Origin of the sequence: Cronobacter condimenti 1330 (assembly GCF_001277255.1) — a bacterium.
GTDB classification, from domain to species: Bacteria; Pseudomonadota; Gammaproteobacteria; order Enterobacterales; family Enterobacteriaceae; genus Cronobacter; species Cronobacter condimenti.
This window is the reverse complement of the sequence record NZ_CP012264.1, coordinates 402,386-460,056: the sequence shown is the minus strand read 5'-3', so window position 1 is coordinate 460,056 and position 57,671 is coordinate 402,386. Positions and strand designations below refer to the sequence as shown.

The following is a 57,671-nucleotide window of genomic DNA, read 5'->3' as shown; positions in this document are numbered from 1 at the left end:
CGCGCAAAGGCGAAGACGATATCGCCATCGGCAATATTATCGGCTCGAATGTTTACAATCTGGCGATCGTGCCCGGTCTGCCTGCATTGTTGGCCCCCGGTCGTTTTGATTCGCTGGCCTTCACGCGCGATTATGGCGTGATGCTGCTGGTAAGCGTGGTTTTTGTGGTGTTGTGCTGGCGTCCTGAGCGGTATCTCGGTAAAAAAACCGGCGCCGGATTATTATGTGGGTTTATCGTTTGGATGGTGATGCTGTTCTGGGCATCGCCGCGTCTCGTTGGATGAATCGGAATCGCATTATGTCACAGCTAGATTTACCGCCAGGTTTTGACTTTGAACAAGCAGGGAAGGATGTCCTGACCACTGAACGCGAAGGTCTGGCGCAGCTTGACCAGTACATTAACGCTGATTTTACCCGCGCCTGCGAAAGCATGTTCTATTGTCGCGGCAAAGTGGTTGTGATGGGCATGGGCAAATCAGGGCATATCGGTAAAAAGATGGCCGCAACGTTCGCCAGCACCGGTACGCCATCATTTTTTGTGCATCCTGCGGAGGCGAGCCACGGCGACTTAGGCATGGTCAGCGAGCAGGATATCGTTATTGCGATTTCTAACTCCGGCGAATCCAACGAAATTTTGGCGCTGATTCCGGTGCTCAAGCGCCTTCAGGTGCAGCTTATCTGCATCACAGGCCGCCCGGAGAGCGCCATGGCGAAGGCTGCGGATATTCATCTGTGCGTGAAAGTCCCTCAAGAAGCGTGCCCGCTCGGCCTCGCACCGACGACCAGCACCACCGCGACGCTGGTGATGGGCGATGCCCTTGCCGTCGCGTTGCTAAGAGCCAGAGGCTTTACCGCCGAAGATTTCGCGCTCTCGCACCCAGGCGGGGCGCTCGGGCGTAAGCTGCTGCTGCGGGTTAACGACATTATGCATACCGGGGATGAAATCCCACACGTCAGCCGGGAGGCCTCTCTGCGCGACGCCCTTCTTGAGATCACCCGTAAAAATCTCGGCATGACGGTAATTTGCGACGATCTGCTGAAAATCGAAGGCGTCTTTACCGATGGTGACCTGCGCCGCGTTTTCGATATGGGAGGTGACCTGAGCCAGATGAAGATTATTGATGTCATGACGCCAGGCGGTATTCGTGTACGGCCAGGTACGCTTGCCGTCGATGCGCTTAACCTGATGCAGTCGCGCCACATTACTTCCGTCATGGTGGCTGATGGCGACCAGTTGCGCGGTGTGATACATATGCATGATTTGCTGCGCGCAGGCGTGGTGTAACAAAGGAAAGGTTTAATGAGTAACCCTGATGGCGCCATCTCTACCTGTTACGGGCCGGTGAGCGCGCAGATCATTGAGCATGCGGCGCAAATCCGCCTGCTGATTCTTGATGTCGACGGCGTGATGTCCGACGGCCTGATTTATATGGGCAACAGCGGCGAAGAGCTAAAAGCCTTTAACGTGCGCGACGGCTACGGCATTCGCTGCGCGCTGACTTCCGGTATTGAGGTCGCCATCATTACCGGACGCAAAGCGAAACTGCTTGAAGACCGCTGCGAGACGCTCGGCATTACGCATCTCTACCAGGGGCAATCTGATAAGCTCATCGCCTACCGGCAGCTGCTAGAAAAACTGGCGCTTTCTCCAGAAAATGTTGCGTATGTCGGCGATGATTTAATTGACTGGCCTGTCATGGCGCAGGTCGGCCTTAGCGTCGCGGTGGCAGATGCGCATCCGCTTCTGACGCCGAAGGCCGATTACGTCACCCAAATTCCTGGCGGGCGCGGCGCAGTGCGCGAAGTCTGCGATCTCCTGCTGTTGGCGCAGGGAAAATTAGATGAGGCCATAGGGCAATCCATATGAGTAAGACCAGACGCTGGATAATCATCCTGCTGGCGTTAGCCGCGCTGGTGCTGATTGGCATTAACCTTGCCGATCAGGATGAAGGCGGCCCGCTGACAGTAAACAGCAACGAGCCGACTTACCAGAGCGAGCAGTCAAACACGGTGGTCTATAGCCCGGAAGGCGCGCTGAATTATCGCCTGGTAGCGCAGCACGTTGAATATTTTTCTGATGAGGGCGTCTCCTGGTTTACACAGCCGGTGATGACAACCTTCGATACCAATAAAGTGCCGACCTGGTCGGTGAAAGCGGATCGTGCCAAACTGACCAATGACAGGATGCTCTACCTCACCGGTCATGTGGAAGTAAACGCGCTAACACCAGATTCACAGTTGCGCAAAATTACGACCGACAAGGCGGAGATAAACCTGGTCACCCAGGATGTTACCTCTGATACGCTTGTTACTCTTTACGGCACCAGCTTTAATTCCAGCGGCCTGAAAATGCGCGGGAACCTTCGCAGCAAAAATGCCGAGCTGATTGAAAAGGTTAGAACCTCCTATGAAATCCAGAATAAACAAACTCAGCCTTAATCTCGTACTGGCCAGTACGCTGCTGGCAGCAGGCTTCCCGGCACTCGCGCTGACGGGCGATACCGAACAGCCTATCCATATCGAATCTGACCAGCAGTCTCTGGACATGCAGGGTAACGTGGTAACCTTCACGGGTAACGTCGTGGTGACTCAGGGCACGATTAAAATCAATGCCGATAAAGTTGTCGTGACGCGCCCCGCTGGCGAAAAAGGCAAAGAAGTCATTGACGGTTATGGCAAACCGGCCACGTTTTATCAGATGCAGGATAACGGCAAACCGGTGAAAGGCCATGCCTCTACGATGCACTATGAACTGCAAAATGATTTTGTGGTGCTGACCGGTGATGCCTACCTTGAGCAGCTCGACAGCAATATCAAGGGCGACAAAATCACCTATCTCGTCAAAGAGCAGAAGATGCAGGCATTCAGCGAGAAAGGTAAACGTGTGACCACCGTACTGGTGCCGTCGCAGCTGCAAAATAAAGACGGCGCCGCTCAGGCACCGAACCAGAACAAGAGCAACTAACCCCTTATGGCAACACTCATTGCGAAAAACCTGGCGAAAGCCTACAAAGGCCGCCGCGTAGTGGAAGATGTCAGCCTGACGGTAAATTCGGGCGAGATAGTCGGCCTGCTTGGCCCGAACGGCGCGGGCAAAACCACCACCTTTTACATGGTGGTAGGCATCGTGCAGCGTGACGCTGGTAACATCATCATTGATGAAGACGATATCAGCCTGCTGCCGTTACACGCGCGTGCGCGCCGTGGTATCGGCTACCTGCCGCAGGAAGCGTCGATTTTCCGCCGCCTGAGCGTTTACGACAACCTGATGGCCGTGCTGCAAATCCGGGACGATCTCAGCACTGAACAGCGTGAAGACCGCGCCAAAGAGCTGATGGAAGAGTTTCATATCGACCACCTGCGCGACAGCCTTGGCCAATCGCTCTCCGGCGGTGAACGTCGTCGTGTGGAAATCGCCCGCGCGCTGGCGGCTAACCCGAAATTTATTCTGCTTGATGAACCGTTCGCGGGTGTCGACCCGATTTCGGTTATCGACATCAAACGCATCATTGAACATCTGCGTGACAGCGGCCTCGGCGTGCTGATCACCGACCATAACGTGCGTGAAACGCTCGCCGTGTGCGAACGCGCTTATATCGTCAGTCAGGGCCATCTGATCGCCCACGGCACGCCTGACGACATCCTTCAGGATGAACAGGTTAAGCGCGTATATCTTGGGGAAGAGTTCAGACTCTGATAGGGTAGAGCAACAGGCGGAAACGGCGCGCCACCTTGCGCGCCGCGCCGCAACAGGTCTTATTTGACGTTTACACCTGAGGATTTTTGCTCTGAATATGAAGCAAGGTTTGCAACTAAGGCTTAGCCAACAGCTCGCCATGACGCCGCAGTTGCAGCAGGCCATCCGCTTGTTGCAATTGTCTACGCTGGAGCTCCAGCAGGAGCTGCAACAGGCGCTGGAAAGTAATCCCCTGCTTGAGCAAACCGACATTCACGACGAAATTGCCACTCAGGAAACACGCGACAGCGAAGGGCTGGATACCGCCGAAGCGCTGGAGCAAAAAGAGATGCCGGACGAGCTGCCGCTTGATGCGAGCTGGGACGAGATCTATACCGCGGGAACGCCGTCAGGCACCGGCGCCGACTACATCGACGACGAGCTTCCCGTCTATCAGGGCGAAACCACGCAAAGTCTTCAGGATTACCTGATGTGGCAGGTGCAGCTGACCCCTTTTACGGACACCGATCGCGCAATCGCTACGGCGATTGTCGACGCGGTAGATGATACGGGTTACCTCACCGTCTCAGTGCAGGATATTCTCGACGGCATGGGCGACAGCGATGGCGACATCGGCCCAGAAGAAATAGAAGCCGTCCTCAAGCGCGTACAGCGTTTCGACCCTGTTGGCGTCGCGGCTCGCGATCTGCGCGACTGCCTGTTAATCCAGCTGTCACAATTCAGCGCCGAAACACCCTTCCTTGCGCAGGCGCGCCAGATTGTCAGCGATCATCTCGATCTGTTAGCTAATCACGATTTCCGCAGTCTGATGCGTGTTACGCGGCTGAAAGAAGAGGTGCTGAAAGAGGCGGTGAATCTGATCCAGTCGCTCGATCCGCGCCCCGGGCAGTCGATCCAGACTGGCGAGCCGGAATACGTCATTCCCGACGTGCTGGTGCGCAAGCATAACGAACGCTGGAGCGTCGAGCTTAATTCCGACAGCATTCCGCGCCTCAAAATCAATCAGCAGTACGCCGCGATGTCTAACAGCACGCGCAATGAATCAGATAACCAGTTCATCCGCAGCAACCTGCAAGAAGCAAAATGGCTTATCAAAAGCCTGGAGAGCCGTAACGACACGCTGCTGCGCGTCAGCCGTTGTATCGTCGAACAGCAACAGGCGTTCTTCGAGCAGGGCGAAGAGTATATGAAGCCGATGGTGCTCGCCGATATCGCCCAGGCGGTAGAAATGCACGAATCCACCATCTCCCGCGTCACCACGCAAAAATATCTGCACAGCCCGCGCGGCATTTTCGAATTAAAGTATTTCTTCTCAAGCCACGTAAACACCGAGGGCGGCGGCGAAGCCTCGTCTACGGCTATTCGCGCGCTGGTGAAGAAGTTGATTGCAGCGGAAAACCCCGCGAAACCCCTAAGCGACAGCAAGCTGACGTCTATGCTGTCAGAACAAGGGATCATGGTGGCCCGCCGTACCGTTGCGAAGTATCGAGAGTCTTTATCCATACCGCCGTCAAATCAGCGCAAACAGCTGGTCTGACCCAACCGATAAGGAAGACACTATGCAGCTCAACATCACAGGACATAACGTCGAAATCACTGAATCGCTGCGCGAGTTCGTCACGACCAAGTTCGCCAAGCTGGAACAGTATTTCGAAAGGATTAATCAGGTCTATATTGTGCTGAAGGTGGAAAAGGTGACGCAAGTCGCCGACGCCACCCTGCATGTGAACGGCGGGGAGCTGCATGCCAGTTCGGAAGGCCAGGATATGTACGCCGCCATCGACGGTTTGATTGATAAACTGACGCGGCAGCTCACTAAACACAAAGATAAACTGAAACAACATTAATTGTCCGGGCGTTTCGCTGGGACACCGACGGCTCGCGGCCCGTACGACGAGCCGTCGCACCAGAAAACGCTTAGGTGAAATTATGATGAATAATGATTCCGCTCTGCCATTGAGCAATGTTTTAAACCAGGAATGCACCCGCAGCGGCGTACACTGCCAGAGCAAAAAGCGCGCCCTGGAAATTATCAGCGAGCTGGCGGCAAAACAGCTCAGCCTGTCGCCGCAGGTCGTATTTGAAGCGATCCTTACCCGTGAGCGGATGGGGAGTACCGGGATTGGTAACGGCATCGCCATTCCGCACGGCAAACTGGAAGAGGACACGCTGCGCGCCGTAGGTGTTTTCGTACAGCTCGAAACGCCGATTCCTTTTGACGCTATTGATAACCAGCCCGTAGATTTACTCTTCGCGCTGCTGGTGCCGGCAGATCAAACTAAAACGCATCTGCATACGCTGTCGCTGGTGGCGAAAAGGCTGGCGGACAAAACGATTTGCCGTCGTCTGCGCGCCGCGCAAACCGATGAAGAGCTCTATCAGATAATCACTGAAACCAGTGAAGAGAGTGAATGACCGTGCTGAAAGGCACAATCCAGGAAGCACCGGTTAGCCGGTCTGAAGTGTGGAGAAACAGCAGATGGTTCTGATGATCGTCAGTGGGCGTTCAGGGTCAGGGAAATCAGTCGCCCTGCGCGCGCTGGAAGATATGGGGTTCTACTGCGTCGATAACCTGCCCGTTGTGTTGCTGCCTGACCTGGCGCGCACGCTGTCAGACCGGCAGATATCCGCGGCAGTCAGTATTGATGTGCGCAATATGCCAGAATCCCCGGAGGTATTTGAACAGGCGATGAATAGCCTGCCTGATGCGTTTTCTCCGCAACTGTTGTTCCTCGACGCCGATCGCAATACGCTGATTCGCCGCTACAGCGACACGCGTCGTCTGCATCCGCTCTCCAGTAAAAACCTGTCGCTGGAAAGCGCCATCGATGAAGAAAACGATCTCCTGGAGCCGCTGCGATCGCGCGCGGATCTCATCGTCGACACCTCGGAAATGTCAGTGCATGAACTGGCGGAAATGCTGCGCACGCGGCTGCTCGGCAAACGAGAGCGTGAACTGACGATGGTGTTTGAATCCTTCGGCTTTAAACACGGCATCCCTATCGATGCTGATTATGTTTTTGATGTGCGCTTTCTGCCAAACCCGCACTGGGACCCGAAACTGCGTCCAATGACGGGTCTTGATAGGCCCGTAGCCGCATTCCTCGACCGTCACACCGAAGTACACAACTTCATTTACCAGACGCGCAGCTACCTGGAACTGTGGCTGCCGATGCTCGAAACCAACAACCGTAGTTATCTGACCGTCGCTATCGGTTGCACCGGCGGTAAACACCGTTCTGTCTATATTGCCGAACAGCTGGCGGATTATTTCCGCTCGCGCGGCAAGAACGTTCAGTCCCGCCACCGCACGCTGGAAAAACGCAAATCATGACCGTAAAGCAGACCGTTGAAATCACCAATAAGCTCGGGATGCATGCCCGTCCGGCCATGAAACTGTTCGAACTCGTACAGAGCTTTGATGCCGAAGTGCTGTTGCGTAATGAGGCAGGCACCGAAGCGGAAGCCAGCAGCGTTATCGCCCTACTGATGCTGGATTCCGCACAGGGCGGTCATATTGAAATAGAAGCCAACGGACCGCAGGAAAAAGAAGCGCTGGCGGCTGTCATTGCGCTCTTTAACGCAGGCTTTGACGAAGAATAACGCCCTTCTCTCCTTCAGCGCAGCGCATGCTGCGCCATAAAGGACTCCCCGCCAAGCTGGCGCATCTGGCGCAAAATCCACTGCTGACGCGTACGCACGTAGCCTGACGGCGCGCTCACTTTAAAACGTATCGGGTTAGGCAAAACGGCCGCGAGCAATGCTGCTTCCGATGCGCTAAGGCGGCGGGCAGGCTTGTTGAAATACCGCTGCGAGGCCTCTTCCACGCCAAACACGCCCTCGCCGAATTCCGCGATATTCAGATAGACCGTCAGGATGCGGCGCTTGCTCCAGACGGTTTCGATGCCGAGCGTTAAACCGGCCTCCAGCCCTTTGCGCAGCCAGCTGCGACCATCCCACAGAAACAGGTTTTTGGCCGTTTGCTGAGACAGCGTGGACGCCCCGCGAATGCGGCTGCTGCGCTCATTATGGGAGACAGCTTTCTGTATAGCGGCCATATCAAAACCCCAGTGCTCCGGGAATTTCTGATCTTCAGCAGCGATAACCGCAAGCCCCATCCACGGCGAGATCTCATCCATGCTCACCCAGTCGGAATGTGCCACATAGCTGAAGTCACCGCTAAACCAGGCGGAAAACTGGCGCTCAACCATCACCGCTGAAAACGGCACCGGCATAAAACTGAACAGCAAAATGCCGGCAAGCCAGACGCCCGCCACGATAAGAAACGTCCGCAGCAGCAGACGCCGCAGGCGAGCAAACAGCGAACCACGCGCTTTACTCATGCGCACATCGCCACCAGCCGCGCTACCAGCTTTTCAATACCGGCCGCGGCTTCGTCGATGCTTTCTGCCAGCATATAAGCGGGGGTCGTCAGCACCTTGTTATCTTCATCCACCACAATATCGTCCACCGGACACGGCACATGTTCGCCACCCATCTCTTCCAGCAGTTCAGCAGTATCCACATCGGTGCCGATGGTCAGGCGCAAAGGCGCCGCGATAATTTTTGGCAGCATCGCTGGCGCAATGCAGATAAACCCGAGCGGTTTACCGGCCTCGTGCATCGCGGTTGCAAGGGAATGAAGCGCAGGATCGACCGTACATTCGCTGCCGCGCGTGGCGAAATCGCAGAGGTTTTTCGCCGCGCCAAATCCGCCCGGCACAATCAGGGCATCAAGCGCTTCAGCCTGCGCCTCATGCAGCGGGGTAATCTGACCGCGTGCGATGCGCGCCGCCTCGGCCAGAACGTTCCGTGTCTCGCCTGTCGGTTCGCCCGTTAAGTGATTAATCACGTCTGCTTGTGGTTTATCGGGGGCAAAGCAGACCGCCTGGGCGCCATTACGGGCCAGCGCCAGCAGGGTAATAACCGCCTCATGAATCTCCGAGCCGTCATAAACGCCGCACCCACTTAAAACCACGCCGATTTTTTTCATGATTTATCCTTAAGTTAAACCGTTGAAACCTTAAGTAAAACGTGATTTAAACGCTATGCTTCACACATTTCACTGATTCACATAACAAATCATTTAAGATTTGCTATCTTATGTACGAGCGCATTGACCACTCAGGCCGCGCCACGCAGTTAAAAAGATCAACATCATTAATCAATGGCGAGGCCTCGATTTCCCTGGTGTTGGCGCAGTATTCGCGCACCCCGGTTTAGCCGGGGTCATTTTTTTCCGGCCCCGGCAACCCACGATTTGAGCGCCTCGACGTCGTGTTGCCACTCCTGTTTTAGCTCTTCGATCCATTCACCAACGTTATCCCACCACGCCGGAAGATCGGGCGACTGGATTTTCTGCGCCAGCTGCTGCAAATGACGCAATCCGACCGCCCCCGCCGCACCTTTAATTTTGTGTCCTTCTTCCACAATCCCCTTTTGATCGCGCGCGGTGAGGTTTGATTCCAGCACGCTCAGATAGCCAGGCATCATTTTTTCAAACATCGCCAGGCCGTCCGTGATGAGTTTCGGGCCAACGAGCTGCAAATATTGCTCCAGCATCGGGAGGTCAAGCAGCGCCTGCTGCTTGTCGTCGTCGTGTGTCGTCACGTCATGTTCCTCATCTTCAGGTGGTGTATCCCAGAACTTTTTAATGGTCGCCGTCAGGGCCGGGACCGCCAGCGGCTTGCTCAGCACGTCGTCCATGCCCGCTTCCAGATACTCTTTTTTGTCTTTCAATACGTTGGCGGTCAGCGCCACCAGCGGCGGTAGCGCATCGCGGGAATAGCGGCGGTTAAGCTCACGTGAAATATCAAGGCCGGTCATGTCCGGCAACTGGATATCCAGCAGCACCAGATCGAACTCACCGGGGCTGAACATCTCCAGCGCCGCTTTGCCGGTCATCGCCACCTCGACGCTGCACCCCAGTTTTTCCAGCACCGAACTCGCCACGATAACGTTCAGTTCGATATCTTCCACCAGCAGGACATGCAGCGCGGGCAGCGGCATCTCATCGTCGGTCAGCGTATCTTCCACTTCTTCGGCCACGCGCGGTGCCTGTACCGTCAGCACAAAGGTCGAGCCCTGGCCCGGCTTGCTGGAAACCGTAATATCGCCGCCCATGCTTTTCGCAAGACGACGTGACACCGCAAGCCCAATCCCGGTCCCCGTCGCCGGTTTACCGCCCTGGCTATCTTTCACCTGGTAATACATGGCGAAGATCTTATCCTGCTCTTCCTGCGGAATGCCGATGCCGGAATCTTCTACCTCAAAGCGTAGCTGTTCGTTTTCGTTATAGCTGACGCGCACCGTTACCTGGCCCTGCTGGGTAAATTTCACCGCGTTACTGATGAGGTTCCAGAGGATCTGGCGAAGACGCGTGCCGTCGGTCAGCACTTTATGCGGCACCGGACGCACCGGCTCCATCACGAAACGCAGCCCTTTCTGCTGCGCCTGAAGGCCAGAGAGGTTTTCCAGGTCGGCCAGGAAACTGGTGAAATCGACAGGCTGGTTATCAAGCTGCACTTTGCGCCGCTCGATTTTATCCATGTCGATAATATCGTTGAAGATATTGCCAAGCGTCACCGCAGAGACGTGGATAGTTTTCAGGTATTTCTCCTGCTCGGCACTGAGCTCGGTGTCCAGCAGAATGCGGCTTAAACCGACAATGCCATTAAGCGGCGTGCGCAGTTCATGGCTGATGGTGGAAATAAACGTGGTCTTATCGCGGCTGGCGCGCTCGAGCGCGTCCTGATAGCGCTTACGCTCGGTAATGTCGCGCCCGAAGCCCATTAGCCCGTGGCGTTTGCCCACGCGGTCGTAATAAGGCACTTTGCGGATCTCAAAGCAGGCTTTGCGCCCGTCCGGGTAGTCGAGCCACTGCTCATAAGTAAGCGACACATTATGGCGAAAGACTTTTTCATCCGTCTCCAGCACTTTTTCTGCCGCTTCGGGTGCATAAACTTCATGCGGTTTCAGGCCAATCAGCTGCTTTTCGCTTTTACCGGTGAGCAGCTCCATAGCCCGGTTACAGCCTGAAAATTCTTTGTCTTCGTTACGGTAGAACACCAGATCCGGCGAGGCGTCGAGAAACGAGCGCAGAAAAGAGGATTGCTGCTCCAGCTGAATTTGCGTCACTTCGCGCTCTTTCATCTCCACTTTCAGCTGCTCCAGCATATTCTGGCGCTCGGCTTCCGCTTTTTCGCGGTCAGCGATTTCCTGATTCAGCTGGGCGATATTGTCTTTAAGTTGCACATTGAGCTTCAGGTCGCGTTCGCGCATTTCTTCAAGTTTATCGACCAGTTTAGACAGGCGCTGGCGCGACTCCTCCAGTTGCTCTACCACCACTGACAGGAAATAGACCGCCCACGGTGTAATCAACAGACCAAAGAAAATCGAACGGATAACATCGATGCTCTCTACCTGGCCGTGCAGCACCATGGTAACGGCCATTTGCACCGCCATCGCCAGCACCACGAGCGCCAGGGCCAGCAGGAGCGAAAAGCGCACCAGGCCAAGCTTTACCAGTAAATCAACGTAATACTGCGCCAGCATGCGGATCTGTTTCATAAGGGATTCCTGTACTGATATTCCGTTCAATAATACCTAAAACCATCTCTCAGGCGGGAATTCAGGCAAAAAAGTGCGGGATGACATGGCGAGTGGTGTAAAAAGCAGCGTTCAGAGGGTGCCCGGCGCGGCGCGCCAGGGCCTTCCAAGGGCGGAACCCTGCACGCCGTGCTGATTAAGGTAACGATCGATTTCGACCATGCCGATCCAGCGGTTTTCGCACCACAGCGGCGCGAGCAGCGTGGGGCGGCGGGCACTTGCCGAGATACGATGGTAGATGATTTCCGGGGGCGTGTGGCGAATCATCTCGCCCGCGGTCATCGCATAATCATCAAGCGCAATGCCGGAAAGCCGCCCCGCCCGCCAGGCTTTCGCCATAATACTGCCTTCAACGATATGCAGCGGATGGAGCTTAATGCCATCAACGCCGGTCTCCACTACGCGTGCAAGCGACGTCAGCGCGTCGGTGCGGGTTTCGCCCGGCAGGCCCACAATCAGATGCGTGCACACCTTAAGTCCCCGGGCTCGTGCCCGGCGCGCCGTATCCTGATAACAGGCAAAATCGTGCCCACGGTTGATACGGTGTAGCGTTTTATCCCGTGCGCTTTGCAACCCTAACTCCAGCCAGACCTCATACCCTTGTTCATGGTACCCCGTGAGCAGATCCAGCACGCTTTCCGGTACGCAGTCCGGGCGAGTACCGACGCACAGGCCAACGATATCGGCCTGGCTTATCGCCTGCTGATACATCTCGCGTAATACGTTCACTTCAGCGAATGTACTGGTATAAGCCTGGAAGTAAGCAAGATAGCGGCGTGCGCGATCTACCCGCCCGGCCTGTTGCGCCAGTTGTTCGGCAATCGCGAGATGCTGTTGGTTTTCGTCAGCGAAAGACGCGACATTACAGAACGTGCAGCCGCCACGCCCCAGCGTACCGTCACGGTTTGGGCAGCTGAAACCGCCATGTAAGGAGAGTTTATGAACTTTTTGACCGTAGCGACGCGCCAGATCGCCGCCAAACATATTGACTAATTTTTGTAACTGCATAATCTGAAAAGCCGCCCACCAAAAGGGCGTCAGCCTGCCATTTTTATACGTGTTCGGCGATGACATGGATCAAGCGCCCGCCCTGCCTTTTCCTAATGAATAATGATTCACTTCAATCGATCTTTTAATCACTCTTCTGCTGATTACTTTTCCTTATGATCGACACGATTATTTAAGGATTATGACGAACCGTAAAAAACAGAGTGTTTATGCGGCTTGCAACCATTGAGCAACAGATCGTGCTGCTTTAAAACGCAATAACAGTGCGCTATCTACTTATAGCCGCTTTCTTATAGTGAGTCAGATCACACATCACAGGGGCTTATCACCCGAAAAAGTCAATGTAAAAAAGCTTAAATCTTTTTATTAATCAAATTGATAACTGCGCTTTAGCACACTTTTGAACAAATAAGAATGACATTTGACCTGTGTCCGGATTCCCGATAAGTTGGAAATTCGCTGGAAGCTTTCTCGATGGGTGTTCTGCCCATCATATTTATGCAGTAAATGAGATTCCCTCTTAAGTAAGTCCTCAACGACGAAGTATCGATGAAAAAGGATATCAGGAGGGCGACACGCAAGGTTTGCGTATGACGCGCAATACCCTGTCGCCGCACCCTTTCTGCGCCCGCGCGCCATCGATACAGAGGGATCCCGCAGAGCCTGGGGAGGTTCACTGATATGTTGTACGATAAATCCCTTGAGAGGGATAACTGTGGTTTCGGCCTGATCGCCCACATAGAAGGCGAACCTAGCCACAAGGTAGTGCGTACCGCGATCCACGCGCTGGCGCGTATGCAACACCGCGGCGCTATCCTCGCCGACGGCAAAACCGGCGACGGTTGCGGCCTGCTGCTGCAAAAACCGGATCGCTTTTTCCGCATGGTCGCCGAAGAGCATAACTGGCGCTTAGCGAAAAACTACGCCGTTGGCATGCTGTTCCTGAATCAGGACCCGGAGAAAGCCAGCGCCGCACGCCGTATCGTGGAAGAAGAGTTGCAGCGTGAAACCCTGTCTATCGTAGGCTGGCGCGTTGTGCCGACTAACGAAGGCGTACTGGGTGAAATCGCACTCTCTTCCATGCCGCGTATTGAGCAGATTTTTGTGAACGCTCCGGCAGGCTGGCGTCCGCGCGATATGGAGCGCCGTCTTTTCATCGCGCGCCGTCGCATTGAAAAACGTCTGGTGGACGATAAAGAGTTCTACGTCTGTAGCCTCTCGAACCTGGTCAACATTTATAAAGGTCTGTGTATGCCGGCGGATTTGCCGCGCTTCTACCTGGACCTGGCGGACTTGCGTCTGGAATCAGCCATTTGCCTGTTCCACCAGCGCTTCTCCACCAACACCGTGCCGCGCTGGCCGCTGGCGCAGCCGTTCCGCTATCTGGCGCATAACGGGGAAATCAATACCATCACCGGTAACCGCCAGTGGGCGCGCGCGCGTACTTATAAATTCCAGACGCCGCTTATTCCGGATCTCCACGACGCTGCGCCATTTGTTAACGAAACCGGCTCCGACTCCAGCTCAATGGATAATATGCTTGAGTTGCTGCTGGCAGGCGGGATGGATATCGTGCGTGCGATGCGCCTGCTCGTTCCGCCAGCCTGGCAGAACAACCCGGATATGGACCCGGAGCTGCGCGCGTTCTTTGACTTTAACTCCATGCATATGGAGCCGTGGGACGGCCCGGCTGGCATCGTGATGTCAGACGGTCGTTTCGCCGCCTGTAACCTCGACCGTAACGGCCTGCGTCCGGCGCGCTACGTCATCACTAAAGACAAACTCATCACCTGCGCCTCTGAAGTCGGCATCTGGGATTACCAGCCGGATGAAGTGGTGGAAAAAGGCCGTGTCGGCCCAGGCGAACTGATGGTTATCGATACACGCGGCGGGCGCATTCTGCACTCGGCGGAAACCGATAACGATCTTAAGAGCCGTCACCCGTACAAAGAGTGGATGGAGAAAAACGTTCGCCGTCTGGTGCCGTTTGAAGATCTGCCTGACGATCAGGTTGGCCAGCGTGAAATGGATGACGCGTTGCTCGAAAGCTACCAGAAGCAGTTCTTCTACAGTAACGAAGAGCTGGACGCCGTTATCCGCGTGCTGGGCGAAAACGGCCAGGAAGCCGTCGGCTCAATGGGCGACGATACCCCGTTCGCCGTGCTCTCCAGCCAGCCGCGCATTATTTACGATTACTTCCGCCAGCAGTTTGCTCAGGTGACCAACCCGCCTATCGATCCGCTGCGTGAAGCGCATGTGATGTCGCTTGCCACGAGCATTGGCCGCGAGATGAACGTCTTTTGCGAGGCGGAAGGCCAGGCGCATCGCCTGAGCTTTAAATCGCCGATCCTGCTCTTCTCTGACTTCAAACAGCTCACCACGCTTGAAGAGCAACACTATCGCGCCGATACGCTGGATATTACCTTTACACCCGCACAGGCAACACTGGAAGAGACCGTGAAGGCGCTGTGCGACAAAGCGGAGCAGATGGTACGTAATGGCACCGTGCTGCTGGTGCTCTCGGATCGTAACATCGCGAAAGACCGTCTGCCTGTGCCGGCTCCGATGGCCGTCGGCGCCATCCAGACTCGTCTGGTAGAACAGAACCTGCGCTGCGATGCCAACATTATCGTGGAAACCGCAAGCGCCCGTGACCCGCACCATTTCGCGGTGCTGCTGGGCTTCGGCGCGACCGCTATCTACCCTTATCTCGCCTACGAAACGCTGGCGAAACTGGTGGATACCGGCGCTATCGAAAAAGATTACCGCAGCGTGATGCTGAACTACCGCAATGGCATCAACAAAGGCCTGTACAAAATAATGTCCAAAATGGGCATTTCGACCATCGCCTCTTACCGTTGTTCGAAGCTGTTCGAAGCTGTCGGTCTGCACCGCGACGTTTCAGAGCTCTGCTTCCAGGGGGTCGTCAGCCGCATCGGCGGTGCAGGCTTCGCGGATTTCGAGCAGGATCTGCTGAATCTGTCGAAACGCGCCTGGCTTGCCCGCAAGCCACTCACACAGGGCGGTCTGCTGAAGTATGTGCACGGCGGCGAATATCACGCTTACAACCCGGATGTGGTGCGCACGCTGCAGCAGGCGGTACAGAGCGGCGACTACAGCGACTATCAGCAATACGCAAAACTGGTTAACGAGCGCCCAGCGGCAACGCTGCGCGATCTGCTGACGCTGAACCCGCAGGGCGAAGCGGTACGCGTGGAAGATGTCGAACCGGCGAGTGAACTCTTTAAGCGTTTTGATACGGCAGCGATGTCTATCGGCGCGCTGAGCCCGGAGGCGCACGAGTCGCTGGCGGAGGCAATGAACAGCCTCGGCGGCTTCTCAAACTCCGGCGAAGGCGGCGAAGACCCGGCGCGTTACGGCACCAATAAAGTGTCGCGCATCAAGCAGGTGGCATCTGGGCGCTTCGGCGTGACGCCGGCGTACCTGGTTAACGCCGATGTGATTCAGATTAAAGTGGCGCAGGGCGCGAAACCTGGTGAAGGCGGTCAGTTGCCTGGCGATAAAGTAACGCCGTATATCGCGCGTCTGCGTTATTCGGTGCCGGGCGTGACGCTCATCTCTCCGCCGCCGCACCACGATATCTACTCCATTGAAGATCTGGCGCAGCTGATTTTTGACTTAAAACAGGTCAATCCGAAGGCGATGATCTCCGTGAAGCTGGTTTCCGAACCGGGCGTGGGCACCATTGCTACAGGTGTTGCGAAGGCGTACGCAGACCTCATCACTATCGCAGGCTATGACGGCGGCACAGGCGCAAGCCCGCTCTCCTCCGTGAAATATGCGGGCTGTCCGTGGGAGCTGGGTCTTGTTGAAACTCAGCAGGCACTGGTGGCGAACGGTCTGCGTCATAAGATTCGCCTGCAGGTCGACGGCGGCCTGAAAACCGGCCTTGATATTATCAAAGCCGCGATCCTTGGCGCGGAAAGCTTCGGCTTCGGCACCGGCCCGATGGTCGCGCTGGGTTGTAAATACCTGCGTATTTGCCACCTGAACAACTGCGCGACCGGCGTGGCGACCCAGGATGACAAACTGCGTAAAAACCATTACCACGGTCTGCCGTTCAAAGTGACTAACTACTTTGAATTTATTGCCCGTGAAACACGCGAACTCATGGCGCAGCTTGGCGTGACGCGTCTTGTTGATCTGATTGGCCGCACCGATCTGCTCAAAGAGCTGGAAGGCTTTACGGCGAAGCAGCAGAAACTGGATCTGGCGAAACTGCTGGAAACCGCCGAGCCGCATCCGGGTAAAGCCGTTTACTGCACCGAGAGCAACCCGCCGTTTGATAAAGGTGATCTGAACGCGCAACTGCTGACGCAGGCGAAACCGTACGTGGAGAGCAAACAGAGCAAAACATTCTGGTTTGATATCCGCAATACCGACCGCTCCGTTGGTGCGCTGCTCTCTGGCTATATCGCGCAGTCACACGGCGATCAGGGCCTGGCGTCTGACCCTATCAAAGCGTACTTCACCGGCACAGCCGGGCAGAGCTTCGGCGTCTGGAACGCGGGTGGCGTTGAGTTGCACCTGACGGGCGATGCGAACGACTATGTCGGTAAAGGCATGGCGGGCGGCCTGCTGGCGGTTCGCCCACCGGTCGGGTCATCATTTAAGAGCTACGAAGCGAGCATTATCGGCAACACCTGCCTGTATGGCGCAACGGGTGGCCGTCTCTACGCCGCAGGCCGGGCGGGCGAGCGTTTCGCGGTACGTAACTCCGGCGCGATTACCGTCGTGGAAGGCATCGGCGATAACGGTTGTGAGTACATGACCGGCGGCATCGTCTGTATTCTCGGCAAAACGGGCGTGAACTTCGGCGCGGGCATGACTGGCGGCTTCGCCTATGTCCTCGACGAAGACGGCGAATTCCGCAAGCGCGTGAACCCGGAGCTGGTGGAAGTGCTGAATGTCGATGAATTAGCGATTCACGAAGAGCATCTGCGCGGGCTTATTACCGAGCATGTGCAGCAGACCGGTTCGCATCGCGGCGAAGAGATCCTCGCGAACTGGCCCGCGTTCTCGGCGAAATTCGCGCTCGTAAAACCGAAGTCCAGTGATGTCAAAGCATTGTTGGGTCACCGTAGTCGTTCCGCAGCCGAGCTGCGGGTGCAGGCGCAGTAAGAGGTCACGATTGATGAGTCAGAACGTTTACCAATTTATCGACTTACAGCGCGTTGATCCGCCAAAAAAGCCGCTTAAGATCCGTAAAATTGAGTTTGTGGAAATTTATGAGCCCTTCTCAGAAGGCCAGGCCAAAGCACAGGCAGACCGCTGCCTGTCCTGCGGCAACCCTTACTGTGAATGGAAATGTCCAGTCCATAACTACATCCCTAACTGGCTGAAACTGGCCAACGAAGGGCGCATTTTCGAAGCTGCAGAGCTTTCTCACCAGACCAATACGCTGCCAGAAGTGTGCGGCCGCGTCTGCCCGCAGGACCGCCTGTGCGAAGGCTCCTGTACGCTGAATGATGAATTCGGCGCGGTGACCATCGGCAACATCGAGCGCTATATCAACGATAAGGCGTTTGAGATGGGCTGGCGCCCGGATCTCTCCGGCGTGAAACCGACCGGCAAACGCGTCGCGATTATCGGCGCGGGTCCGGCGGGTCTCGCCTGTGCCGACGTGCTGACGCGCAACGGCGTAAAAGCAGTCGTATTTGATCGCAACCCGGAAATCGGCGGCCTGCTGACCTTCGGTATTCCCGCCTTTAAGCTGGAAAAAGAAGTGATGACGCGCCGTCGCGAAATCTTCACCGGTATGGGTATTGAGTTCCAGCTCAACACCGAAGTAGGCCGCGATGTTCAGATGGATGCGTTGCTGAAGGAGTATGACGCGGTATTCCTGGGCGTTGGCACCTATCAATCCATGCGCGGCGGGCTTGAAAATGAAGACGCGCCGGGCGTTTATGAAGCGCTGCCGTTCCTCATCGCCAATACCCGTCAGATCATGGGCTTTGAAGAAGATGCGCAGCAGCCGTACATCAGCATGGAAGGCAAACGCGTGGTTGTGCTGGGTGGCGGTGATACTGCGATGGACTGCGTACGTACCTCGGTGCGCCAGGGCGCGACCCACGTGATTTGCGCCTATCGTCGTGACGAAGAAAACATGCCGGGTTCACGCCGCGAAGTGAAAAACGCGCGTGAAGAAGGGGTGGAATTCCAGTTCAACGTGCAGCCGCTTGGTGTTGAAATTAACGCGAACGGGAAAGTGTGCGGCGTGAAAATGGCGCGCACCCAGATGGGCGAACCGGACGACAGAGGCCGTCGTCGTGCTGAGATCGTACCGGGTTCAGAACATGTGCTGCCTGCTGATGCCGTGGTCATGGCGTTTGGCTTTCGCCCGCACAGCATGGAATGGCTGGCAACGCACAGCGTTGAGCTCGATTCCCAGGGCCGCGTGATCGCACCGGAAGGCAACGAAAACGCCTTCCAGACCAGTAACCCAAAAATCTTTGCCGGCGGTGATATTGTCCGTGGCTCCGATCTGGTGGTAACGGCAATCGCCGAAGGCCGTAAAGCCGCAGATGGTATTATGAATTATCTCGACGTCTGATTCGACGGTCGCAAATCGTATTAAGGGAAGCCTCGCGCTTCCCTTTTTTATTTCACTTATCAATAAAACAAGTTTTTTTGTTTCCAGAAAAAGACTTTTTAACGGCATCACTACTGTCGTGTATCGCTGCCTTTTTAATCCGACATCAGACAAATACCTTTCGTTACTCACCCCATTTCCCCGCGCTACACCCTGATCATTTGCACCCTCAATGAATAATCGGGAAATCCGGAATCAGACAGCAGAACTCATTGATATTTCATATTTATAAATTCCGTATCTTTCAGGAAGCATGTTATTTACGAGAGCAATGAAATAAGCTGCGGCAACGCCGACACTTTATTCAATACATTATTATATTGGACATAATTATGAATAACTTAAAACTATTCAGGAAAAATAGTATCACTAAGATAATGGCTGGTGTATTTCCGGCCATTGTTTTGCTCACACCGTCGCTTGCACACGCCATTACCAATATCGATGAAGATACGGAAGACACCTATATTTTTAGCGGTGATAAAGAATACGTGATAGATACGGGTGTCACGATGTCTTCTGCAACGACCGATCCCAGCGCACTGATCAAAGGGAAAAGCGTAACCTCTGTCATTAATAACGGCACGATGAAAAATGACAATGGCGATACGGTCGTTGTCGACATTACAGGCCAGACATCAGACATGATGACGCTGGAAAATAAAGGCGCTATTAACAGTTCCGGTACCGCGATCGACGTAAAAAATGGCGCTAACGTCACCATTATTAATAGCGGGAAAATTTCCGGTGGAAATACTTCTATCTTATTCGAAAGTAGCGGGAATAATGCACTGATCTTGAAAGCGGGATCGGATCTTCAGGGAGACGTTATCACTAAAGGTTCTGGCAACAATACGATAATCCTTAATGACAGTGGCAAAGAAGACAGCAATTTTATTGGCGCTGAGGCGGGCGAAGGCTTTACGTCGCTGACGATGGACGGGAGCAACTGGACGCTGACCGGCGATATCAATTTGACCGGGACGGGCGACAGTCTGACGGTGAAAACGGGTAATCTCACGCTCGGCGGAGAGGTCACCAATACAGGCTCATCGCTTATCACCAACGGCGCTACGCTGCAAATCGGTACCGGCAGCGGCGACAACGCCTCCTTACAGGGCAATGTCACTAATAACGGTACGCTTATCTTCAACCAGGCCGCAGATTATGCCTTCGCGGGCGATATTTCTGGCTTGGGCAATCTGGTAAAAGAAAACGCCAGTACATTGACGCTGAGCGGCAACAACAGTTACAGCGGCGACACGACGCTTAAAGACGGCACAACGTTGCTCGCCGAAAACGGCACGATTGGCCCTGACGGCGGCACCGGCATTATCCATATTGAAGAAGGCGCGACGTTTGCTTCCGCGGGCACCGTAAACAGCAACGTGAGCATCGCCGCTGGCGGCGTGCTGGCGTCCTGGAACGCCGTGAGCGGTAATGAAAACGCCGCCACTCCGGCTTCTGGCAACACGATAACGGGTAACGTGACCAACCAGGGCACGTTAGAGATTGCGGGCGGCAATAGCGTCGGCAACGCATTTACGGTCGATGGCAACTATACCGGCGACCAGGGCAGCCGCATCGTGATGAACACCGAGGCCGGTCAGGATGACTCTCCGACTGACCATCTCGCCATCACGGGTGACAGCGCCGGCACCTCCTCACTTGACGTAGCAAATATCGGCGGCCAGGGCGCGCAGACGATCAACGGGATTGAACTTATCAGTGTTGGCGGGGCATCTGATGCTTCCTTTACGCTTGATAAACCCGTCGTGGCCGGGATGTGGGAGTATGACCTCTATCAGCATGATAATGGCAACTGGTAACTGGAATCGAAAGCCAGTGATACTCCGGCCCCAACGCCTGATCCAGACGATAATGGCGGTGATGATGGTGGTGATACCCCACCGGCGCCGGAAGTTTATCGCCCGGAAGCGGGCGTTTACATGGCCAACTATCTCGCTGCTCAGAAGATGTTTATCCATAAGCGTGACGACCGCGATCAGTTGATGTTACGCGACGCGGACGATCTCAATACCTGGATGTACGTTAAGGGTGAATACAACGACGGCAACTTCGCGGACGGTAACCTGAAATATAAAATTCGTTCCGCCGTTGTTCAGTTGGGCAGCAATGTTCTGAGTAAAAACCTTTCTACCGGCACGTTACACAGCGGCTTTATGTTAGGTGCGGGCTACAGCGATACCACAGCAGATGCACGCCATAATATCCGTTCGGCTGACGGGCGCGTTAACGGTTACAACCTCGGCGTTTATGCCACATGGCAGGAAGATCAGAAGCTGCGTCTTGGCAGCTATATCGACAGCTGGGCGTCTTATAGCTGGTATAACAGCCAGGTCAACGGCGACGATATGCCGGGTGAGCATTATGACAGCCAGGGCTACGCCGCCTCGCTGGAGCTGGGACATGCGTGGCTGGTGCCGTCTGAGAAAGCGCGCACGATGAAGTTCGAACCGCAAGGCCAGGTTATTTACAGCAACCTGCATCAGGATTACCACGTCGAATATAACGGCACCCGCGTCAGTACGCCGGATGACGATGCGGTACTCGGTCGTGTTGGGCTTAAAGCGAGCTACGTGGATCAAAAAGTAGTAGAAGCGTGGCAGCCTTATGGGGCAGTTAACTGGCTTATCGGTAACGGGATGAGCGATCTTAACTTCAACAATGAGACACTCGATTCCAATGTACCCTCTAACCGATTCCAGCTGGAAACGGGTGTGAGCGGTAAAGTTGACAATAAGACTACCGTCTCCTTGCGCATCAGTAGCGAATGGGGCGACAACTCCTACAACGCCTACTCTGGCCATATGCTGGTGAACTATCGCTGGTAACCGGCCGTTCAAAGCCGCCTCACGGGGCGGTTTAATGATAAAAAAAGCCGGTATGCATAAACATACCGGCTTTATTGTCAGAGTGAACGTGGTTACTTCACGACACGTAACGCAGGACGCCCGCCACGCGGCGGCGGCTCGTCGTCCGGATCGGTATCATCCGTATGATCCGGCTTATCGCCATCAATCACGGACATCACGGTTTCCGGCTCTTCAGCATTATTCTCGTCGTTCAGGCTCGCCATCTCTTCATCATAAGCGGCCTCTGGCTCGAACATCGTACCGGCGCCGTTTTCACGGGCATAGATAGCTAACACTGCACCGAGCGGTACGGTGACCTGACGCGGCACGCCGCCGAAACGGGCGTTGAAGCGGACTTCGTCGTTCGCCAGTTCCAGATTACCGACCGCACGCGGCGCGATGTTCAGGACTATCTGTCCGTCACGCGCGTACTCCAGCGGCACCAGCACGCCCGGCAGCGTCACATCCACGACCAGGTGCGGCGTCAGCTGGTTATCCAGCAGCCATTCATAAAAGGCACGCAGCAGATAAGGACGACGTGGAGAGAGCTGAGACATATCCATAAGGTTTAGCCCCGGGTTTGCAGGCGGATTTCGCGCTCGGCTTCAGTCAGCGAAGCAAGGAACGAATCACGTTCAAACACGCGAGTCATATAGCCTTTGAGCTCTTTCGCCCCCGCGCCGCTGAACTCAACGCCCAGTTGCGGCAGACGCCACAGCAGCGGCGCCAGGTAGCAATCCACCAGGCTGAACTCGTCGCTCAGGAAATACGGTTTCTGCCCAAACACTGGCGCGATAGCCAGCAGTTCTTCGCGAAGCTGTTTACGTGCCGCATCCGCTTCCTGTGCAGAGGAGGCGTTAACGATGGCATTCATCAGCGAATACCAGTCTTTCTCGATACGGTGCATATAAAGACGGCTCTCCCCGCGAGCGACCGGATAAACCGGCATCAACGGCGGATGAGGGAAACGCTCATCAAGATATTCCATAATGATGCGCGACTCCCACAGAGTCAGTTCACGGTCTACCAGCGTCGGCACGCTTTGATTTGGGTTGAGGTCAATCAGATCCTGCGGCAGGTTATCCGTTTCCACATGCTCAATTTCAAAGCTGACACCCTTTTCAGCCAGCACAATGCGGACCTGATGGCTGTAGATATCAGTAGGACCAGAAAACAGCGTCATTACCGAACGTTTGTTGGCAGCGACAGCCATGAAAACCTCCAGGTATATTCAGAAAGTTACTGCTACCAGCCGCAAAACCGGCTGGCCTTATCGGTTTACCCTTCCGTGCCGAACTTACTTCCGTCTGCAAAACGAACAAAACGTGAACAGTTACCAGCATTTGGGCACAAAATTGGATGATAGTTTACCAGATTTTGCGCAGCTTGTGGTGAGAGGTTTTGTCCGATTGGCGTAAATGGACGGGATTTCAGTAGATTAGCGACCAGATAAAAATTCCGGGCATAAAAAAACCCGGCGGTGTGCCGGGTTTTTCGCCAATAAACTTCTGCGAGAGCAGAAAAATATTAACGTTTGGAGAACTGCGGACGACGACGTGCTTTACGCAGACCGACTTTCTTACGTTCAACCTGACGAGCGTCACGAGTAACGAAGCCAGCTTTACGCAGTTCAGAGCGCAGAGACTCATCGTACTCCATCAGAGCGCGGGTGATACCGTGACGGATCGCACCAGCCTGACCGGAGATACCACCACCTTTAACGGTGATGTACAGATCCAGTTTCTCAACCATGTCGACCAGTTCCAGCGGCTGACGAACTACCATGCGGGCAGTTTCGCGACCGAAGTACTGTTCCAGAGAACGCTGGTTGATAACGATTTTACCGTTGCCCGGTTTGATAAACACACGAGCGGCGGAGCTTTTGCGGCGACCAGTGCCGTAGTATTGATTTTCAGCCATTGCCATAATCCCGATTAGATGTCCAGAACTTGCGGTTGCTGCGCCGCGTGGTTGTGCTCGTTGCCCGCGTAAACTTTCAGTTTACGGTACATAGCACGGCCCAGAGGGCCTTTCGGCAGCATGCCTTTAACCGCGATTTCAATTACACGCTCAGGACGGCGGGCAATCATCTCTTCAAAGGTCGCTTCTTTGATACCACCGATGTGGCCAGTGTGGTGGTAGTACATTTTGTCAGAACGCTTGTTGCCGGTAACAGCAACTTTTTCTGCGTTCAGAACGATGATGTAGTCACCGGTATCAACGTGCGGAGTGTATTCCGCTTTGTGCTTACCGCGCAGGCGACGAGCCAGTTCGGTAGCCAGACGGCCCAGAGTTTTACCGGTCGCGTCAACAACATACCAGTCGCGTTTTACGGTTTCTGGTTTAGCTGTAAAAGTTTTCATTAAAAGCTTACCCAAATATAGAGTTACACGTTGGCGAACACCCAAACGCTTAAATTGAGTTGAGGTTCACACGACAAAGTCCGCAAACCTACCCCCTCGGATATGTTTTCGGCACACAAAAGTTTCGGGAAAAAAACTTTGTTGTAACGTGGGGTCGCAAGATTATAGAGAAGTCGAGTATAAAGATCGACCCCTTTTATGAGGAAAGTAACGAGTTTCGCTCCCCTGCGTACAGGGGAGCGCTAAGGCTCAGGGCAGATGCGGGCGTTTAAGGTACTCTTCGCTCTGCATCTCCTGCAAACGGGACAGACAACGTTTAAATTCAAACGCCAGTTGTTCCCCTTGATAAATACGCTCCGGCGGTGTTTGCGCCGAGACCACCAGTTTCACCTGGCGTTCGTAAAACTCATCCACCAGCGCGATAAAGCGCCGCGCGGCGTTTTCGGTCGAGGTCGTCATCACCGGCACGTCAAACAGCAGCACCGTATGAAACTGGCGCGACAGCGCAATGTAATCATGCTGGCTGCGCGCATCTACGCATAACGTCGCAAACGAGGCCGCGAGCGTCTGATTTTCCACACCCAACGTCGGCAGCGGTCGATGATTAATCTCAAGCGACGGGGCCGCGCTACGTGGCGCGCCCGCCAGCGCCAGCCAGAGTTTATCCATCTGACGCGCCGTCGCGTCGTCACACGGAGAGAGCCACAGGTGCGCCTGGGTCAGCGTTCGCAGACGATAGTCGATACCCGCATCCACATTCATGACGTCACAGTTTGCTTTAATCGCCTCAATAGCCGGCAAAAAGCGTGTGCGTTGCAGCCCGTTGCGATACAGCTCATCAGGCGGAATGTTGGACGTCGCCACAAGCGTAATACCGCGCGCAAACAGCGCCTGCATCAGACCGCCGAGCAGCATCGCATCAGTAATATCGGACACAAAAAACTCATCGAAACAGATGATATCCGTCTGTGCTTTAAAGCCATCGGCCACCACCTCCAGCGGATCGGTCTGCCCTTGCAGGGCGGCGAGCTCTTCATGAACCCGCAGCATAAAGCGATGGAAGTGCAGGCGGAGTTTGCGCTCACCCGGCAGGCTGTGAAAGAAAAGATCCATCAGCCAGGTTTTGCCGCGCCCAACGCCGCCCCACATATATAAGCCGCGCACCGGCGTTTCAGAGGCACTGTCTTCCCGTTTGCCGAAGAGCTTACTGACTTTCGTCAGCAGACCGCCGCGCGAAGGCGCAGGCTCAGCCGTTTTCTGTGAAAGCGCCTGCCAGATAAGATTCAGACGATTTACCGCCTCTTGCTGGACGTCGTCCGGCTGATGAGTGCCCTCTTTCAGGGCCTGCTGGTAGCGCGATGTCGGAGAGATGCTCTGCATATATTACTCTTACTTCCTGAAAACGTTCGCCAAAGCGTTAGATTGGCCAAAAAAAGGCCGCTCTACACTACGCCATGCCGCTCCAGGATTCCACTTCTCCTGAAATAGCGGTTATAGTGGGTTTACCGGTCGACGGCACGCAGACGAGAAACCAAGCCTCGCCGTTACCACCCTACGGAATCACAAGACAACGGGAGATGTTCATGACCTGGGAATATGCGCTTATTGGGTTAGTCGTCGGCATCATTATCGGCGCCGTCGCTATGCGTTTCGGTAACCGCAAATTACGTCAACAGCAGGCTCTGCAATACGAGCTTGAGAAGAACAAAGCGGAGCTTGACGACTACCGCGAAGAACTGGTCAGCCACTTCGCCCGCAGCGCCGAACTGCTGGATAACATGGCGCACGACTATCGTCAGCTTTATCAGCACATGGCGAAAAGCTCCAGCAGCCTGCTGCCGGAAATGTCCGCAGAGACCAACCCGTTCCGTAATCGCCTTGCGGAATCGGAAGCCAGTAACGATCAGGCGCCGGTGCAAATGCCGCGCGACTACTCTGACAGCGCATCTGGCCTGCTGCGTACAGGTGCGAAGCGCAACTGATACGCTATCAAATCCTTACCGTCGGGCGCATTTTGCGCCCGCTTTTCTTTGGGCGCTGACTATGCTTATTCTGAGCGCTGCCGTCCCGATGACAGCATTGTTACGACGTTGAGAATTCAATAATATCCGTGTTTTCAGGTTACCTTTTATAACCAGGTTGCGAGAGCCGCGTTCATGAAAAAACAAACCCTGCTGTTAAGTGCGTTAGCGTTAAGTCTCGGTTTATCTTTTGTGGTGCCCGCGCCGGTACTGGCCGCCCTGCCCTCTCAGGTGCCGGGCCAGCCTGCGGTGCCAAGCCTCGCGCCAATGCTGGAAAAAGTCCTGCCTGCGGTGGTAAGTGTGAAAGTCGAAGGCACCGCCGTGCAGGAGCAACGCGTACCGGAAGAGTTAAAAAAATATTTCGGCGAATCCATGCCGGATCAGCAAGCACAGCCGTTTGAAGGGCTCGGTTCCGGCGTCATCATTGATGCCGCGAAAGGCTACGTGCTTACCAATAATCACGTGATCAACCACGCCGAAAAAATTAGCGTGCAGCTTAACGACGGTCGCGAGTTTGATGCCAAACTGATCGGCGGCGACGATCAGAGCGATATCGCACTTATCCAGTTGCAAAACGCCAGTAACCTGACGCAAATCCAGGTGGCGGATTCCGATAAACTGCGCGTGGGCGATTTCGTGGTCGCTGTCGGCAACCCGTTCGGCCTCGGCCAGACCGCCACTTCCGGCATCGTCTCGGCGCTCGGGCGCAGCGGGCTGAATCTGGAAGGCTTTGAAAACTTCATTCAGACCGACGCGTCCATCAACCGCGGTAACTCCGGCGGCGCACTGCTTAACCTGAACGGCGAACTTATCGGCATCAACACCGCTATCCTCGCGCCGGGCGGCGGCAGCGTGGGCATCGGGTTTGCTATTCCTGCCAATATGGCCCAGACGCTCGCCAAACAATTGATGCAATCCGGTGAAGTGAAACGCGGCTTGCTGGGCATCAAGGGGACTGAGATGAGCGCCGATATCGCCAAAGCGTTTAACCTCAATACCCAGCGCGGGGCGTTTGTCAGTGAAGTGATGCCTAACTCCGGCTCTGCCAAAGCGGGTATTAAAGCAGGTGATGTCATCATCAGCCTGAATGGCCGTCCCCTGAACAGCTTTGCGGAACTGCGTTCACGCATCGCCACCACTGAACCGGGCACCAAAGTGAAGCTCGGCCTGTTGCGTGACGGCAAAGCACAGGAAGTGGAAGTGACGCTCGATAAGAGTACCTCGTCCTCCGCGAGCGCCGACATCATCGCCCCTGCCCTCCAGGGCGCGTCCCTGAGCGACGGTCAGCTAAAAGACGGCACCAAAGGCATTACTATCGATAATGTCGAAAAAGGGAGCGCAGCGGCGCAGGCTGGCCTGCATAAAGATGATGTTATCGTCGGCGTGAACCGCGAGCGTGTCAGCTCCATCGCTGAAATGCGTAAACTGCTGGAAACTAAGCCCGCCATCATCGCGCTGCATATCGTGCGTGGAAACGACAGCCTCTATTTACTGCTGCGTTAATAAACTGAGACAACGGACATCACGCCGCATGTGATGTCCGTTTAACTCATGCTATGCTGCGCCCGTCCCCTGGCTACTTATCCCATACACATGTTTCTGAAGCTTCTACGCTCGGTTATTGCAGGGTTAATCGTCGCAGCGCTGCTGCTGACGCTCGTACCGTCCCTGCGCCCATATAATCCGCTGTTACAGCCGCGGCTCGACAGCGTTGATGAAACGCCCGTGAGCTATAACCGGGCGGTGCGTCGTGCTGCGCCTGCGGTCGTTAACGTCTATAACCGCAGCCTTGGCGGCAGCAATCGCAGCCAGCTGGAAATCCGTACGCTCGGCTCGGGCGTTATCATGGATCAGCGCGGCTATATTCTGACGAACAAACACGTCATCAACGACGCTGACCAGATTATCGTGGCATTGCAGGATGGCCGCGTATTTGAAGCGCTGCTGGTCGGCTCCGACAGCCTGACCGATCTCGCGGTGTTGAAAATCAATGCCACCGCCCTGCCGGTGATCCCTATCAACCCACAACGGTTGCCGCATATCGGCGATGTGGTGATGGCGATAGGCAACCCTTATAACCTCGGGCAGACCATTACACAGGGCATCATTAGCGCCACCGGTCGCATCGGGCTTAACCCGTCAGGTCGTCAGAACTTTCTGCAGACCGACGCCTCTATCAACCACGGTAACTCCGGCGGCGCGCTGGTCAATTCCCTGGGCGAGCTGATGGGCATTAACACGCTTTCTTTTGATAAGAGCAATGACGGCGAAACGCCGGAAGGCATTGGCTTTGCTATACCGACTCAGCTTGCCACGCGCATTATGGAAAAGTTAATTCGCGACGGGCGTGTGATCCGCGGTTATATCGGCATCAGCGGGCGTGAAATCACGCCGATGCATACGCCTGCGGCAGGCATCGATCAGATTCAGGGAATTGTAGTTAACGATGTAGCGCCGGACGGCCCGGCCGCCCGCGCAGGCATTCAGGTCAATGATGTGATTGTGTCGGTAAACCACAGGCCTGCGATCTCCGCACTGGAAACGATGGACCAGGTGGCGGAAATCCGTCCGGGCTCGGTGATCCCTGTGGAAATCATGCGTAACGACCGCAAGCTCACGATTCAGGTAACGATTCAGGAATATCCGGCGACACCCGAATAGCGGTCTTGCAGGCATAAAAAAACCGGAACCTGAGTTCCGGTTTTTTTTATTCGCCAGCGCTTACTTGTTGACGAACTCTTCGCCCAGGGCGATATCTTTTTTCAGCGTATCCAGCATGCCTTCCAGCGATTGCTGTTCATAGGCGCTCAGGGCACCGATCGGTTTACGCTCTTCAATGCCGTTTTTACCCAGCAGCAGCGGCTGTGAGAAGAAACGTGCGTATTCGCCGTCACCTTCCACATAGGCGCATTCCACCACGCCCTGGTCGCCCTGGAGCGCACGCACCAGAGAGAGGCCGAAGCGTGCAGCCGCCTGGCCCATAGACAGCGTCGCAGAGCCTCCGCCCGCCTTCGCTTCCACGACTTCGGTGCCGGCGTTCTGGATACGTTTAGTAAGATCAGCAGCTTCCTGATCGCTAAAGTTCACGCCAGGGATCTGAGAGAGCAGCGGCAGAATGGTCACGCCAGAGTGGCCGCCGATTACCGGTACGTCCAGCTCACCCGGTTTTTTACCTTTCAGTTCGGCGACAAAGGTGTTGGAGCGGATGATATCAAGCGTCGTGACGCCAAACAGTTTGTTCTTATCGTATACGCCCGCTTTTTTCAGCACTTCCGCCGCGATAGCGACTGTCGTGTTGACCGGGTTAGTAATAATGCCGATGCATGCTTTCGGGCAGGTGGTCGCTACTTGCTGGATCAGGTTTTTCACGATGCCTGCGTTCACGTTGAACAGATCGGAGCGATCCATACCCGGTTTGCGCGCAACGCCTGCGGAGATCAACACCACGTCAGCGCCTTCCAGCGCCGGTTTGGCGTCTTCACCAGAGAAACCTTTGATTTTCACGTCGGTCGGAATATGACTTAAATCCACTGCGACCCCTGGGGTCACCGGTGCAATGTCATACAGAGAGAGTTCTGAGCCTGAAGGCAGTTGGGTCTTGAGTAGAAGGGCAAGCGCCTGGCCGATACCGCCTGCCGCGCCGAGGACTGCAACTTTCATCCTAAACTCCTTATTATGGTTAGCAATTGTGTGCCGTTACTCCATGAGGTGGCGACCATAATCATCCTGGGAGGAAGTTATAGCACTCTTTTCGCCCGCAGTTTGCGATCGTAGCGCGTTTTAACTGAAAGCGATGCGGCCTTCTCGCCGGGTGCAGACGACGCAGTTGCCGCCGGGTCACTACCGAAGCAACATCTCAACAGGCGGTTACATTACACCCTCTTTAAGCATCAAAACAACATCATTTTGATAACATTTAGTTTACTTAAAGACATATTTGCGAGTCGTGACGCAGGCATGTTCCTTGATAACGTAATTTGATAAAATTCGTCTCTTTCATAACATTATTTCAGCCCGCCACAAGGCAGATCGTTTGCATAAAAATTCATCACAATGCATAATAATGTTGTTTATTGGCCTGTATACGGGTGATATATGCGTAGCTCCGCAAAACAAGAAGAATTAATCAAAGCCTTCAAAGCGTTACTTAAAGAAGAAAAGTTCAGTTCCCAGGGCGAAATCGTTCAGGCGCTGCAGGATCAGGGTTTTGAAAACATCAACCAGTCCAAAGTCTCGCGCATGTTAACGAAATTTGGCGCCGTGCGTACGCGCAACGCCAAAATGGAGATGGTGTATTGCCTGCCGGTCGAGCTTGGCGTGCCGACGACATCCAGCCCGCTTAAAAATCTGGTGCTGGATATCGATTACAACGATGCCGTGGTGGTTATTCACACCAGCCCTGGCGCCGCGCAGCTTATTGCACGTCTGCTGGATTCTCTTGGCAAAGCTGAAGGTATTCTGGGCACTATCGCGGGTGACGACACTATCTTCACCACGCCTGCACGAGGCTTTACGGTAAAAGACCTCTACGAAGCTATTCTGGTGCTCTTCGAGCAAGAGCTGTAAGCCTGCGCCGCCGCCGGTTATTCCGGCGGTCGCGCATTTCCCTTCGCATTTCCCCTTCCTTTTATTACGCACCCAGCGTAATACACCTGTTTTTTACGGCTGCGCATTGAGATAAGCTGAAAAACCGCACAAATAATCAACTTGGTATAAGCTGCTGATTAGAAATAATAAAAATCATAAGGCGGGTGTTTTTCGGCTATTTTTATAATGATCGGTAATAAAAAACACGGCTGAGCGTTAAAAGTTTCATAGTAAATCATTAGCTTTGTATTAATTTTTTGGGTGATTAGTGTATACTTGATTTTGTGATGAGGGTCACACAATAAGACCCCACCGATAACAATTACGACGAGGAAAAGAACATGAAAACCCAATCTACTGTAACAGCTCTGACACTTCTCTCTATGCTGTCCTTCGGCGCGTTCGCGGCGGATTCTATCAACGCAGAACAGGCGCAGAATCGTCAGCCTATCGGCACTGTATCCGTTGACGCTGTGAGCGGCGCACCGATGGACCTGCGTCAGATGTTGAATGAAAAAGCAGAAGCGAAAGGCGCGAGCGCATACCGCGTGATCGAAGCCCGTACCGGTGATCACTGGCACGCTACTGCAGAGCTTTATAAATAAGCGGTATAAGCCGTGAACTGCGCTGAGGCGCTGCTATACCGTAACCTCTCAGCGGCCCGATAAAAACCGTACGCTAACCATTAAGGCCGCTGAATACACCTGCATGAGGAATGAATTATGAAAACCACTTTTACCATCACTGCTCTGGGCCTTGCATCCGTACTTTCATTTGGTGCCAGCGCCGCCGTACACCAAGTTAACGCGCAACAGGCGCAAGATCTTCAGCCGATGGGCTCCGTCTCCGTGACGCAGCTGAGCGGCTCGCCGATGGACGTACGTCAGCAACTGGCCGCAAAAGCAGAAAAAGAAGGCGCCAGCCACTATCGCATCACTGAACTGACTCAGGGCGATCACTGGCACGCCACGGCACAACTGTACAAATAAACCCTCGTCGTCTTCTCCGACGACTTTTGCCCCTGCCTCGCGGGGGCCTTTTTCAGGGTTTAAAGTATGGTTATTGCCGAATATTGAAGAGGAGCTGCCCTTCCAGCTCCTCTTCTGCTTCATCAAACAGCAGAATCAGCGCGCCGAAGCGGCGTTTCACTTCCGCCGTCACATGCAGGAATAAGATCTCCAGCGGCAACGGCAGCTCTCCTTGCGTCACCACCTGCCACAAACTATCCAAATCCCCGACGCGCGCAGGCGTTATGCCGAAAGTATCCGCAAAAGCCGTATAAAAGGCCTGCTGATCGGCAATTGTACTGAAATCAAAACAATAGCTTTTCATTGTCGTCGCCACGCTTACGGGGCGGCCGTCACGCCGCCCTCACGCTTACTTATAAGCCGCCAAGATGCAGCGTTTTCACTTCCATAAACTCTTCCAGTCCCAGCACGGAGCCCTCGCGCCCCAGTCCTGACTCTTTTACGCCGCCAAACGGCGCAAGCTCCGTTGAAACCGCGCATTCATTAATGCCAATCATGCCGCTTTCCAGCTGCTGCGATACGCGAAACACGCGCTGAAGGTTCTGGGTGTAGAAATAGGCTGCCAGACCGTAAGGCGTATTATTCGCACGCTCAATGACTTCTTCTTCCGTTTTGAAGCTAAAGCAGGCCGCGAGCGGGCCGAAGGTCTCTTCCTGGGCCAGTTTCATGTCGTCATTTGCGTCAATCAATACCGTTGGTTGCCAGAAGTTGCCGCCAAGGGCATGCGGTTTACCGCCGGTCAGGACTTTCGCCCCTTTCGCGACGGCATCCTCTACATGTTCGCGCACTTTATCCACGGCAGACTGTTCAATCAGCGGCCCGACGATAACGCCGTCTTCCATACCGTTGCCTACTTTCAGCGCTTTTACCGCCTCCGCCAGTTGGTTGACAAAACGGTCGTAGACGCCTTCCTGAATATAAAAGCGGTTCACGCTCACGCACACCTGCCCCGCATTACGGAATTTATTGGCGATGGCGCCTTTGACCGCCGCATCAATATCCGCATCGTCAAAGACGATATAGGGCGCATTGCCACCAAGTTCCATCGAGACTTTTTTCATGGTTTCGGCGGCATTACGCATCAGCGTTTTGCCAACGGCTGTAGAGCCAGTGAACGAGATTTTGCGTACTTCCGGGCTTGCCATAATGGCGTCGCTGATTTCTGACGTACTGCCCGCAACCGCGTTCAGCACGCCATCCGGCACGCCCGCCTCCTGCGCCAGCGCGAGAAGCGCAAAGGCGCTCAGCGGCGTGTTATTAGCCGGTTTGATAACCCCCGTACAGCCAGCGGCAAGCGCCGGGCCGAGTTTGCGGGTTAACATCGCCATCGGGAAGTTCCATGGTGTAATCGCCGCTACCACGCCGACCGGTTCACGGGTCGCCAGAATGCGAGAGCCTGGCTTCGCAGGGGGAATGATCTCCCCGTTGGCGCGTTTGGCCTGCTCGGCGAACCACTGGATAAAGTTTGCCGCGTATTCCACTTCGCCTTCCGCCTCTTTCAGCGGTTTGCCCTGCTCGCTCGTCATCAGCTCGCCAAGCCAGCGCTTGTTTTCGATCATCAGCTGATACCAGCGGTAAAGAATCTCAGAACGTTCTTTCGCCGTCCTGGCGCGCCAGGCCGGAAAGGCGCGGCTTGCGGCCGCGATGGCAGCTTCGGTCTCTTTTTTACCGGCTTTCGCCACCTGCGCGATGACCTCGCCGGTGGCCGGATTCAGCACATCGAAGGTTTCCTGCGCGGTCTGCCATTTCCCGTCAACAAAGTAGCCGGTTTTAAAAAACGCATGTTCTGCAAATGGTTGTGCGGTCATTGTCCCCTCCTGCACATGAATGTCCGTGGATGGAGGTAAGTATAGTCATAAAAAAACCGACGCTTTGGGCGTCGGTTTTGGCATTAATTGTTGGTCAGTGCATGCTGATATTTGTGCAGCATATCGGTCAGGCGTTTCACCGAATCGATAACCGACTGCGGCGCCGCCCAGACGTGCAACTTCTCCTGATAGACTGCCAGTTCCTCCAGCAACTGACGGAACGTCGCGCGCCGCTTCTCGTCGCTGGAAGCAGAAATCAACCGGTCTGCTGTATGGCGGAGCTGGCGATGAAACGCCGAGAGATCGTCATTCACCGGCACCGGCGCTTCGCGCAGACGCTGATGCGCGATAATCAGATTCAGCGCCAGACGAAACTTCGCGACATCCCCCGGAAATTTACTCAGCAGCAGAAACAGCTGCTGGTAAAGCGCCGGCAGATGGTTCTCTTTGCGGCGCGCCTTGTTGGTGGTCAGTGACGATACCGCCGCCGAGACGAACTGATTGAGCAGCGTGCGGCCCGTCTGCGTCTGCGAATTATCGCGAATAACCAGAATCACCATCATCGCCAGCACACACCCCACCAGTTGCCCGAGCGCACTGTCGAGAAACTGGCTGAAGTGAAATGTCATCGGGTTATCGAGCACCAGAATATTGATGGTGCCCGCCAGCGCGCCCATAGAGCCAAGCCGCCGCTTCTGCACCTCGATGCCAATAAAGAAGCCGAGCAGCGCCAGGCTGATACAGAGCAACAACATACTCTGCTGGGTCGAGGGCAACACCACCAGAAAATAGAACGCGCCAAGCGGCAGCGCCGCCAGCATCCCGTACAGGAAGTCGAGCGAAACCATGCGTGGGTTCGGCAAGCGCATGGCGAGCGCCGTCACGACCGCAATCATAATCATCGCGCCGCTGCCGGAGGTCCAGCCGGTCCAGAGCCAGAACAACGCGCCCAGCAGGCACGAGACGGTGGTACGCCAAAAGTTAATCATCGCGTGGTGGCGCTCCGCCGACGCCGGTTTCACCACCACCTCGTCGGTCAGTACATCCTCTTCCACCGCGCTGATTTTTGCGTTAGTGATAACCCCGCGTTTGAGCAGCAAATAACGCGTCGCAGCGCCGACCCAGGTGTAAATCGTTACCGGCGTGTCGTGCTCACCCGTCCAGGAGAGCACACGGCGAATAAACTTCAGGCGACGATGCACGTCAGCGGCCGTTTCCACCGGTTCGACAAACAGTTCACGGTATTCAGGCGCAATCGCTTCAGGCCGGGTGTTCTGGATCAGATAGGTTTCACACGCCTGGGTGATGAGCGTCAGCGAAAGTGTATTCAGCGCTTTCAGCCGCCGGTTCGCCCGCCCCCAGCGCGACGACTCCATATTCAGGTTAACCCGCATTCCGTCCAGCGCCGCGGTGCGCCGGACCAGCGCGCCCCACGCGTTATCCACTTCTTCGCTGTCGCCATGGGCCATGCAAAGCTGCATCAGACGGAACTGTTCCACCAGCAATGCGTCGAGTTCGCGGTCGATCTCTTTTTTAATCGAGCGCGGCGAGAACAACAGGTCAGCAATAATCGCACTGAAAATCCCGAGCACGATTTCGCTACAGCGCTCCAGCGCAAACTGTGGTGCCAGCAGCGGCTCGGTTTGAATGGTAATGACGATGATCAGCGCCGTGTAACCCGCAAGGCCCCAGGCGTATGAGTTTTCGACCCTCACCAGCGAAGAGACCCAGGTACAAAAACCGGCCCAGACGCAGCAGATGGTGAGCATGACCACCGGCGCGCGGATAGTGCCGATGATAATTACCAGCGCGGCAATACAGCCAATGAACGTACCGATAATCCTCAGCATACCGCGATAGCGGATCGCGCCGGACCACGGTTCACCGCCCGCAGCAAATGCCGGACCGGCCGCTACGATAGCGGCAGTCAATACCGCCCAGCGCGGCGTCTCCAGTTGAAAGTGGAACCCGACAAACAGCGCCAGCACAATGGCGGTCGCGAGTTTTATCGCAAAGCGCAGGTGCCGGGGATCGATAGAAAGAAATCCCATGGCGATTAACCGAATTCGCGCAGGCGGTGCATCAGCTTGTTAAAGGCCGATTCCTGGCTGCGGTCGCGATCGTGCTCGCCTGTCACCACCACCGTTGCCGTAGTGCCGGCCGGGTAGAAATTACCAGGTTGTTTATCAAGGCGAATACGCACCGGTACGCGCTGGGCCAGACGCACCCATTCGAGATTGGAATCGACCGTTGCCATGCCTTTATCATCGCGCGTACTGCTGGCGTTGGTCACGCCCGCGGAAATACTGTCCACGGTGCCGTGAAGCACATGATTGCTGCCAAGCGGTGTGATCTCAACGCGAAAACCAGGACGCACACCTTCAAGCTTGGTTTCTTCCATATACGCCTGCACGTAAAAACTATTTTGTTTTACCAGCGCCACCGCCGTGGAGCCGCGCGTAATAAATTCGCCAGTGTAGACATTAAGGTTCGTGATCCAGCCATCCGCCGGGGCACGAATGACAGTACGCTGGAGGTCAAGCTTCGCCAAATCGCGCGTCGCCTCGGCTTTCGCAAGCTGATGCTGCACGGTTTGCAGTACATTATTCGCCTGGTCTATCTCTTCACGCGACATGGCCTGAACACCCAGCCGGTTGCGGCGGCCCGCCTCGCGGCGTTTTTCGTTAGCCAGCGCCGCATAATACGCTACGTCCGCTTCCGCCTCTTCCAGCGCCTTCTGGTAGCGCGGCTGGTCTATAGTGAAGAGCACCTGATCTTTCTTCACTAACTGGTTGTCATGCACCTCCACCGAGGTGATAAGCCCGGCGACATCGGGAGCGATAGCAACGACGTCTGCCGTGAAACGCGCGTCGCGCGTCCAGGGCGACTCGGTATAAAAACTCCAGGCGCGAAAAATGGCGATGAAGGCGAGCACGACCAGCACCACGGTGATGGCTGTGCGGGTTATTTTTGTTGTTAGTACTTTCACATCAACCTCAGACAAACAAGCGCGACAGCAGATAAAACAGACAGCAATAGAGCGCCGTATTAAATAACGCCGGATGCCAGACAAAATCGTAGATCCCGGTTGGGATCAGCGCGCGGCGCACCAGCCAGAAAATCGCCAGCGACAGCAGAAGCTCAAAAAAGATCGGCGGAAAGGAAAGACCGAATATCACAATGACCGGAAAAAGACTCATGTTGACCTTGATTTGCGTGCAGGCGATTGATTTTTAAACTATATTCCGCACCGAATAGCCTGGAATGGCCGGGAGAGAGTACGGTGTTAGTTATGTTGGAAATAATATATTAGCGTAACTGATAGTAAGTTATCTATGATATGTGATCTAAATCACTTTTAAGCCAGAGTGAATAATGGAACGACTAAAAAGAATGTCGGTGTTTGCCAAAGTGGTAGAGCTGGGATCGTTTACCAGCGCCGCCAGGCAGCTTGAGATGAGCGTATCGTCTATCAGCCAGACGGTATCGAAGTTAGAAGACGAGTTACAGGTCAAGCTGTTAAACCGCAGTACTCGCAGTATTGGCTTAACCGAGGCAGGCCGGATCTACTATCAGGGTTGTCGTCGCATGCTGCACGAAGTCCAGGAAGTCCACGAGCAATTATACGCTTTCAATAACAGCCCTATCGGCACGCTGCGGATTGGTTGTTCTTCAACCATGGCGCAAAATGTCCTCGCAACGCTGACTGCCGGTATGCTGCGCGATTATCCCGGGCTGTCGGTCAATCTGGTAACCGGCATTCCTGCGCCGGACCTGATAGCCGACGGGCTGGATGTGGTTATCCGCGTGGGCGCGCTTCAGGATTCAAGCCTGTTCTCAAAACGTCTCGGCTCCATGCCGATGGTGGTCTGTGCGGCCAAAAGCTATCTCGCGCAGGCCGGCACGCCGGAAAAACCCGCCGATCTCGCCAATCATTCATGGCTTGAATACAGCGTACGTCCTGACAATGAATTCGAACTGATCGCCCCCGAAGGTATTTCCACGCGTTTGCTCCCGCAAGGCCGCTTTGTCACCAACGACCCGATGACGCTTTCCCGCTGGCTCAAGGCGGGTGCGGGCATTGCGTATGTTCCGCTCATGTGGGTTATCGATGAGATCAACAGCGGCGAGCTGGAGATCCTCTTTCCGCGCTATCAGTCCGATCCGCGCCCGGTCTATGCGCTTTATACCGAAAAAGACAAACTACCGCTCAAAGTGCAGGTGTGTATCAACGCGCTAAATGATTATTTTGTGATGGTGGCGCAGGTGTATCAGGAGATGCGGGGCAGAAACGGGAAGGGAAAAGAGAGCCGTACCTGAATGCCTCGCCCCTCGTAACAGAGGGGCGAAACAGAAGGCTTATGCGGTGCCGCCAACCGTGAGGTTATCCACTTTCAGCGTCGGTTGGCCGACGCCCACCGGCAGGCTTTGTCCCTCTTTGCCGCACACGCCGACGCCGTTATCCAGCTTCACGTCGTTGCCGACCATCGAGATCTGCTGCATCGCCTCAATACCAGAGCCGATAAGCGTCGCGCCTTTCACCGGCTTCGTCACTTTGCCCTTTTCGATAAGGTAGGCTTCAGAGGTCGAGAAGACGAACTTACCGGAAGTAATATCCACCTGGCCGCCGCCAAAATTCGGGGCGAAGATACCGTACTCTACAGACTCGATAATCTCCTGCGGCGTGGATTTCCCGGCCAGCATATAGGTGTTGGTCATACGTGGCATCGGCAGGTGCGCGTAGGATTCGCGGCGCCCGTTGCCAGTCGGCGGGACGCCCATCAGGCGCGCGTTAAGCTTATCCTGCATATAGCCTTTCAGAATGCCGTTTTCGATAAGCACGTTGTACTGTCCCGGTACGCCTTCGTCATCAATCGCCAGTGAACCACGGCGGTTGGCGAGCGTGCCGTCATCCACCACGGTGCAAAGTTCAGAGGCGACGAGCTGGCCCATCTGACCGCTAAAGACTGAAGTCCCGCGACGGTTAAAATCGCCTTCCAGACCGTGACCGACCGCTTCGTGCAGCAGCACGCCAGGCCAGCCCGCGCCGAGCACCACCGGCAGCGTGCCCGCAGGGGCCGCCACCGCGCTGAGATTCACCAGCGCCATGCGTACGGCTTCTCGCGCCCACGCTTCAGCGCGCACTTCACCCTCGGTCTCTTCAAGGAACCACTGGTAACCGAAACGTCCGCCGCCGCCGCTGGAGCCGCGCTCGCGTTTGCCATCATCTTCAACCTGTACGCTGACAGAAAGACGCACCAGCGGACGCACATCCGCCGCCAGCGTGCCATCGGTCGCGGCCACCAGAATCAGTTCATAGACGCCGGTCAGGCTCGCGCTCACTTCCTGAACGCGTTTGTCTGCCGCGCGCGCTGCGTTATCAACGCGACGTAAAATATCGAGTTTCTCTTCACGGCTCAGGCTTTGCAGTGGGTCAAGCGTGGTGTAAAGCGGGGAATACTCAACGGCGTTCAGCGTTTTCACACGTCCGTCGCCCTGCTCGCGCACAATGCTGCGCGCGGCCTGCGCACTCTGCGTCAGCGCCAGCAGGCTAATCTGATCGGCATACGCAAAACCGGTTTTTTCACCACTAACCGCGCGCACGCCCACGCCCTGGTCGATGTTGTAAGAGCCGTCTTTAATGATGCGGTCTTCTAAAACCCAGGATTCGTGATAACTGGACTGAAAATAAAGATCGCCGTAATCCAGGCGGCGCTCATAAAGCTGGCCCAGGATGGAGAAGAGATCCTGATGGCTCAGGCCATTTGCAGACAGTAGCTGCTCACTTACCAGGTTCAGACTCATTGTTTGCTACTCTCATGGTCCTGCCCGCACGGGCAATGAAAAAGGTTATCAGGCGAGCTTGCGGTAATTCCAGGCTGGCGTCAAATCATTGCGCCACTTCCGCACGCGGCTGGCGCATCACCTCATTGATTTGCGGCTTATCGACCGGCCCGGTGATGTGGTAACGCAGAACGGAAATTTTATTCCACAGCGGGCCAAGCACTTTACTGGCCGCAAACACCGCCGCCCCGACAATCGGGTTGACGGCAAAGGCCGCCGCGACACCAACCGTCGCCGAAATTTCCGGCGCTACGACCGCTTCCATGTCCAGCGTCCGGGCAGGCAGGTTAACGGAGCCTTTCATGGCGATATCCGCTTCCAGTCCGTCGACCAGCGTATCGTCGGTATGCAGCACGCCGTCTTTAATCCACGCGGTGCTGCGAATCGAATCGTAATAAAAACCTTCGCCGAAGGTATCGCTGAAGTCAAAGCGCAGCTTACGAAGCAGCGCGTCAAAGCTCAGCAGACGCAGCAACTGGCCCGCGTGGCCGGTGCCGAGATCGGCGATTTGCCCTTTGCCAAGCCGCGTGTGTAGCACGCCGCTCAGTGAGGCTTCATCAGGTTTCCAGGGCGCATCGCGCCAGTGCAGATCGTAATCGACATTAAATGACGAGCCTTGCAGCGGCGTTTTCACGCCGAAGAAATTGGTCGCGGCGTCGAGCTGTTTGCCTTTCAGGACGCCTTTTAGCGAGGTGCGCATCGCATCGGCGCGGTTGACCCATTCCCCCTGCATCGTAAGGCGTGCAAAGCCGGTATCCAGCAGGCCGTTCGAAAGCGACAGCGTATCGCCGTTAATCGTGAAATCGCCATCGATGCGACCATATTTCTGGCCCCACAGCCAGCACTCGGCGCAGCGCAGCGCCAGATTCGGCCAGCCGCTGAAATCTATCGCCTGCGCAGGTTTGCCGGAAGCCCCGCTCAACACCGAGGCCGCCTCTTTTTCCTGGGCCGGGTTGTAATAGAGGTAATCGATGGTGGCCTGCCATGGTGCGCCGTCGCGCATCAGCAAGCGCCCGTTGATTTCGCGCCCCTGCGCAGAAATTTCCGTACCTTCCGCTTGTGGTTTTGCCATCACGCTCAGGTTATTCCAGCGCTGGCCACCAAAGGTCAGCGCGGGGGTGCGCAGCGTAATGGCTTCCGGGAATTGCGTGGTGCTACTCACCTTCTGCGCCGCGCCCTGATTAAAGAGCGCCAGCCACTGTGCGCCATCCATCGCGGGCAGGTTAAGCTCAACGCCGCGGTTTTCCGGCAATGGGGGTGTAGTGCGGCTGTCCGTGGCCCAGATGGCGCGATCCAGCGTCAGTTTGCGGCCCAGCAGCCAGCGGCTGTTGAAATGGTTTTCTGCCCCCACGTTACCGGTGATATCGAAACGTTGCAGGTCGCCTTTGGCGCGGACTTTAAACGGCAGCGCTTTCCCGGCGGCTTTATCGACCGGCTGAGGTAAGTGACTACTTACATTCTTCAGATCGCCACTAATATCGACCTGGTAATTGACGCCAGCATGATACGGCAGCGAAATCCCTACTTTGCCGCTCCAGGGAATCGAGCCGCTGAGCGCCTCGTTCAGGGGTTTTGGCAAAAGCCCGGTGCGGGTGGGCTGCCAGTCGCCGTTCATGTTGACGTCCACCTGATAGGCTTTCTCTTCTTCACGCGTGGCGAAGTCGATATTCAGCGGTTGATTGAACCAGGTGGCCTGTAGCGGCTCGCTTTTAAGATTGCCATTCACAAAACTGAATTTCCCGTTCAGGTTATGCAGCGTACTGTTCAGTGGCTTCACAAAAAGCGCGTTGTTACGCAGCCAGACATCGCCCTCGGCCGTGGTCATTGAGCCGTCGAGCGGAATATCAAGATGTAAGCGAGCATTCACATCGCCATCAAGCTGGAGTTCCTCAAGCGTTGAGCCCAGTGAATCCGCAAGCGGCGTGTCGTTAAAATAAGGCCCGACCGCTTTACCCGGCCCGGCGATATCAGCGTCGATAAACAGTTTTTCCTGCGAGTAATCGGGGATGACGGCCGTCAGGCTTTTGCCCGTCACGCCGCCAAGCCCTACCTGTGGCGCGGCCATCCACAAACCGTCATTACGGAAATCCAGGTCGATGGCCAGGTCTTTTAGCGCAGGCCAGTCAGGCTGAAACGCATAAGTGGCGTTACGCAGCGGGACGTACACTTCAAACTGACCATCATTTTGTTTATACGGAAAATGTTGCGGATTGCCGACATACACCAGCGTCGCATTCTCAACCTGACCACCCTGAATCGCCCCGCTCAGGTAATCCACAAGATCTTTACCCATCAGGTTTTCCGGGAAATAGCGCCAGGCTTGTGCGGCATCAGGCGTTGCAATGCCAGCCAGGATCTCCAGCCACGGCTGACCACTCTTCGGCTGTTGATAGCGGAAATCGCCACGCGCCCACAGCGAGTGCGCCTGTACGTCTAGATTTTTGCCATCGAGCGTAAAGCCGTCGGCATTGTTACGCCAGTCAAAGGTCGCCTCGCCGCGGGCTACCTCCAGCGGCGCGCGGAAAACACCTTGATAAGGCATGCGGGCATCGTTCATTCGCACCGTTGTGCGTCCATGTTCAAGCGTGCCGGATACCGAGCCAGAAAAATGTTCCGCCCCGGGCAGGAGCTTCCACTGCTGCCAGGAGAGATCGTGCCATTTGGCGAAAAAGCGGGTTTTGTCTGTTGCTTCAAGCGGTATATCCAGCGCCAGCGCATCGATTTTCCCTTGTGGGCGAGTGCTGCCCCACACATCGCCAAGCGACGGCGCAAGGCGGGTGGCCAGCGGTAAAAATCCTTCCAGACCGCTCAACGCCAGATTGCTGGCGCGCACGCGCAGTTCGTTGCTGCGGCGCACTTTATCGCCCTCTACCGGCTGATCGGCAAGCCAGGCGAGCTTCAGCGACCCGGCAGGCCAGGGTTTATCGTCAACCGTCACGCGCGTCTGTGGAATAGCGACCTGCCAGGCGTTGTCGTCGCGGCTGATATGTGCGGTGAGGTTATCCACGGATAACTGGTGGTTACGGTCATCGCCGCGCCACGTGGTACCACCCTGTTTTAACCAGATATCGCCACCCGCCACTTCGCCATCGCGCAGCGTCATCCATGCCTCAAGACTAAACTGCGCGCTGGTAAGATCGACGTTGTCTTTCATCCATTTGCCAAGCCAGGGCTTAACATCCACATCGTCGGCCTGCATCCAGACCGTGCCGCGGTTTAGTAACCCATTGTCGTCGCGCAAATCCATACGCACCTGCATCACGCCGTGCTGGCCGGTGAGGCTCGACAGGCTCACTTCACCTTCAGCGCGATGGCGGTTTTTGCCGTTAAGCCAGGTGAGTTGGGGGATTGCGAGCTCGGCGCGCTGGCCGGAGAGGGTGATAAAACTGACGGTGCTGTCGCGCAGATCGAAATGATCGAACTGACGGAAGAAGAGATCGCTGAACTTATTGCCTTCCAGCGGGTTGCCGCCTTCGCTTTGCTTAAAAGGCGTATTGGTGCGCATCTGGAGTTGATAAAAAGTGAGATCGCGAAATTGCCAGCGCGCGTGCAGCAGGCTTTGCCAGACATCCAGCGCGAGCGTGACACGTTTAACCGAAAAGCTGCCGCCATCGCTAAGCTGCACGCGGATATCGCGCACATCAAGCGTGGGGCCGAATGTCTGCCAGGCGGCGGCGATGTGGCTTGCCTGCACCGGCACGCCCGTGGCGGCGGAGATCTTCTCCAGTAACGCCGGGCGCCAGGTGTTGAGATGTGGCAACGCGAGCCGCAACCCACTCACCATCAGTGCGACGATAACAACCAGCGTTGCGCCTGTGAGTAGCAAAATGCCCGGCAGTCGCCTCACCCTTCTCTCCTTGTCAGCCGCCGCGGCGGTACCTTCACTCACACAGTTGACCGCTGTGCGTTACATCATGACCACGTCGAACTGCTCCTGGTTATAGAGCGGTTCGATTTGCACCTTAACCTGTTTACCGACAAAAATCTCCACTTCGGCCAGCGCATGGGATTCATCGCTTTTCAGTGCCTCCGCCACGGCTGGCGAGGCGTAGACCAGGAAGCGATCGGAGTCGTATGCATGATGCACGCGCACAATTTCGCGCATGATTTCATAGCAGACGGTTTCCACGGTTTTAACGGTGCCGCGCCCATGACAGGTTGGACAGTCATTGCACAGCACATGTTCGATGCTTTCACGGGTGCGCTTACGCGTCATTTCCACCAGGCCGAGCTGCGAGAAGCCGTTAATGCCAGTCTTAACGCGATCCTTGCTCAGCGCCTGCTCCAGCGAATGCAGTACGCGGCGGCGGTGATCTTCATTACTCATATCGATAAAGTCGATGATGATAATGCCGCCGAGATTACGCAGCCGCAGCTGGCGGGCGATCGCCTGTGTTGCTTCGATGTTGGTGTTAAAAATGGTGTCGTCGAGATTACGATGGCCGACAAAAGCGCCGGTGTTGATATCAATCGTCGTCATCGCTTCGGTTTGATCGATGATCAGATAGCCGCCAGATTTCAGCTCAACTTTGCGCTCCAGTGCGCGCTGGATTTCGTTCTCAACATCATAGAGATCGAAAATCGGCTGGCGACCGCTGTAGTGCTCAAGCTTGCTGTTCATCTCCGGCATATATTCCGCCGTAAACTCCAGCAGCATTTCATAGGTCAGGCGGGAATCAACGCGGATGCGGTCAAGCTGAGCCACCGCGAAATCACGCAGGACACGCTGGGCCAGCGCCAGTTCGCCGTAAAGCTGATAACGCGTCTGATGGCGTTTTTTACGCTCCATCACTTTGGTCCAGACGCGTTTCAGGTAGGCGGCATCAGACGCTAAATCGTCTTCACATACCCCTTCCGCGGCGGTACGGATGATAAAACCACCCTGCTCATCGCAGTAATCCGCCACAATGCGCTTTAAGCGCTCGCGCTCGGTTTCGCTCTCAATGCGCTGGGAAACCCCAACGTGGGATGCGCCTGGCATAAAAACCAGATAACGCGACGGCAGCGTAATGTCGGTCGTGAGGCGGGCGCCTTTGGTGCCGAGCGGATCTTTGACGACCTGCACCATGAGATCCTGTCCCTGGCGCACCAGTTCAGAGATATCGCGGACAGTGAAGTTTTTCTGCTCGTCACCCGCCACGCATTCGGTGTGCGGCATGATGTCGGAGGCGTGAAGAAACGCGGCTTTATCGAGGCCAATATCTACAAATGCCGCCTGCATTCCCGGAAGAACGCGACTGACCCGACCTTTGTAGATATTGCCTACTATTCCGCGGCGCGCTTCACGCTCAATATGGATTTCCTGCAAAATACCGCCATCAATATACGCTACCCGGGTTTCCGACGGGGTAACGTTGACCAACAATTCAGCCGTCATGTTGTTTATCCCTCACGCAGTGAGTTGAATTCGCTCAGTAATTCCCAGGTTTCTACCAGCGGAAGACCTACCACCGCGTGGTAACTTCCCTCAATACGTCGAACAAAACAGCCGCCCAGCCCCTGAATACCGTAAGCGCCCGCTTTATCCATCGGCTCGCCACTCGCCACATACGCCGCAATATCCTGCTCCGTCAACGCGCGGAAGGTCACCTGCGTCACGACCAGACGCTCACGCACGCGCGTGGCATCCGCCAGTGCGACGCCGGTCATCACCTGGTGCGTCTGCCCGGAGAGGCTACGCAGCATATCCGCGGCATGTGCGGCATCGCGCGGTTTTTCCAGCACGTCGCCGTTTAGCACCACGATGGTGTCTGCGCCCAGCACAGGGAGATCGCGCGTGGCCAGCGCTACTCCAGCACGGGCTTTGTCGCGAGCGAGACGAATAACATAATCCTGCGGCGCTTCCTGATCAGCGCGCTGCTCTTCCACACCCGGCACCAGACGTTCAAAGGTAACGCCCAGCATTCTCAGCAGCTCCTGCCGACGCGGCGAGCCCGATGCGAGATAAAGATCTGTCATATCTGTCCTTTATTGTACAGCAAACTGTTGACGCACTTTGCGCATCAGCAGGAATATCCAGGGCCAGAGCACACCGTTCACTACGCTGCTCCAGAAGACTTCTGGTCGCAAGGAGACATCGATAACCAGGAATTCCGCCCAGAAGACAATAATATCGGCGGCCAGCGACAAGAGCATGACCACCAGCGCCTGTTGCCAGAGCGCCAGATTGCGGAATAGCTGGAATTTCAGCGCGACCAGGTAGGCGATAATGCTCAGTGAAAGCGCGCGAACCCCGAGCGTAGAGCCACTGATAAGATCCAGTATGGCACCCATCACAAAACCCGTGCCAACATTTACGCGATGCGGCAGCGCAAGGATCCAGTACAGGAGAATCAACAGCACCCAGTTAGGCCGGAAGACGATAATCGCATCCGGCCAGGGCATAATCTGCAGCAGCAGCGCGATTAAAAAGGAGAGCCAGATAACCCAGCGCCCCTGACTACGGTAGCTCGCCACTACTGCCCTCCCTGTGCGGGAGGTGCGCCGTTAGACGGCGTGGTGGCAGGAGAGGCCGCGTTCGGCGCAGCCGGAGCGGGCGCAGGCGGCCCCATCGCATCCGGCGACGGTAAGACCTGCGGCATCATCTGCATCAGACGTTCGTTCGCCACACGATGCACTTCTTCCGGCGTCATCGGGTTAGCGCCTTCGCGATCCGCGCCCCAGAGAAGCAGCAGATAACGCAGACGCTGCAGGCCCGCAGTCGGACGAGCCTGGATAACCGTGTAAGCACGCTGGGTATCAAGCTTAACCGATGACACGACGCCCACCGGATATCCTTCCGGGAAACGCCCGCCAAGACCCGATGTCACCAGCACGTCGCCAACGCGAATATCGGTGTTGGCCGGCAGATGCTCAAGCTGCAAATCATCAGTGCAACCGCTACCCGCAGCAATTACGCGAATATCGTTACGCAGCACCTGGATAGGCAACGCATGGGTAGCGTCGCAGATAAGCAGCACGCGGCTGGTCAGTTTCGCGACCGCGACGACCTGACCGACCACGCCTTTATCGCTGATGACCGGCTGTCCTTCATAAACGCCGTTAACGCTGCCCTTATCAATCACGACCTGATCGCTGTAGGGATCGTTAACGGTTGAGATCACCTGCGTGACCATTTTCTGTTCGTCCTGACGCAGCGGCGAGCCCAGCAGTTCGCGCAGGCGCGCGTTTTCCTGCTTGTACTGACCAAGCATCAGAATTTCGCTGTTTTTCAGCAGCAGCTCCTGGCGCAGCGCCCGGTTTTCCAGCTCAAGCTGATCGCGGGACGCCAGCGTTTGCGAGACACTGTCGAGTAATTCACGTGGACCGTTGGAGATAAAGTAGAAAGGACTGACGGCGGTATCCATGTACGTTCGAATCTGACTAAACGTACCGAGGCGGCTGTCGGCGATGATGACACCAAGCGCCACCAGCACCGCCAGAATAAGGCGAATCTGTAGCGACGGGCCACGGCTAAAAATTGGCTTCATAGGCTATGCGTATTCCCAAACCAACAAGAAGGGCAACCTGAGTTGCCCTTTCCTGCGGCTGTTACTCTTCGCTGAACAGGTCGCCGCCGTGCATGTCGATCATTTCCAGCGCCTTGCCGCCGCCTCGGGCTACGCAAGTGAGCGGATCTTCCGCCACCACAACCGGAATGCCGGTCTCTTCCATCAGCAAACGGTCAAGGTTACGCAGCAGCGCGCCGCCGCCGGTCAGTACCATACCGCGCTCGGAGATGTCGGAAGCCAGTTCCGGCGGGCACTGTTCCAGCGCAACCATAACGGCGCTGACAATGCCGGTCAGCGGTTCCTGCAGCGCTTCGAGAATTTCGTTGGAGTTCAGAGTGAAACCGCGCGGTACGCCCTCTGCCAGGTTACGGCCGCGAACTTCGATTTCGCGGACTTCATCGCCTGGGTAGGCGGAGCCGATTTCATGTTTGATACGCTCAGCGGTGGCTTCACCGATAAGCGAGCCGTAGTTACGGCGCACATAATTAATGATGGCTTCGTCAAAGCGGTCACCGCCGATACGGACGGAGGAGGAGTACACCACGCCGTTCAGGGAGATCACGGCAACTTCGGTCGTACCGCCACCGATATCCACCACCATAGAGCCGGTCGCTTCAGACACCGGCAGGCCTGCGCCAATGGCAGCCGCCATAGGCTCTTCAATCAGGAAAACTTCGCGAGCGCCAGCGCCCTGTGCGGATTCGCGGATAGCGCGGCGTTCAACCTGCGTCGCACCAACCGGAACGCACACCAGCACACGCGGGCTCGGACGCATAAAGCTATTGCTATGCACTTGCTTAATAAAGTGCTGGAGCATTTTTTCCGTGACAAAGAAATCGGCGATCACGCCATCTTTCATCGGGCGGATAGCAGCGATATTACCCGGCGTACGGCCAAGCATCTGCTTCGCTTCATGACCTACGGCCGCGACGCTCTTCGGCGAGCCGGCACGATCCTGGCGAATGGCAACCACGGAAGGCTCATTCAGTACGATGCCTTGCCCTTTTACATAGATAAGGGTATTCGCGGTACCCAGGTCAATGGACAGGTCATTGGAAAACATGCCACGAAATTTTTTAAACATACTAAGGGATAATCCTGAAAGCTGGGGCGGAAAACAAAATCCGCTTACTTTACCAACCACACGAAGCAGCGACAAGGCGCAAAAAATGTTCTGCATCGGTGAAAAATAGTGCGGCTTTTCCTTCTGTTAAACCGTCGCCGCCCCGGTCTTTCCGGCTGACGATTTCGTGAGCGTTGCTGGCCCGACGACGTTTTAAACACACAGAGTTAAAGCCTGCTTTAATATGCTGCGACATTCTGGCCGGCAGGCATGCGCCCCCTTAAGATGCAGCGCGCGTTATTCTACGTGAAAACAAGTTAAACGGCAGGTCAAACCGAGTATCTTTGCGAATATTTTTTCACAGTAGTATCGAGAGGTTGCGAGGCGGCAAAAAAATCCCCCTGACCTCCCGTCACGCCACGCTCGACCAGCGTCTGCCATTCACTTTTGGTTCTGACGCCGGCAGCAAAAACCCGCGTCTGCGTTCCGTTGCACGCCTCCACCAGACTTTGCACAAAAAGCTGGTTTTCGGTGCGCTTGTTGATGTCCCGCACCAGCCCCGGATGCAGCTTGATGATTTCAACATCCAGCGCGGTAATCCAGGCCGTGCTGACCACCGTTAATCCCGCCTGAACCACCGCGATGCGAAGCCCAAGCGCCCTGATTAAACGCACAACCGGTTGTAAACGGTTGAGGTGTTGACAAACATCTGCCTCGGCAAGTTCAAAAAGAATGCGTTTTCGATGCGATTTTTCGCATTGCATCAGAGTGTCACGCAGCCAGCGCTGAAATGGCGGGCGGATAAGCGATTCCACGGTCACGGGTAACGCCAGAGTTTCATCAGGCCAGAAACGCAGAAGCGGCATTACACGGGTAATTAACTGGCGGTCGTACTGCTCGGAGAGGCCAAACTGCTGCACCATCGGCATATACTCCGCCGCCAGCACCTCTTCCTCACCATCAAAAATGCGACACAGCAATTCACGATGATGCACGTAGCCATCACGCAATACGGCTGGTTTTTGATAAAAGCGCGGGCCGCCGCGTTGCAGCGCGTTTTCAATCAGCGTTCGCCAGCGCACATTGCCGCGGCCTTTCTCCGGCAGCGAACTGTCATACACGGCCCAGCCATTTCCGCCCTGCAATATCGCGTTGCGGGCCGCCACCTCGGCATGTTCCATCACCTGTTCGGGCGTCTGTCCGCTGCGCCAGGCGCAAATGCCGATATGCAGCATATCGCTGCTGTCGAGCATACGCGTCGGCGGCAGCGTGCCTACCGCCTTGAGCAACTGGCTGGCGATGCTGTCGGCCTCTTTCAGCGTCCGGTGCGGCAGCAAAACGGCGAAATCGCTGCGAAAATAGCGGGCCAGCAGCGCACCGGGGTAGCGCATAATAAAGGTGGAGAGCATGTTAATGAGCGTGAAGAGATACTCTTCCACCGCGGTTTTGCCCCAGCTTTCGCGCAGCATGTCGAAATCGGGCAGACGGATCATCATAACCACGCCGTGCGTCACCACTTTCTCCTGCTCTTCAAGCAGCGTCGCCAGTTGGTTATCAAAGAAAATGCGGTTACTGAGGCCGGTTTTCGCATCCTGCGCGGCAAAGGCGCGGATAAGCGTATCCATGCGGCTGCGCTGCTCGCCCGCCAGCTGGAGTTCCGACAACAGGACATCCAGCGCGCTGCTGGCATGCGTGGGCCACTCGTGAACGTTGCCGCGCGCGTTGGCGCCGCGCTCGCCATTGAGGATGCGTACCGCCCGCCCTTCCAGCAGTTCCTGACCCGCCAGTTGGCGCTTGATCCAGCGCACCGACACAAAAATGATAATGACCATCATGGCGAAGGCGAGCGTCAGCGGCGCGGTCGTCAGCAGAGAGCGATAGTAGGTCACCAGCGGATCTTGCCAGGTCAAACGCACCGTCATTCCGGGATGTTTAATCAGTGGCACGGTCAGTTGACGATTGCGGGTCTGAATCGTGGATTCCCGGTAGCTTTCGGGTCTCGCATGGCTGAAAACGACTTTACCGCCCAGTTCGAACTCAATTAATACGATATCGAGCGGCACCATGATTTCATCCAGGCGCGGCTGCATCGCCTGCGGCGAATGAAACACCAGCTCGTTATCCACCACGGATGCCACGGACGCGACACGCTGCGTCACTTTATGCTGAATGGCGTTGAAAAAGCTGAGTGAGCAACCAAGCAGCGTCACCAGCATTGCCAGACCGACCAGCAACGTGACAAAGGCGGAGAATTTCGTCGTTAAGCGCATCCTTGTGTTAACTCCGTGGTTGGTTTTCACGCGGGGGAACCGCCTTTCGGTTCTTCACGCTAATGAACGGATGGAAGTGAGTGCTAACTTTAAATACCGAACCGCGCATACTACCAGAATTGGGAGAACGGTTATGCAGTTTTATTGCGTCAAATCGGCATAACGTTTCAATATGCGAGTATAGTCCTCAGGAATGATTTTCCCACTTAAGTCGTTTTTAAGGAGCATTAACATGCAGGCTTTACTTCTCGATCAGCAGGACGGCAAGACACTGGCTTCAGTTAAAGCCGTTGAAGAGACAATGCTGCCGCAAGCCGAAGTCACCGTTGATATCGACTGGTCGAGCCTTAACTATAAAGATGCGCTCGCAATCACCGGCAAAGGCAAAATCATTCGTGAATTCCCGATGGTGCCGGGCATCGACTTCGCAGGCGTAGTGCGCGACAGCGCCGATGCGCGCTTTACGCCAGGCCAGCAGGTGCTGCTGACCGGTTGGGGCGTTGGCGAAAATCACTGGGGCGGGCTTGCAGAAACAGCGCGTGTGAAAGGCGACTGGCTGGTGCCGCTGCCGGAAGGACTGACTGGCCGTCAGGCGATGATCATCGGGACGGCGGGTTTTACCGCCATGCTGTGTGTGATGGCGCTGGAAGACGCGGCCGTGCGACCGGAAAGCGGCGAAGTGCTGGTGACGGGCGCAAGCGGCGGCGTGGGTAGCACGGCGGTCGCGCTGTTACATCATCTGGGTTATGAGGTCGTGGCCGTCTCCGGGCGCGAAAGTACGCATGACTACCTGAAAAGTCTCGGGGCGAGCCGAATTCTTGGTCGTGACGAGTTTGCTGAAAGCCGACCGCTGGAAAAACAGCTGTGGGCAGGCGCAGTAGATACCGTCGGTGATAAGGTCCTTGCCAAAGTCCTGGCGCAGACTAACTATGGCGGCTGCGTCGCGGCCTGCGGTCTGGCGGGCGGTTTCGCGCTGCCGACTACCGTAATGCCTTTTATTCTGCGTAACGTGCGTCTGCAGGGCGTGGACTCTGTAATGACGCCGGCGCCGCGTCGTCTTGAAGCATGGCAACGCCTGGTGCGTGACTTGCCCGCGTCGTTCTATCAGCAGAGCGCGACCGAAATCACGCTTGACCAGGCGCCCAACTTCGCTGAGGCGATTATCAATAACCGCGCGCAGGGCCGGACGCTGGTAAAAATTCGTTAAGCTAAAATTTATTTACAGATAATTAACCTCTCCACTCGCAGGCTGACTTGTGCCCTGTCATGATTAAGGCGTAGCGTTATAGGTCGTTATTCCGGAGCCGGTCATGAAAAAAGTCAGCCGTTTAACCGAAGCCGATGTCACTGCAGAATCGGCTTTCTTCATGAAGCGTCGTCAGGTGCTTAAAGCCCTGGGCATTACCACCGCAGCGTTCTCGCTGCCCACTGTCGCACAAGCGGATGTGCTTTCCTGGTTTAAAGGTAACGATCGGCCTAAAGCGCCCACTGGCGCGCCGCTTGATTTCACTCGCCCGGCCCAGTACCAGCCAAAACTCGACCTGACGCCGGAAGATAAAGTCACCGGTTATAACAACTTCTATGAGTTCGGGCTCGATAAAGCCGACCCGGCAGCAAATGCGGGCGTGCTGAAAACGAATCCCTGGACGCTCAAAATCAGTGGAGAAGTGGCGAAGCCGCTGACGCTCGATCACGACGACCTGACAAAGAAGTTCCCCCTGGAAGAGCGCATTTACCGGATGCGTTGCGTAGAAGCCTGGTCGATGGTGGTGCCGTGGATTGGCTTCCCGCTGCATAAATTACTCGCGCTGGTCGAGCCCACCAGCAACGCCCGTTATGTCGCCTTCGAAACGCTCTACTCACCCGACATTATGCCCGGCCAGAAAGACCGTTTTATCGGCGGAGGGCTGGAATATCCTTACGTTGAAGCGCTGCGGCTTGATGAGGCGATGCACCCGCTTGTTATGCTTACCACGGGCGTTTACGGTAAAGCGCTGCCGCCGCAAAACGGCGCGCCGGTGCGCCTGACGGTGCCGTGGAAATATGGCTTTAAAGGCATTAAGTCTATCGTCAGCATTAAACTGACGCGTGAGCGCCCGCCAACCACGTGGAACCAGGCCGCGCCTGATGAATATGGCTTTTACGCCAACGTAAACCCGCATGTCGATCACCCGCGCTGGTCGCAGGCGAGCGAGCGCGTGATCGGCGCAGGCGGCGTGCTGGACGTTAAACGTCAGCCAACGTTGCTGTTTAACGGCTACGCCGACGAAGTGGCGTCGCTCTATCGTGGGTTGGATCTGCGGGAGAATTTCTGAGTGCGTTTAACGGCAAAACAGATTGTCTGGCTGAAAGTGGCGCTGCATCTCGCCGCATTTTTGCCGCTGGTTTGGCTCTTTTATGCGGCAAGTCAGGGTTTCTTCAGCGCTGACCCGGCGAAAGATATTCAGCATTTTACCGGCAGGATGGCGCTAAAGTTGTTGCTGGCGACGTTACTTGTCACGCCGCTGACGCGCCTTCTTAAGCAGCCGTTGCTGATCCGTACCCGTCGTCTGTTGGGCTTATGGTGTTTCGCGTGGGCCACATTGCATCTGGTGAGTTATTCGCTGCTCGAACTGGGGTTGAGTAATTTGTCGCTGCTGGGCAGTGAGCTTCTCTCCCGGCCCTATCTGACGCTTGGCGTAGTGAGCTGGCTGATTCTCCTGGCGCTCGCCTTGACGTCCTTTCAGGCGGCGCAGCGTAAACTGGGCCGCCGCTGGCAAACACTGCATAATTTCGTCTATCTGGTCGCGATCCTCGCGCCAGTTCACTACCTGTGGTCAGTGAAAACTCTGTCGCCACAACCCCTCCTCTACGCGCTGGGCGCGATCGTTCTGCTGGCATGGCGCTATAAAAAGCTGCGCCAATGGTGGCGAACATGATGCGTTTATGTGCGTTTTCCCGCACTTCTGTTATTCCCCGATAACGTTTTCCTGAGGGTGGTTGATAATCTTCCCTGATAAGACCAGTATTTAGCTGCCAAATGCTACGAAATCGTTATAATGTGCGACTTTGGTTTTTCACCCCCCGTTTTTTACGTGCTGGCGGGTGACAACCAGACGATGAAGGTATATTTTGACATTTACCGGAAGATGGCAGGAGATAGCGCCAGGATGACCGAGAAATTTCACATTTTGCTTTTGAACGGCCCGAACCTTAACATGCTTGGCACCCGTGAGCCTGAGAAGTATGGCACGCAGACGCTGGAACAAATTGTTAACGATCTCGCCGCTGAAGCCCAACGGCTGAATGTGTCGCTCGACCACCTGCAATCTAACGCTGAGTACGCGCTTATCGACCGAATTCATCAGGCTAAAGACACGATTGACTATATCCTGATCAATCCGGCCGCGTTTACGCATACCAGCGTGGCACTGCGCGACGCGCTGCTGGCGGTGAGCATCCCGTTTATCGAGATTCACCTGAGCAACGTGCACGCCCGCGAGCCATTCCGGCATCATTCATACCTTTCTGATATCGCAGCCGGCGTCATCTGCGGATTAGGCGCCGACGGCTATACCTATGCTTTACAGACGGCGGTCAAACGCTTGTCACAATCACACTAAACAAGAGTACGGAACCCACTCATGGATATTCGTAAGATTAAAAAACTGATCGAGCTGGTTGAAGAATCAGGCATCGCTGAACTGGAAATTTCTGAGGGCGAAGAGTCTGTACGCATCAGCCGCTCCCCGGCTAATGCGGGCTTCCCGGTGATGCAACAGGCGTATGCTGCGCCGATGATGCAGCCCCAGCCGGCCCTGTCCAACGCTGTTGCTCCGGCTGCCGCTCCGGCAATGGAAGCTCCGGCTGCCGCAGAAGTCAGTGGTCACATCGTACGTTCCCCGATGGTTGGTACCTTCTATCGTACCCCGAGCCCGGACGCTAAAGCGTTTGTGGAAGTGGGCCAGAAAGTCAACGTGGGCGACACCCTGTGCATCGTTGAAGCGATGAAAATGATGAACCAGATCGAAGCCGATAAAGCCGGCACCGTGAAAGCGATCCTGGTAGAAAGCGGTCAGCCAGTAGAATTTGACGAGCCGCTGGTTGTCATCGAATAACGAGGCGAACATGCTGGATAAAATTGTCATCGCAAACCGTGGCGAAATCGCACTGCGTATTCTTCGTGCCTGTAAAGAACTGGGCATCAAGACCGTGGCTGTGCATTCCACCGCGGACCGCGATTTGAAACACGTACTGCTGGCAGACGAGACCGTGTGCATCGGTCCGGCGCCGTCAGTCAAAAGCTATCTGAACATCCCGGCAATCATCGCCGCGGCTGAAATTACCGGTGCGGTCGCGATCCACCCGGGTTATGGCTTCCTTTCTGAGAACGCCAACTTCGCTGAGCAGGTTGAGCGCTCCGGCTTTATCTTCATTGGCCCGAAAGCCGACACCATTCGCCTGATGGGCGATAAAGTGTCTGCGATCACGGCAATGAAGAAAGCGGGCGTGCCGACCGTGCCTGGCTCCGACGGCCCGCTGGGCGACGATATGGATAAGAACCGCGCCCATGCAAAACGCATCGGCTACCCGGTCATTATCAAAGCGTCCGGCGGCGGCGGCGGTCGCGGCATGCGCGTTGTGCGCAGCGACGCCGAACTGGCGCAGTCCATCTCCATGACCAAAGCGGAAGCGAAAGCTGCTTTCAACAATGACATGGTCTACATGGAGAAGTACCTGGAAAACCCACGCCACATCGAAATTCAGGTGCTGGCAGACGGTCAGGGCAACGCTATCTATCTGGCAGAACGTGACTGCTCCATGCAGCGCCGTCACCAGAAAGTCGTCGAAGAAGCGCCGGCACCGGGCATCACCCCGGAACTGCGTCGCTACATCGGCGAGCGCTGCGCAAAAGCGTGTGTCGATATCGGCTATCGCGGCGCGGGTACGTTCGAGTTCCTGTTTGAAAACGGCGAGTTCTACTTCATTGAAATGAACACCCGTATTCAGGTAGAGCATCCGGTTACCGAGATGATCACAGGCGTTGACCTGATCAAAGAGCAGTTGCGCATCGCTGCCGGTCAGCCGCTCTCTATCAAACAGGAAGAAGTGATCGTGAAAGGCCATGCGGTCGAGTGCCGTATTAACGCCGAAGACCCGAACACCTTCCTGCCAAGCCCGGGTAAAATCACGCGTTTCCACGCGCCGGGTGGCTTTGGCGTTCGTTGGGAATCGCACATTTACGCCGGTTATACCGTACCGCCGTATTACGATTCCATGATCGGCAAGCTCATCTGCTATGGCGAAAACCGCGACGTGGCTCTGGCTCGTATGCGTAACGCCCTGCAGGAGCTTATCATCGACGGCATTAAAACCAACGTTGATCTGCAAACCCGCATCATGAACGACGAAAACTTCCAGCACGGTGGGACGAACATCCACTATCTGGAGAAGAAACTAGGCCTGCAAGAAAAATAAGCCCCGTTTCCCTGCTTAAGGCCAGCTCTGCTGGCCTTTATTTTTTGTGGCGCCCCTGAAGTGCCAGGGTACAATCGCCGCTTTCTTCACTCACAGGGTATGACAATGGACAAACGCTTTGTTCAGGCCCACAAAGAAGCGCGCTGGGCGCTGTGGCTGACCCTCTTCTATCTCGCGGCCTGGTTAGCGGCGGCTTACTTACCGGGTATGCAGCAGGGATTCACCGGCCTGCCGCACTGGTTCGAAAGGGCCTGCCTGCTGGTGCCGCTGCTGTTTATTCTGCTCTGCTGGCTGATGGTGCGTTTTATCTTCCGCGATATTCCTCTGGAGGATAACGATGCAGCATGAAGTCATTTTGCCGCTGGTCGCCTATCTGGTCGTGGTCTTCGGCCTGTCGCTGTATGCGATGAAACACCGCAGCAGCGGTAACTTCCTGAATGAATATTTCCTCGGCAGCCGTTCGATGGGCGGTGTCGTACTGGCGATGACGCTCACCGCCACTTATATCAGCGCCAGTTCGTTTATCGGCGGACCGGGCGCGGCATACCGTTATGGGCTCGGCTGGGTGTTGCTGGCGATGATCCAGTTACCGGCGGTGTGGCTGTCGCTCGGTATTCTTGGCAAAAAGTTCGCCATTCTGGCGAGGCGTTACAACGCCGTGACGCTCAACGACATGCTCTATGCGCGCTACCAAAGCCGCCTGCTGGTGTGGCTGGCGAGCTTAAGCCTGCTGGTGGCGTTTGTCGGGGCAATGACGGTGCAATTTATTGGCGGCGCGCGCCTGCTTGAAACCGCGGCGGGCATTCCGTATGAAACGGGGCTGCTGATTTTCGGTGTCAGCATTGCGCTTTACACGGCATTCGGCGGCTTTCGCGCCAGTGTACTGAACGACACGTTGCAAGGCCTGGTAATGCTCGTGGGCACCATTGTATTGCTGGTCGGCGTTGTACATGCCGCAGGCGGCCTGCACAGCGCGGTAGATAAACTTCAGCATATCGACCCCAAACTAGTGGCACCGCAGGGTGCTGAAGATATTCTCTCCCCTGCCTTTATGACTTCGTTTTGGGTGCTGGTCTGCTTCGGAGTGGTCGGCTTACCGCACACGGCGGTACGCTGTATCTCCTATAAAGACAGCAAGGCGGTGCATCGCGGCATTATCCTCGGCACGATTGTCGTGGCCATTTTGATGCTGGGAATGCACCTTGCCGGCGCGCTTGGTCGTGCGGTTCTGCCAGATTTACATGTGCCGGATCTCGTCATCCCCACGCTGATGGTAACGGTTCTGCCGCCCTTTGCCGCCGGGATCTTCCTTGCGGCGCCGATGGCAGCGATCATGTCAACCATCAACGCGCAACTGCTGCAGTCATCCGCGACGATCGTCAAAGATCTGTGGTTGAACCTGCGCCCGGCAGAGATCCACAATGAAAAACGTCTTAAGCGCATGTCATCGCTGATTACGTTTGTGCTAAGCGTCCTGCTGCTTTTGGCCGCGTGGCGTCCGCCAGAGATGATTATCTGGCTTAACCTGCTCGCTTTTGGCGGGCTGGAAGCGGTGTTCCTCTGGCCGCTGGTGCTTGGACTTTACTGGGAGCGCGCCAACGCGGCTGGCGCGCTGTCAGGCATGATTGTTGGTGGCGTGCTTTACGCACTGCTCGCCACGTTTAAAATACAGCTGTTCGGCTTTCATCCGATTGTGCCGTCCCTGCTGCTGAGTTTGCTGGCTTTTGTGGTGGGTAACCGTTTCGGTCGCCCGGTTCCGCAGGCCGCGTCCGTTTCTTCTGTTAATGAATGAGTAATGCCATGCCCTGGATCCAACTGAAAATAAATACCACCGGCGCTCACGCCGAAGAGATTAGCGATGCGCTGATGGAAAGCGGCGCGGTCTCCGTGACCTTCCAGGACACCCACGACACGCCGGTGTTCGAACCGCTGCCGGGT

Annotated in this window: 53 protein-coding genes and 1 pseudogene (2 of these 54 running past the window's edge); 30 read left to right on the top strand and 24 right to left on the bottom strand. The window is 55.7% G+C overall.

Translation table 11 applies throughout. The features are described 5' to 3' along the window. The 11 genes from AFK62_RS02145 to npr all read left to right on the top strand — a co-directional run. On the top strand, positions 1 to 284 hold the final stretch of the coding sequence (locus AFK62_RS02145; protein ID WP_007673215.1) for a calcium/sodium antiporter. Its footprint begins 694 nt before the window's first position; the window shows 284 of its 978 coding nt (coding positions 695–978); the start codon falls outside the window, past its left edge; the stop codon is at positions 282 to 284. 14 nt (positions 285 to 298) lie between these two features. Beyond that, positions 299 to 1,285 (top strand): arabinose-5-phosphate isomerase KdsD, encoded by a 987-nt coding sequence (gene kdsD, locus AFK62_RS02140; RefSeq protein ID WP_007673216.1) that lies wholly within the window; start codon positions 299 to 301, stop codon positions 1,283 to 1,285. A gap of 15 nt (positions 1,286 to 1,300) precedes the next feature. Continuing rightward, positions 1,301 to 1,867 carry a 3-deoxy-manno-octulosonate-8-phosphatase KdsC gene (kdsC, locus tag AFK62_RS02135; RefSeq protein ID WP_007673219.1) on the top strand — a complete coding sequence of 189 codons (567 nt, stop codon included), beginning with the start codon at positions 1,301 to 1,303 and terminating at the stop codon, positions 1,865 to 1,867. After that, entirely contained in the window at positions 1,864 to 2,439 is a 576-nt protein-coding gene (gene lptC / locus AFK62_RS02130; RefSeq protein WP_032984439.1) for an LPS export ABC transporter periplasmic protein LptC, read from the top strand. Before kdsC ends, lptC begins: the two co-directional genes overlap by 4 nt. Then, positions 2,408 to 2,965 (top strand): lipopolysaccharide ABC transporter substrate-binding protein LptA, encoded by a 558-nt coding sequence (lptA, locus tag AFK62_RS02125; RefSeq protein ID WP_053531687.1) that lies wholly within the window; start codon positions 2,408 to 2,410, stop codon positions 2,963 to 2,965. The genes lptC and lptA overlap by 32 nt, the downstream gene beginning before the upstream one ends. A 6-nt stretch (positions 2,966 to 2,971) precedes the next feature. Beyond that, complete coding sequence (lptB, locus tag AFK62_RS02120; protein WP_007673224.1) at positions 2,972 to 3,697, top strand: LPS export ABC transporter ATP-binding protein; 726 nt, start codon at positions 2,972 to 2,974, stop codon at positions 3,695 to 3,697. A 97-nt stretch (positions 3,698 to 3,794) separates the two neighbouring features. Next, on the top strand, positions 3,795 to 5,234 hold the full coding sequence (gene rpoN / locus AFK62_RS02115; RefSeq protein ID WP_007673226.1) for an RNA polymerase factor sigma-54: 1,440 nt from the start codon (positions 3,795 to 3,797) through the stop codon (positions 5,232 to 5,234). A 22-nt stretch (positions 5,235 to 5,256) separates the two neighbouring features. Next, positions 5,257 to 5,544, top strand: coding sequence for a ribosome hibernation promoting factor (hpf, locus tag AFK62_RS02110; RefSeq protein WP_007673229.1), 288 nt, complete (start codon positions 5,257 to 5,259; stop codon positions 5,542 to 5,544). Positions 5,545 to 5,626: 82 nt separating this feature from the next. Continuing rightward, a complete protein-coding gene (gene ptsN / locus AFK62_RS02105) occupies positions 5,627 to 6,112 on the top strand; it encodes a PTS IIA-like nitrogen regulatory protein PtsN (protein WP_007673246.1) in 486 nt (161 codons plus the stop codon). A gap of 64 nt (positions 6,113 to 6,176) precedes the next feature. Further along, positions 6,177 to 7,031, top strand: a complete 855-nt coding sequence (gene rapZ, locus AFK62_RS02100; protein WP_007673248.1) for an RNase adapter RapZ — start codon at positions 6,177 to 6,179, stop codon at positions 7,029 to 7,031. Continuing rightward, the gene (npr, locus tag AFK62_RS02095) at positions 7,028 to 7,300 is read left to right on the top strand and encodes a PTS phosphocarrier protein NPr (RefSeq protein WP_007673249.1); all 273 of its coding nucleotides are present in this window, start codon (positions 7,028 to 7,030) and stop codon (positions 7,298 to 7,300) included. Before rapZ ends, npr begins: the two co-directional genes overlap by 4 nt. A gap of 14 nt (positions 7,301 to 7,314) precedes the next feature. Here npr and mtgA read toward each other — a convergent pair whose 3' ends face one another. The 4 genes from mtgA to AFK62_RS02075 all read right to left on the bottom strand — a co-directional run bounded on the left by mtgA (position 7,315) and on the right by AFK62_RS02075 (position 12,313). Beyond that, positions 7,315 to 8,040, bottom strand: coding sequence for a monofunctional biosynthetic peptidoglycan transglycosylase (gene mtgA / locus AFK62_RS02090; RefSeq protein ID WP_007673251.1), 726 nt, complete (start codon positions 8,038 to 8,040; stop codon positions 7,315 to 7,317). Next, positions 8,037 to 8,690, bottom strand: a complete 654-nt coding sequence (gene elbB, locus AFK62_RS02085) for an isoprenoid biosynthesis glyoxalase ElbB (protein WP_007673253.1) — start codon at positions 8,688 to 8,690, stop codon at positions 8,037 to 8,039. Before elbB ends, mtgA begins: the two co-directional genes overlap by 4 nt. Positions 8,691 to 8,926: 236 nt before the next feature. Beyond that, positions 8,927 to 11,266: an aerobic respiration two-component sensor histidine kinase ArcB gene (arcB, locus tag AFK62_RS02080; RefSeq protein ID WP_007673257.1), complete on the bottom strand. Its 2,340-nt coding sequence runs from the start codon at positions 11,264 to 11,266 to the stop codon at positions 8,927 to 8,929. Positions 11,267 to 11,377: 111 nt separating this feature from the next. Further along, positions 11,378 to 12,313, bottom strand: coding sequence for a TIGR01212 family radical SAM protein (locus tag AFK62_RS02075; protein ID WP_032984445.1), 936 nt, complete (start codon positions 12,311 to 12,313; stop codon positions 11,378 to 11,380). A gap of 681 nt (positions 12,314 to 12,994) precedes the next feature. Between AFK62_RS02075 and gltB the strand changes: the two genes are divergently transcribed. The 3 genes and pseudogenes from gltB (at position 12,995) to AFK62_RS02060 (ending at position 21,781) form a co-directional block, all read left to right on the top strand. Beyond that, entirely contained in the window at positions 12,995 to 17,455 is a 4,461-nt protein-coding gene (gltB, locus tag AFK62_RS02070; protein WP_007673262.1) for a glutamate synthase large subunit, read from the top strand. Positions 17,456 to 17,468: 13 nt separating this feature from the next. Further along, entirely contained in the window at positions 17,469 to 18,887 is a 1,419-nt protein-coding gene (locus AFK62_RS02065; protein WP_007673265.1) for a glutamate synthase small subunit, read from the top strand. Positions 18,888 to 19,258: 371 nt separating this feature from the next. After that, a pseudogene (locus AFK62_RS02060) lies at positions 19,259 to 21,781 on the top strand (autotransporter family protein). 92 nt (positions 21,782 to 21,873) lie between these two features. Here AFK62_RS02060 and sspB read toward each other — a convergent pair. The 5 genes from sspB to zapE form a co-directional block, all read right to left on the bottom strand. Then, positions 21,874 to 22,365 (bottom strand): ClpXP protease specificity-enhancing factor, encoded by a 492-nt coding sequence (sspB, locus tag AFK62_RS02055; RefSeq protein WP_007673274.1) that lies wholly within the window; start codon positions 22,363 to 22,365, stop codon positions 21,874 to 21,876. 5 nt (positions 22,366 to 22,370) lie between these two features. Further along, positions 22,371 to 23,015 (bottom strand): stringent starvation protein SspA, encoded by a 645-nt coding sequence (gene sspA, locus AFK62_RS02050; protein WP_007673276.1) that lies wholly within the window; start codon positions 23,013 to 23,015, stop codon positions 22,371 to 22,373. Positions 23,016 to 23,329: 314 nt separating this feature from the next. Next, the gene (gene rpsI, locus AFK62_RS02045) at positions 23,330 to 23,722 is read right to left on the bottom strand and encodes a 30S ribosomal protein S9 (protein WP_000829818.1); all 393 of its coding nucleotides are present in this window, start codon (positions 23,720 to 23,722) and stop codon (positions 23,330 to 23,332) included. Between the two features lie 14 nt (positions 23,723 to 23,736). Then, positions 23,737 to 24,165: a 50S ribosomal protein L13 gene (gene rplM, locus AFK62_RS02040; RefSeq protein WP_002437467.1), complete on the bottom strand. Its 429-nt coding sequence runs from the start codon at positions 24,163 to 24,165 to the stop codon at positions 23,737 to 23,739. Positions 24,166 to 24,414: 249 nt separating this feature from the next. Continuing rightward, positions 24,415 to 25,545, bottom strand: coding sequence for a cell division protein ZapE (zapE, locus tag AFK62_RS02035; protein WP_007673282.1), 1,131 nt, complete (start codon positions 25,543 to 25,545; stop codon positions 24,415 to 24,417). A 203-nt stretch (positions 25,546 to 25,748) separates the two neighbouring features. Here zapE and zapG point away from each other — a divergent pair, with 203 nt between their 5' ends. The 3 genes from zapG (at position 25,749) to degS (ending at position 28,847) form a co-directional block, all read left to right on the top strand. Next, positions 25,749 to 26,147 carry a Z-ring associated protein ZapG gene (gene zapG / locus AFK62_RS02030; protein WP_004385113.1) on the top strand — a complete coding sequence of 133 codons (399 nt, stop codon included), beginning with the start codon at positions 25,749 to 25,751 and terminating at the stop codon, positions 26,145 to 26,147. A gap of 174 nt (positions 26,148 to 26,321) precedes the next feature. Beyond that, positions 26,322 to 27,689, top strand: a complete 1,368-nt coding sequence (gene degQ / locus AFK62_RS02025; protein ID WP_007673285.1) for a serine endoprotease DegQ — start codon at positions 26,322 to 26,324, stop codon at positions 27,687 to 27,689. A 90-nt stretch (positions 27,690 to 27,779) separates the two neighbouring features. Beyond that, a complete protein-coding gene (gene degS, locus AFK62_RS02020) occupies positions 27,780 to 28,847 on the top strand; it encodes an outer membrane-stress sensor serine endopeptidase DegS (protein ID WP_007673288.1) in 1,068 nt (355 codons plus the stop codon). Positions 28,848 to 28,907: 60 nt separating this feature from the next. Here the strand turns inward: degS and mdh are convergent, their stop codons facing one another. After that, positions 28,908 to 29,846: a malate dehydrogenase gene (mdh, locus tag AFK62_RS02015; protein ID WP_007673289.1), complete on the bottom strand. Its 939-nt coding sequence runs from the start codon at positions 29,844 to 29,846 to the stop codon at positions 28,908 to 28,910. 435 nt (positions 29,847 to 30,281) lie between these two features. Between mdh and argR the strand changes: the two genes are divergently transcribed. The 3 genes from argR (at position 30,282) to yhcN (AFK62_RS02000) (ending at position 31,762) form a co-directional block, all read left to right on the top strand. Then, positions 30,282 to 30,752 (top strand): transcriptional regulator ArgR, encoded by a 471-nt coding sequence (gene argR / locus AFK62_RS02010; RefSeq protein WP_007673291.1) that lies wholly within the window; start codon positions 30,282 to 30,284, stop codon positions 30,750 to 30,752. Between the two features lie 362 nt (positions 30,753 to 31,114). After that, a complete protein-coding gene (gene yhcN / locus AFK62_RS02005; RefSeq protein WP_032984440.1) occupies positions 31,115 to 31,378 on the top strand; it encodes a peroxide/acid stress response protein YhcN in 264 nt (87 codons plus the stop codon). 117 nt (positions 31,379 to 31,495) lie between these two features. Then, positions 31,496 to 31,762: a peroxide/acid stress response protein YhcN gene (gene yhcN / locus AFK62_RS02000; RefSeq protein ID WP_007673294.1), complete on the top strand. Its 267-nt coding sequence runs from the start codon at positions 31,496 to 31,498 to the stop codon at positions 31,760 to 31,762. Positions 31,763 to 31,832: 70 nt separating this feature from the next. On the opposite strand, the gene AFK62_RS01995 is transcribed toward yhcN (AFK62_RS02000), so the two are convergent. From AFK62_RS01995 to aaeX, 5 genes are all read right to left on the bottom strand, one after another. Further along, a complete protein-coding gene (locus AFK62_RS01995) occupies positions 31,833 to 32,105 on the bottom strand; it encodes a barstar family protein (protein WP_007673296.1) in 273 nt (90 codons plus the stop codon). A gap of 49 nt (positions 32,106 to 32,154) precedes the next feature. Continuing rightward, on the bottom strand, positions 32,155 to 33,609 hold the full coding sequence (locus AFK62_RS01990) for an NAD-dependent succinate-semialdehyde dehydrogenase (RefSeq protein WP_007673299.1): 1,455 nt from the start codon (positions 33,607 to 33,609) through the stop codon (positions 32,155 to 32,157). 83 nt (positions 33,610 to 33,692) lie between these two features. After that, entirely contained in the window at positions 33,693 to 35,660 is a 1,968-nt protein-coding gene (gene aaeB / locus AFK62_RS01985; protein WP_007673311.1) for a p-hydroxybenzoic acid efflux pump subunit AaeB, read from the bottom strand. A gap of 5 nt (positions 35,661 to 35,665) precedes the next feature. Continuing rightward, entirely contained in the window at positions 35,666 to 36,598 is a 933-nt protein-coding gene (aaeA, locus tag AFK62_RS01980) for a p-hydroxybenzoic acid efflux pump subunit AaeA (RefSeq protein ID WP_007673313.1), read from the bottom strand. A gap of 7 nt (positions 36,599 to 36,605) precedes the next feature. After that, positions 36,606 to 36,809, bottom strand: a complete 204-nt coding sequence (aaeX, locus tag AFK62_RS01975) for a p-hydroxybenzoic acid efflux pump operon protein AaeX (protein WP_004385128.1) — start codon at positions 36,807 to 36,809, stop codon at positions 36,606 to 36,608. Between the two features lie 175 nt (positions 36,810 to 36,984). Here aaeX and aaeR point away from each other — a divergent pair, with 175 nt between their 5' ends. Continuing rightward, on the top strand, positions 36,985 to 37,929 hold the full coding sequence (gene aaeR / locus AFK62_RS01970) for an HTH-type transcriptional activator AaeR (RefSeq protein ID WP_032984441.1): 945 nt from the start codon (positions 36,985 to 36,987) through the stop codon (positions 37,927 to 37,929). Positions 37,930 to 37,968: 39 nt separating this feature from the next. Here aaeR and tldD read toward each other — a convergent pair whose 3' ends face one another. The 9 genes from tldD to csrD all read right to left on the bottom strand — a co-directional run bounded on the left by tldD (position 37,969) and on the right by csrD (position 50,276). Next, positions 37,969 to 39,414, bottom strand: coding sequence for a metalloprotease TldD (gene tldD, locus AFK62_RS01965; RefSeq protein WP_007673317.1), 1,446 nt, complete (start codon positions 39,412 to 39,414; stop codon positions 37,969 to 37,971). A gap of 85 nt (positions 39,415 to 39,499) precedes the next feature. Then, on the bottom strand, positions 39,500 to 43,300 hold the full coding sequence (gene yhdP / locus AFK62_RS01960) for an AsmA2 domain-containing protein YhdP (protein WP_007673320.1): 3,801 nt from the start codon (positions 43,298 to 43,300) through the stop codon (positions 39,500 to 39,502). Positions 43,301 to 43,360: 60 nt separating this feature from the next. Continuing rightward, positions 43,361 to 44,830, bottom strand: a complete 1,470-nt coding sequence (gene rng, locus AFK62_RS01955; protein WP_007673323.1) for a ribonuclease G — start codon at positions 44,828 to 44,830, stop codon at positions 43,361 to 43,363. 5 nt (positions 44,831 to 44,835) lie between these two features. After that, a complete protein-coding gene (locus AFK62_RS01950; RefSeq protein ID WP_032984442.1) occupies positions 44,836 to 45,411 on the bottom strand; it encodes a Maf family protein in 576 nt (191 codons plus the stop codon). Positions 45,412 to 45,420: 9 nt separating this feature from the next. Continuing rightward, on the bottom strand, positions 45,421 to 45,909 hold the full coding sequence (mreD, locus tag AFK62_RS01945; RefSeq protein WP_007673328.1) for a rod shape-determining protein MreD: 489 nt from the start codon (positions 45,907 to 45,909) through the stop codon (positions 45,421 to 45,423). Next, positions 45,909 to 46,922: a rod shape-determining protein MreC gene (gene mreC / locus AFK62_RS01940; RefSeq protein ID WP_007673330.1), complete on the bottom strand. Its 1,014-nt coding sequence runs from the start codon at positions 46,920 to 46,922 to the stop codon at positions 45,909 to 45,911. Before mreC ends, mreD begins: the two co-directional genes overlap by 1 nt. A gap of 61 nt (positions 46,923 to 46,983) precedes the next feature. Continuing rightward, on the bottom strand, positions 46,984 to 48,027 hold the full coding sequence (mreB, locus tag AFK62_RS01935) for a rod shape-determining protein MreB (RefSeq protein WP_004385136.1): 1,044 nt from the start codon (positions 48,025 to 48,027) through the stop codon (positions 46,984 to 46,986). A gap of 49 nt (positions 48,028 to 48,076) precedes the next feature. After that, positions 48,077 to 48,262: a hypothetical protein gene (locus AFK62_RS22030; RefSeq protein ID WP_129232678.1), complete on the bottom strand. Its 186-nt coding sequence runs from the start codon at positions 48,260 to 48,262 to the stop codon at positions 48,077 to 48,079. A gap of 73 nt (positions 48,263 to 48,335) precedes the next feature. Next, the gene (gene csrD / locus AFK62_RS01930) at positions 48,336 to 50,276 is read right to left on the bottom strand and encodes an RNase E specificity factor CsrD (RefSeq protein ID WP_007673333.1); all 1,941 of its coding nucleotides are present in this window, start codon (positions 50,274 to 50,276) and stop codon (positions 48,336 to 48,338) included. Positions 50,277 to 50,508: 232 nt separating this feature from the next. Here csrD and acuI point away from each other — a divergent pair, with 232 nt between their 5' ends. From acuI to prmA, 9 genes are all read left to right on the top strand, one after another. Then, positions 50,509 to 51,483 (top strand): acrylyl-CoA reductase (NADPH), encoded by a 975-nt coding sequence (gene acuI, locus AFK62_RS01925; protein WP_007673335.1) that lies wholly within the window; start codon positions 50,509 to 50,511, stop codon positions 51,481 to 51,483. Positions 51,484 to 51,586: 103 nt separating this feature from the next. Further along, entirely contained in the window at positions 51,587 to 52,591 is a 1,005-nt protein-coding gene (gene msrP, locus AFK62_RS01920) for a protein-methionine-sulfoxide reductase catalytic subunit MsrP (RefSeq protein ID WP_007673337.1), read from the top strand. Further along, positions 52,592 to 53,194 carry a protein-methionine-sulfoxide reductase heme-binding subunit MsrQ gene (gene msrQ / locus AFK62_RS01915; protein WP_007673340.1) on the top strand — a complete coding sequence of 201 codons (603 nt, stop codon included), beginning with the start codon at positions 52,592 to 52,594 and terminating at the stop codon, positions 53,192 to 53,194. A gap of 231 nt (positions 53,195 to 53,425) precedes the next feature. Next, on the top strand, positions 53,426 to 53,878 hold the full coding sequence (aroQ, locus tag AFK62_RS01910; protein WP_007673343.1) for a type II 3-dehydroquinate dehydratase: 453 nt from the start codon (positions 53,426 to 53,428) through the stop codon (positions 53,876 to 53,878). A gap of 21 nt (positions 53,879 to 53,899) precedes the next feature. After that, a complete protein-coding gene (accB, locus tag AFK62_RS01905; protein WP_053531686.1) occupies positions 53,900 to 54,373 on the top strand; it encodes an acetyl-CoA carboxylase biotin carboxyl carrier protein in 474 nt (157 codons plus the stop codon). 10 nt (positions 54,374 to 54,383) lie between these two features. After that, complete coding sequence (gene accC, locus AFK62_RS01900) at positions 54,384 to 55,733, top strand: acetyl-CoA carboxylase biotin carboxylase subunit (protein WP_007673351.1); 1,350 nt, start codon at positions 54,384 to 54,386, stop codon at positions 55,731 to 55,733. 105 nt (positions 55,734 to 55,838) lie between these two features. Then, positions 55,839 to 56,081 (top strand): DUF997 family protein, encoded by a 243-nt coding sequence (locus AFK62_RS01895; RefSeq protein WP_007673354.1) that lies wholly within the window; start codon positions 55,839 to 55,841, stop codon positions 56,079 to 56,081. Continuing rightward, entirely contained in the window at positions 56,071 to 57,525 is a 1,455-nt protein-coding gene (gene panF / locus AFK62_RS01890; RefSeq protein ID WP_007673357.1) for a sodium/pantothenate symporter, read from the top strand. The genes AFK62_RS01895 and panF overlap by 11 nt, the downstream gene beginning before the upstream one ends. Positions 57,526 to 57,533: 8 nt before the next feature. After that, positions 57,534 to 57,671 carry the start of a 50S ribosomal protein L11 methyltransferase gene (gene prmA / locus AFK62_RS01885; protein ID WP_007673359.1) on the top strand. Its footprint extends 744 nt past the window's final position, so 138 of the gene's 882 nt are visible here — the first part of the coding sequence; its start codon is at positions 57,534 to 57,536; its stop codon lies off the right edge, out of view.

Bases quoted from the DNA above. Each gene is read 5' to 3' on its own strand.
- AFK62_RS01990 (WP_007673299.1), bottom strand. From the start codon at position 33,609: ATGACCGCACAACCATTTGCAGAACATGCGTTTTTTAAAACCGGCTAC.
- arcB (WP_007673257.1), bottom strand. From the start codon at position 11,266: ATGAAACAGATCCGCATGCTGGCGCAGTATTACGTTGATTTACTGGTA.
- kdsD (WP_007673216.1), top strand. From the start codon at position 299: ATGTCACAGCTAGATTTACCGCCAGGTTTTGACTTTGAACAAGCAGGG.
- degQ (WP_007673285.1), top strand. From the start codon at position 26,322: ATGAAAAAACAAACCCTGCTGTTAAGTGCGTTAGCGTTAAGTCTCGGT.
- mreC (WP_007673330.1), bottom strand. From the start codon at position 46,922: ATGAAGCCAATTTTTAGCCGTGGCCCGTCGCTACAGATTCGCCTTATT.
- lptC (WP_032984439.1), top strand. From the start codon at position 1,864: ATGAGTAAGACCAGACGCTGGATAATCATCCTGCTGGCGTTAGCCGCG.
- aaeX (WP_004385128.1), bottom strand. From the start codon at position 36,809: ATGAGTCTTTTTCCGGTCATTGTGATATTCGGTCTTTCCTTTCCGCCG.
- AFK62_RS01950 (WP_032984442.1), bottom strand. From the start codon at position 45,411: ATGACAGATCTTTATCTCGCATCGGGCTCGCCGCGTCGGCAGGAGCTG.
- argR (WP_007673291.1), top strand. From the start codon at position 30,282: ATGCGTAGCTCCGCAAAACAAGAAGAATTAATCAAAGCCTTCAAAGCG.
- kdsC (WP_007673219.1), top strand. From the start codon at position 1,301: ATGAGTAACCCTGATGGCGCCATCTCTACCTGTTACGGGCCGGTGAGC.
- lptA (WP_053531687.1), top strand. From the start codon at position 2,408: ATGAAATCCAGAATAAACAAACTCAGCCTTAATCTCGTACTGGCCAGT.
- yhcN (WP_007673294.1), top strand. From the start codon at position 31,496: ATGAAAACCACTTTTACCATCACTGCTCTGGGCCTTGCATCCGTACTT.
- zapE (WP_007673282.1), bottom strand. From the start codon at position 25,545: ATGCAGAGCATCTCTCCGACATCGCGCTACCAGCAGGCCCTGAAAGAG.
- acuI (WP_007673335.1), top strand. From the start codon at position 50,509: ATGCAGGCTTTACTTCTCGATCAGCAGGACGGCAAGACACTGGCTTCA.
- rpoN (WP_007673226.1), top strand. From the start codon at position 3,795: ATGAAGCAAGGTTTGCAACTAAGGCTTAGCCAACAGCTCGCCATGACG.
- AFK62_RS02075 (WP_032984445.1), bottom strand. From the start codon at position 12,313: ATGCAGTTACAAAAATTAGTCAATATGTTTGGCGGCGATCTGGCGCGT.
- npr (WP_007673249.1), top strand. From the start codon at position 7,028: ATGACCGTAAAGCAGACCGTTGAAATCACCAATAAGCTCGGGATGCAT.
- sspA (WP_007673276.1), bottom strand. From the start codon at position 23,015: ATGGCTGTCGCTGCCAACAAACGTTCGGTAATGACGCTGTTTTCTGGT.
- ptsN (WP_007673246.1), top strand. From the start codon at position 5,627: ATGATGAATAATGATTCCGCTCTGCCATTGAGCAATGTTTTAAACCAG.
- zapG (WP_004385113.1), top strand. From the start codon at position 25,749: ATGACCTGGGAATATGCGCTTATTGGGTTAGTCGTCGGCATCATTATC.
- AFK62_RS02065 (WP_007673265.1), top strand. From the start codon at position 17,469: ATGAGTCAGAACGTTTACCAATTTATCGACTTACAGCGCGTTGATCCG.
- msrP (WP_007673337.1), top strand. From the start codon at position 51,587: ATGAAAAAAGTCAGCCGTTTAACCGAAGCCGATGTCACTGCAGAATCG.
- rng (WP_007673323.1), bottom strand. From the start codon at position 44,830: ATGACGGCTGAATTGTTGGTCAACGTTACCCCGTCGGAAACCCGGGTA.
- aaeB (WP_007673311.1), bottom strand. From the start codon at position 35,660: ATGGGATTTCTTTCTATCGATCCCCGGCACCTGCGCTTTGCGATAAAA.
- degS (WP_007673288.1), top strand. From the start codon at position 27,780: ATGTTTCTGAAGCTTCTACGCTCGGTTATTGCAGGGTTAATCGTCGCA.
- mdh (WP_007673289.1), bottom strand. From the start codon at position 29,846: ATGAAAGTTGCAGTCCTCGGCGCGGCAGGCGGTATCGGCCAGGCGCTT.
- accC (WP_007673351.1), top strand. From the start codon at position 54,384: ATGCTGGATAAAATTGTCATCGCAAACCGTGGCGAAATCGCACTGCGT.
- panF (WP_007673357.1), top strand. From the start codon at position 56,071: ATGCAGCATGAAGTCATTTTGCCGCTGGTCGCCTATCTGGTCGTGGTC.
- AFK62_RS01895 (WP_007673354.1), top strand. From the start codon at position 55,839: ATGGACAAACGCTTTGTTCAGGCCCACAAAGAAGCGCGCTGGGCGCTG.
- mreB (WP_004385136.1), bottom strand. From the start codon at position 48,027: ATGTTTAAAAAATTTCGTGGCATGTTTTCCAATGACCTGTCCATTGAC.
- AFK62_RS01995 (WP_007673296.1), bottom strand. From the start codon at position 32,105: ATGAAAAGCTATTGTTTTGATTTCAGTACAATTGCCGATCAGCAGGCC.
- rplM (WP_002437467.1), bottom strand. From the start codon at position 24,165: ATGAAAACTTTTACAGCTAAACCAGAAACCGTAAAACGCGACTGGTAT.
- aaeR (WP_032984441.1), top strand. From the start codon at position 36,985: ATGGAACGACTAAAAAGAATGTCGGTGTTTGCCAAAGTGGTAGAGCTG.
- rapZ (WP_007673248.1), top strand. From the start codon at position 6,177: ATGGTTCTGATGATCGTCAGTGGGCGTTCAGGGTCAGGGAAATCAGTC.
- elbB (WP_007673253.1), bottom strand. From the start codon at position 8,690: ATGAAAAAAATCGGCGTGGTTTTAAGTGGGTGCGGCGTTTATGACGGC.
- hpf (WP_007673229.1), top strand. From the start codon at position 5,257: ATGCAGCTCAACATCACAGGACATAACGTCGAAATCACTGAATCGCTG.
- accB (WP_053531686.1), top strand. From the start codon at position 53,900: ATGGATATTCGTAAGATTAAAAAACTGATCGAGCTGGTTGAAGAATCA.
- lptB (WP_007673224.1), top strand. From the start codon at position 2,972: ATGGCAACACTCATTGCGAAAAACCTGGCGAAAGCCTACAAAGGCCGC.
- rpsI (WP_000829818.1), bottom strand. From the start codon at position 23,722: ATGGCTGAAAATCAATACTACGGCACTGGTCGCCGCAAAAGCTCCGCC.
- csrD (WP_007673333.1), bottom strand. From the start codon at position 50,276: ATGCGCTTAACGACGAAATTCTCCGCCTTTGTCACGTTGCTGGTCGGT.
- AFK62_RS22030 (WP_129232678.1), bottom strand. From the start codon at position 48,262: ATGTCGCAGCATATTAAAGCAGGCTTTAACTCTGTGTGTTTAAAACGT.
- yhcN (WP_032984440.1), top strand. From the start codon at position 31,115: ATGAAAACCCAATCTACTGTAACAGCTCTGACACTTCTCTCTATGCTG.
- sspB (WP_007673274.1), bottom strand. From the start codon at position 22,365: ATGGATATGTCTCAGCTCTCTCCACGTCGTCCTTATCTGCTGCGTGCC.
- mtgA (WP_007673251.1), bottom strand. From the start codon at position 8,040: ATGAGTAAAGCGCGTGGTTCGCTGTTTGCTCGCCTGCGGCGTCTGCTG.
- gltB (WP_007673262.1), top strand. From the start codon at position 12,995: ATGTTGTACGATAAATCCCTTGAGAGGGATAACTGTGGTTTCGGCCTG.
- aroQ (WP_007673343.1), top strand. From the start codon at position 53,426: ATGACCGAGAAATTTCACATTTTGCTTTTGAACGGCCCGAACCTTAAC.
- tldD (WP_007673317.1), bottom strand. From the start codon at position 39,414: ATGAGTCTGAACCTGGTAAGTGAGCAGCTACTGTCTGCAAATGGCCTG.